The sequence below is a fragment of the Actinoplanes sp. NPDC051861 genome (genome assembly GCF_040681145.1).
Lineage (GTDB): Bacteria > Actinomycetota > Actinomycetes > Mycobacteriales > Micromonosporaceae > Actinoplanes.
This window is the reverse complement of record NZ_JBFAYE010000036.1, coordinates 1-57,671: the sequence shown is the minus strand read 5'-3', so window position 1 is coordinate 57,671 and position 57,671 is coordinate 1. Positions and strand designations below refer to the sequence as shown.

General features: G+C 69.8%; 45 protein-coding genes. 24 read left to right on the top strand and 21 right to left on the bottom strand.

Translation table 11 applies throughout. From position 1 onward, the window contains the following. The first annotated feature begins 22 nt into the window (after positions 1 to 22). Positions 23 to 265: an acyl carrier protein gene (locus AB0M02_RS45860; protein WP_203788909.1), complete on the top strand. Its 243-nt coding sequence runs from the start codon at positions 23 to 25 to the stop codon at positions 263 to 265. 1 nt (position 266) lies between these two features. After that, positions 267 to 1,493 carry a beta-ketoacyl-ACP synthase II gene (fabF, locus tag AB0M02_RS45855; protein ID WP_364238832.1) on the top strand — a complete coding sequence of 409 codons (1,227 nt, stop codon included), beginning with the start codon at positions 267 to 269 and terminating at the stop codon, positions 1,491 to 1,493. Positions 1,494 to 1,538: 45 nt separating this feature from the next. Here the strand turns inward: fabF and AB0M02_RS45850 are convergent, their stop codons facing one another. Continuing rightward, a complete protein-coding gene (locus tag AB0M02_RS45850) occupies positions 1,539 to 3,272 on the bottom strand; it encodes a glycoside hydrolase family 3 N-terminal domain-containing protein (protein WP_364238831.1) in 1,734 nt (577 codons plus the stop codon). Positions 3,273 to 3,341: 69 nt separating this feature from the next. Further along, a complete protein-coding gene (locus tag AB0M02_RS45845; protein ID WP_364238830.1) occupies positions 3,342 to 3,833 on the bottom strand; it encodes a DUF3145 domain-containing protein in 492 nt (163 codons plus the stop codon). A 245-nt stretch (positions 3,834 to 4,078) separates the two neighbouring features. Between AB0M02_RS45845 and AB0M02_RS45840 the strand changes: the two genes are divergently transcribed. Beyond that, entirely contained in the window at positions 4,079 to 4,405 is a 327-nt protein-coding gene (locus tag AB0M02_RS45840) for a hypothetical protein (protein ID WP_364238829.1), read from the top strand. 88 nt (positions 4,406 to 4,493) lie between these two features. Here the strand turns inward: AB0M02_RS45840 and AB0M02_RS45835 are convergent, their stop codons facing one another. Next, positions 4,494 to 5,126: a carbonic anhydrase gene (locus AB0M02_RS45835; protein ID WP_364238828.1), complete on the bottom strand. Its 633-nt coding sequence runs from the start codon at positions 5,124 to 5,126 to the stop codon at positions 4,494 to 4,496. A 170-nt stretch (positions 5,127 to 5,296) separates the two neighbouring features. Here AB0M02_RS45835 and AB0M02_RS45830 point away from each other — a divergent pair, with 170 nt between their 5' ends. Both AB0M02_RS45830 and AB0M02_RS45825 read left to right on the top strand, forming a co-directional pair. After that, positions 5,297 to 6,262, top strand: coding sequence for an alpha/beta hydrolase (locus AB0M02_RS45830; RefSeq protein ID WP_364238827.1), 966 nt, complete (start codon positions 5,297 to 5,299; stop codon positions 6,260 to 6,262). A gap of 302 nt (positions 6,263 to 6,564) precedes the next feature. Then, positions 6,565 to 8,685: an AAA family ATPase gene (locus AB0M02_RS45825; protein ID WP_364238826.1), complete on the top strand. Its 2,121-nt coding sequence runs from the start codon at positions 6,565 to 6,567 to the stop codon at positions 8,683 to 8,685. A 4-nt stretch (positions 8,686 to 8,689) separates the two neighbouring features. Here the strand turns inward: AB0M02_RS45825 and AB0M02_RS45820 are convergent, their stop codons facing one another. Beyond that, positions 8,690 to 9,622: a superoxide dismutase gene (locus tag AB0M02_RS45820; RefSeq protein WP_364238825.1), complete on the bottom strand. Its 933-nt coding sequence runs from the start codon at positions 9,620 to 9,622 to the stop codon at positions 8,690 to 8,692. A 132-nt stretch (positions 9,623 to 9,754) separates the two neighbouring features. Between AB0M02_RS45820 and AB0M02_RS45815 the strand changes: the two genes are divergently transcribed. The 4 genes from AB0M02_RS45815 to AB0M02_RS45800 are packed head-to-tail and all read left to right on the top strand — an operon-like array spanning position 9,755 to position 12,893. Further along, complete coding sequence (locus AB0M02_RS45815) at positions 9,755 to 10,666, top strand: cation diffusion facilitator family transporter (RefSeq protein WP_364238824.1); 912 nt, start codon at positions 9,755 to 9,757, stop codon at positions 10,664 to 10,666. Positions 10,667 to 10,717: 51 nt separating this feature from the next. Beyond that, positions 10,718 to 11,029 carry a hypothetical protein gene (locus AB0M02_RS45810; RefSeq protein ID WP_364238823.1) on the top strand — a complete coding sequence of 104 codons (312 nt, stop codon included), beginning with the start codon at positions 10,718 to 10,720 and terminating at the stop codon, positions 11,027 to 11,029. A gap of 56 nt (positions 11,030 to 11,085) precedes the next feature. Continuing rightward, the gene (locus AB0M02_RS45805) at positions 11,086 to 12,030 is read left to right on the top strand and encodes a PfkB family carbohydrate kinase (RefSeq protein WP_364238822.1); all 945 of its coding nucleotides are present in this window, start codon (positions 11,086 to 11,088) and stop codon (positions 12,028 to 12,030) included. Positions 12,031 to 12,056: 26 nt separating this feature from the next. After that, on the top strand, positions 12,057 to 12,893 hold the full coding sequence (locus AB0M02_RS45800) for a 5'/3'-nucleotidase SurE (protein ID WP_364238821.1): 837 nt from the start codon (positions 12,057 to 12,059) through the stop codon (positions 12,891 to 12,893). Positions 12,894 to 12,902: 9 nt separating this feature from the next. On the opposite strand, the gene AB0M02_RS45795 is transcribed toward AB0M02_RS45800, so the two are convergent. After that, positions 12,903 to 13,253, bottom strand: coding sequence for an STAS domain-containing protein (locus AB0M02_RS45795; RefSeq protein ID WP_364238820.1), 351 nt, complete (start codon positions 13,251 to 13,253; stop codon positions 12,903 to 12,905). 288 nt (positions 13,254 to 13,541) lie between these two features. On the opposite strand from AB0M02_RS45795, the gene AB0M02_RS45790 reads away from it, so the two are divergent. The 4 genes from AB0M02_RS45790 to AB0M02_RS45775 all read left to right on the top strand — a co-directional run bounded on the left by AB0M02_RS45790 (position 13,542) and on the right by AB0M02_RS45775 (position 17,267). Next, the gene (locus AB0M02_RS45790) at positions 13,542 to 13,967 is read left to right on the top strand and encodes a hypothetical protein (protein WP_364238819.1); all 426 of its coding nucleotides are present in this window, start codon (positions 13,542 to 13,544) and stop codon (positions 13,965 to 13,967) included. Positions 13,968 to 14,204: 237 nt separating this feature from the next. Next, positions 14,205 to 15,656, top strand: a complete 1,452-nt coding sequence (locus tag AB0M02_RS45785) for a serine/threonine-protein kinase (RefSeq protein WP_364238818.1) — start codon at positions 14,205 to 14,207, stop codon at positions 15,654 to 15,656. Between the two features lie 36 nt (positions 15,657 to 15,692). Beyond that, positions 15,693 to 16,571: a MerR family transcriptional regulator gene (locus AB0M02_RS45780; protein WP_364238817.1), complete on the top strand. Its 879-nt coding sequence runs from the start codon at positions 15,693 to 15,695 to the stop codon at positions 16,569 to 16,571. A 63-nt stretch (positions 16,572 to 16,634) separates the two neighbouring features. After that, positions 16,635 to 17,267, top strand: coding sequence for a hypothetical protein (locus AB0M02_RS45775; RefSeq protein ID WP_364238816.1), 633 nt, complete (start codon positions 16,635 to 16,637; stop codon positions 17,265 to 17,267). Positions 17,268 to 17,327: 60 nt separating this feature from the next. On the opposite strand, the gene AB0M02_RS45770 is transcribed toward AB0M02_RS45775, so the two are convergent. The 3 genes from AB0M02_RS45770 to AB0M02_RS45760 all read right to left on the bottom strand — a co-directional run bounded on the left by AB0M02_RS45770 (position 17,328) and on the right by AB0M02_RS45760 (position 22,151). Then, the gene (locus AB0M02_RS45770; RefSeq protein WP_364238815.1) at positions 17,328 to 19,112 is read right to left on the bottom strand and encodes a 5'-nucleotidase C-terminal domain-containing protein; all 1,785 of its coding nucleotides are present in this window, start codon (positions 19,110 to 19,112) and stop codon (positions 17,328 to 17,330) included. A 25-nt stretch (positions 19,113 to 19,137) separates the two neighbouring features. Further along, a complete protein-coding gene (gene argS / locus AB0M02_RS45765; RefSeq protein ID WP_364238814.1) occupies positions 19,138 to 20,775 on the bottom strand; it encodes an arginine--tRNA ligase in 1,638 nt (545 codons plus the stop codon). Positions 20,776 to 20,918: 143 nt separating this feature from the next. Beyond that, complete coding sequence (locus tag AB0M02_RS45760; protein ID WP_364238813.1) at positions 20,919 to 22,151, bottom strand: MFS transporter; 1,233 nt, start codon at positions 22,149 to 22,151, stop codon at positions 20,919 to 20,921. Between the two features lie 50 nt (positions 22,152 to 22,201). Here AB0M02_RS45760 and AB0M02_RS45755 point away from each other — a divergent pair, with 50 nt between their 5' ends. Next, positions 22,202 to 22,639, top strand: a complete 438-nt coding sequence (locus AB0M02_RS45755; RefSeq protein WP_364238812.1) for a protein phosphatase — start codon at positions 22,202 to 22,204, stop codon at positions 22,637 to 22,639. Here the strand turns inward: AB0M02_RS45755 and AB0M02_RS45750 are convergent. Genes AB0M02_RS45750 through AB0M02_RS45740 form a run of 3 tightly spaced genes read right to left on the bottom strand, consistent with a single transcriptional unit; the run spans position 22,612 to position 24,615 of the window. Further along, the gene (locus tag AB0M02_RS45750; RefSeq protein WP_364238811.1) at positions 22,612 to 22,998 is read right to left on the bottom strand and encodes a hypothetical protein; all 387 of its coding nucleotides are present in this window, start codon (positions 22,996 to 22,998) and stop codon (positions 22,612 to 22,614) included. The genes AB0M02_RS45755 and AB0M02_RS45750 overlap by 28 nt on opposite strands. Next, entirely contained in the window at positions 22,995 to 24,182 is a 1,188-nt protein-coding gene (locus tag AB0M02_RS45745; RefSeq protein ID WP_364238810.1) for an extracellular solute-binding protein, read from the bottom strand. The genes AB0M02_RS45750 and AB0M02_RS45745 overlap by 4 nt, the downstream gene beginning before the upstream one ends. Before the next feature lie 10 nt (positions 24,183 to 24,192). Then, on the bottom strand, positions 24,193 to 24,615 hold the full coding sequence (locus AB0M02_RS45740) for a MarR family transcriptional regulator (RefSeq protein ID WP_364238809.1): 423 nt from the start codon (positions 24,613 to 24,615) through the stop codon (positions 24,193 to 24,195). 59 nt (positions 24,616 to 24,674) lie between these two features. Between AB0M02_RS45740 and AB0M02_RS45735 the strand changes: the two genes are divergently transcribed. Further along, positions 24,675 to 25,733, top strand: a complete 1,059-nt coding sequence (locus AB0M02_RS45735) for a substrate-binding domain-containing protein (protein ID WP_364238808.1) — start codon at positions 24,675 to 24,677, stop codon at positions 25,731 to 25,733. Positions 25,734 to 25,808: 75 nt separating this feature from the next. Here AB0M02_RS45735 and AB0M02_RS45730 read toward each other — a convergent pair whose 3' ends face one another. The 3 genes from AB0M02_RS45730 to AB0M02_RS45720 all read right to left on the bottom strand — a co-directional run bounded on the left by AB0M02_RS45730 (position 25,809) and on the right by AB0M02_RS45720 (position 30,475). Next, the gene (locus tag AB0M02_RS45730; protein ID WP_364238807.1) at positions 25,809 to 28,676 is read right to left on the bottom strand and encodes a hypothetical protein; all 2,868 of its coding nucleotides are present in this window, start codon (positions 28,674 to 28,676) and stop codon (positions 25,809 to 25,811) included. A 73-nt stretch (positions 28,677 to 28,749) separates the two neighbouring features. Then, positions 28,750 to 29,454, bottom strand: a complete 705-nt coding sequence (locus tag AB0M02_RS45725; RefSeq protein ID WP_364238806.1) for a hypothetical protein — start codon at positions 29,452 to 29,454, stop codon at positions 28,750 to 28,752. 157 nt (positions 29,455 to 29,611) lie between these two features. Continuing rightward, positions 29,612 to 30,475: a GDSL-type esterase/lipase family protein gene (locus AB0M02_RS45720; RefSeq protein WP_364238805.1), complete on the bottom strand. Its 864-nt coding sequence runs from the start codon at positions 30,473 to 30,475 to the stop codon at positions 29,612 to 29,614. Between the two features lie 335 nt (positions 30,476 to 30,810). Here AB0M02_RS45720 and AB0M02_RS45715 point away from each other — a divergent pair, with 335 nt between their 5' ends. After that, a complete protein-coding gene (locus AB0M02_RS45715) occupies positions 30,811 to 32,568 on the top strand; it encodes an alpha/beta hydrolase-fold protein (protein ID WP_364238804.1) in 1,758 nt (585 codons plus the stop codon). Here the strand turns inward: AB0M02_RS45715 and glpK (AB0M02_RS45710) are convergent. Together glpK (AB0M02_RS45710) and AB0M02_RS45705 are read right to left on the bottom strand one after the other, a co-directional pair. After that, positions 32,553 to 34,013: a glycerol kinase GlpK gene (glpK, locus tag AB0M02_RS45710; protein ID WP_364238803.1), complete on the bottom strand. Its 1,461-nt coding sequence runs from the start codon at positions 34,011 to 34,013 to the stop codon at positions 32,553 to 32,555. The genes AB0M02_RS45715 and glpK (AB0M02_RS45710) overlap by 16 nt on opposite strands. After that, positions 34,010 to 34,765, bottom strand: a complete 756-nt coding sequence (locus tag AB0M02_RS45705; RefSeq protein ID WP_364238802.1) for an IclR family transcriptional regulator — start codon at positions 34,763 to 34,765, stop codon at positions 34,010 to 34,012. The genes glpK (AB0M02_RS45710) and AB0M02_RS45705 overlap by 4 nt, the downstream gene beginning before the upstream one ends. Positions 34,766 to 34,851: 86 nt before the next feature. On the opposite strand from AB0M02_RS45705, the gene glpK (AB0M02_RS45700) reads away from it, so the two are divergent. After that, entirely contained in the window at positions 34,852 to 36,315 is a 1,464-nt protein-coding gene (gene glpK / locus AB0M02_RS45700; protein ID WP_364238801.1) for a glycerol kinase GlpK, read from the top strand. Between the two features lie 74 nt (positions 36,316 to 36,389). Continuing rightward, on the top strand, positions 36,390 to 38,096 hold the full coding sequence (locus AB0M02_RS45695) for a glycerol-3-phosphate dehydrogenase/oxidase (protein WP_364238800.1): 1,707 nt from the start codon (positions 36,390 to 36,392) through the stop codon (positions 38,094 to 38,096). Between the two features lie 57 nt (positions 38,097 to 38,153). On the opposite strand, the gene AB0M02_RS45690 is transcribed toward AB0M02_RS45695, so the two are convergent. Beyond that, positions 38,154 to 39,686, bottom strand: a complete 1,533-nt coding sequence (locus AB0M02_RS45690) for a M1 family metallopeptidase (RefSeq protein ID WP_364238799.1) — start codon at positions 39,684 to 39,686, stop codon at positions 38,154 to 38,156. 83 nt (positions 39,687 to 39,769) lie between these two features. Next, a complete protein-coding gene (locus AB0M02_RS45685; protein WP_364238798.1) occupies positions 39,770 to 41,272 on the bottom strand; it encodes a cellulase family glycosylhydrolase in 1,503 nt (500 codons plus the stop codon). A 154-nt stretch (positions 41,273 to 41,426) separates the two neighbouring features. Between AB0M02_RS45685 and AB0M02_RS45680 the strand changes: the two genes are divergently transcribed. Next, positions 41,427 to 42,395 (top strand): hypothetical protein, encoded by a 969-nt coding sequence (locus tag AB0M02_RS45680; protein ID WP_364238797.1) that lies wholly within the window; start codon positions 41,427 to 41,429, stop codon positions 42,393 to 42,395. Here the strand turns inward: AB0M02_RS45680 and AB0M02_RS45675 are convergent. Then, the gene (locus AB0M02_RS45675; RefSeq protein ID WP_364238796.1) at positions 42,392 to 43,543 is read right to left on the bottom strand and encodes a hypothetical protein; all 1,152 of its coding nucleotides are present in this window, start codon (positions 43,541 to 43,543) and stop codon (positions 42,392 to 42,394) included. The two genes, AB0M02_RS45680 and AB0M02_RS45675, sit on opposite strands and share 4 nt — an antisense overlap. Before the next feature lie 96 nt (positions 43,544 to 43,639). On the opposite strand from AB0M02_RS45675, the gene AB0M02_RS45670 reads away from it, so the two are divergent. The 4 genes from AB0M02_RS45670 (at position 43,640) to AB0M02_RS45655 (ending at position 46,855) form a co-directional block, all read left to right on the top strand. Next, complete coding sequence (locus tag AB0M02_RS45670; RefSeq protein WP_364238795.1) at positions 43,640 to 43,882, top strand: AlpA family phage regulatory protein; 243 nt, start codon at positions 43,640 to 43,642, stop codon at positions 43,880 to 43,882. 66 nt (positions 43,883 to 43,948) lie between these two features. Beyond that, positions 43,949 to 45,325 (top strand): hypothetical protein, encoded by a 1,377-nt coding sequence (locus AB0M02_RS45665; RefSeq protein ID WP_364238794.1) that lies wholly within the window; start codon positions 43,949 to 43,951, stop codon positions 45,323 to 45,325. Further along, on the top strand, positions 45,322 to 45,885 hold the full coding sequence (locus AB0M02_RS45660) for a hypothetical protein (protein ID WP_364238793.1): 564 nt from the start codon (positions 45,322 to 45,324) through the stop codon (positions 45,883 to 45,885). The genes AB0M02_RS45665 and AB0M02_RS45660 overlap by 4 nt, the downstream gene beginning before the upstream one ends. 22 nt (positions 45,886 to 45,907) lie before the next feature. Next, entirely contained in the window at positions 45,908 to 46,855 is a 948-nt protein-coding gene (locus AB0M02_RS45655) for a nucleoside hydrolase (RefSeq protein WP_364238792.1), read from the top strand. A gap of 40 nt (positions 46,856 to 46,895) precedes the next feature. Here the strand turns inward: AB0M02_RS45655 and AB0M02_RS45650 are convergent, their stop codons facing one another. Together AB0M02_RS45650 and AB0M02_RS45645 are read right to left on the bottom strand one after the other, a co-directional pair. Further along, the gene (locus tag AB0M02_RS45650) at positions 46,896 to 47,207 is read right to left on the bottom strand and encodes a hypothetical protein (protein WP_364238791.1); all 312 of its coding nucleotides are present in this window, start codon (positions 47,205 to 47,207) and stop codon (positions 46,896 to 46,898) included. Positions 47,208 to 47,212: 5 nt separating this feature from the next. Further along, the gene (locus AB0M02_RS45645; RefSeq protein WP_364238790.1) at positions 47,213 to 54,535 is read right to left on the bottom strand and encodes a ricin-type beta-trefoil lectin domain protein; all 7,323 of its coding nucleotides are present in this window, start codon (positions 54,533 to 54,535) and stop codon (positions 47,213 to 47,215) included. Between the two features lie 458 nt (positions 54,536 to 54,993). Here AB0M02_RS45645 and AB0M02_RS45640 point away from each other — a divergent pair. Next, the coding region (locus AB0M02_RS45640; RefSeq protein WP_364238789.1) for a DNRLRE domain-containing protein at positions 54,994 to 57,671 on the top strand (2,678 nt) is incomplete at its 3' end.

Sequence of the window (57,671 nt, the reverse complement as noted above, 5' to 3'; positions counted from 1 at the left end):
ATCGAGAGGAAAGAACCTAGAAATGGCTACTCGCGAAGAGATCACCTCCGGCCTCGCTGAGATCCTCGAGGAGGTCGCCGGTGTGAACCCCGACGACGTCGCCGAGGAGAAGTCCTTCACCGACGACCTGGACGTCGACTCGCTGTCCATGGTCGAGGTCGTGGTGGCCGCCGAGGAGAAGTTCGGCGTCAAGATCCCCGACAACGAGGTCCAGAACCTCAAGACCGTGGGCGACGCCGTCACCTACATCGAGGCGAATCACTGACATGAGCAACGTAGACGTCGTCGTCACCGGGCTGGGTGCGACGACCCCGCTGGGCGGGGACGTCGCGTCCACCTGGGACGCCATGCTCGCCGGCCGCTCCGGGGTGAGTCCGCTCACCCAGGAGTGGGCCGGTCCACTGACTGTGCGTATCGCGGCTCAGCTCGCCGTCGAGCCTTCCGAGGTCATCGATCGGGTCAAGCTGCGCCGGATGGACCGCGCCGAGGCGATGGCCGTGATCGCGGCCAGGGAGGCCTGGGCGGACGCGGGGCTGGCCGAGAACGGTCCCGACCCGGAGCGCCTCGCGGTCAGCTACGGCACCGGGATAGGGGGTGCGATCACGCTGCTCGAACAGGACGACATCCTGGAGAAGTCGGGGCCGCGCCGGGTCAGCCCGCACACCGTGCCGATGCTCATGCCGAACGGCCCGGCGGCCTACATCGGTCTGGAACTCGGTGCTCGCGCCGGCGTCCGGGCCATGGCCAGCGCCTGCGCCACCGGCGCCGAGGCGGTCGCGCTGGGTCTCGACCTGATCCGGCTGGGCCGCGCGGACGTCGTGGTGGCCGGAAGCACCGAGGCCGTGGTGCACCCGCTGCCGATGGCCGGCTTCGCGTCGATGCGGGCCATGTCGACCCGCAACGACGAGCCGGAGAAGGCCTCCCGCCCGTGGGACAAGAACCGGGACGGTTTCGTCCTCGGTGAGGGCGCGGGCGCCCTCATCCTGGAACGGGCCGACCACGCCGCAGCCCGCGGCGCCCGGATCTACGCCCGTCTCGCCGGTGCCGGGATCACCTCGGACGGCTTCGACATCGTCCAGCCCGACCCGGAGTGCCGGGGCGGCATCCGCGCCATGCGGATGGCCGTGGCGGACGCCGGCCTGACCGGCGCCGACATCCAGCACGTCAACGCCCACGCGACCTCGACCCCGGTCGGCGACATGGGTGAGATCAAGGGCATCAAGGCCGCGATCGGGACGCACCCCATCCTGACCTCGACCAAGTCGATGTCCGGTCATCTGCTCGGCGCGGCCGGCGCGCTCGAGTCGATCGCCACCATCCTGGCCCTCCGGGACGGCATCATCCCTCCGACCATCAACCTCGACGACCCCGACGAGCGCCTCGACCTCGAGGTGGCGGCGCACAAGGCGCGGCCCGCGGACATCCAGGCCGCGATCAACAACTCGTTCGGCTTCGGCGGTCACAACGTGGCGCTGGTCTTCACCCGCGCCTGATCCCCTGGAACCACGCCGTGGCCGGCCCCGCCGGCCACGGCACTTTTATTTCGTGCAGGCACTGCGAGGCAGTTTGCCGACCGCCACCGGCGACTTACCGGGCGCCGAGGCCTTACCCGCGATCACCGCGGCCAGCGCGGCCATCGACAGTTTGCTCGATGAATACGTGGCGATCAGGGTGGGTGACCTCGACGCGGCCAGCAGGCCGGGACTGTCCATCATCACGGTGATCGCGGCCGAGTCGTCCAGGTCGATCTGCCTGTCGCCGTACCCGACCAGGTGGACGACGGCGCCACCGGCCGCCTGCACGGTCATGCCCGCCGCCTGCAGCGCCCGGACCAGGTTGACCCGGGCGGCCTCGCGCGAACCGGACGCGCTCACGGTGACCGGCCCGCTCGCCAGCGCGCCGGAGCACCGGCCGCGCAGCACGGTGATCGAGGCGGCGTCGAGGGCCGCGACGGCCCGCGCGTTCTCCTCCGAGCCGACCGTGGACAGTTCCGGCTGGACGGTGTGCGCGGAGCGGAACTTGAGCGTGAGGATCCGGGTGACCGCCTCGGTGAGGCGCTCCCGCTTCAGGGTGCCGGTCCGCAGCCCGGTCAGGATGCCGTCGCGGGCTCCGGTGATGTCCGGCGGCATCAGCAGCATGTCGTTGCCGGCGTTGAGCGCGCGTACCGCCGCCTCGCCCGCCGGCCACTTCCGCGCCGGTTCCATGTTCATCGCGTCGCTGACCGCGACGCCGGTGAACCGGAGCCGCCCGCGCAGCTCGTCGGTCATGATCTTGCGGGAGAACGTGGCGGCGACGCCGGAGTCGACGGCCCGCAGGTTCAGGTGCCCGGACATCACCAGGGCCGCGCCGGCGTCGATGCCGGACCGGAACGGCGGCAGGTCCTGCGACTCCCACGCCTTGCGGTCCTGCTTGATCAGCGGCAGTTCGTCGTGACTGTCGCCGGTGGTGTGCCCATGGCCGGGAAAGTGCTTGAGGGTGGCCGAGACACCCGACGCCTGCAGGCCGCGCACGGCGGCGGCGACCTGAGCGGCGTTCGCGGCGGGGTCCGAACCGAACGAGCGGGATCCGATCACCGAGCTGCCCTGCGCGCCGAGCGTGTCGGCCACCGGGGCGAAGTCGACGTTGATCCCCATCGCGGCCAGCTCCCGGCCGGCCGCGAACCAGGCGGCCTCGGTCAGATTCGGCTGACCCGCCGCACCGAACGCCAGCGCCGAGGGAAGCATCGTGACGCCCTCGGTCACCCGGGTGACCACGCCGTACTCCTGGTCGGTGCCGATCAGCAGCGGCGCTGCGGCGGGGAGCTTGCCGGCGGCGTCCTGGAGGCCCGCAGTCAGCTCGCGGACCTGCTTCGGGTTCTCGACGTTCGAGGTCGGGTTGGTGGCGCCGGTGGGGTCGTCCGGCTTGAAGCCGACCAGGATCAGGCCGCCGAGACGGAACTTGGCGATCATCTCGGCCGGGCTGTCCACTCCGGCGAGCTTCCGGTTGCCCGCGGCGGCGGCCTTGTCGACCGCGGTGGCGGAGCTGCCGTAGGCATACGGAATCAGGACCTGCCCGGCCAGGTCCTCGTCGCTGAGCCGGGCGACGGTCTCGGCCGCCCGAGCGGCGGGATCCGCGGACGAGGAGGGCGCTGAGCTCGCGGAGGCGGCCACGCTGGGTGCCGCGGGTGCGGACGCGGGTGCCTGCGGCGCCGGCTCACCGTCTCCGCACGCTGATGTCAAAAGCAGCAGGGGTACGGCAAAAGCAGCGCGCAGGAGGTTCTTCACGATCGCCATCGAACCAGTTGGCGATGACGGTCGCCACTTTATCGCCGGGTTGCCCGGTATTCGCCGCTTCGGGTCGTCCTATCCGACCCGGGTCAGCAGCGTGACCGGTGCGCCGTCGCCGGCGTACCGATACGGCTCGAGTTCGGCGTCCCAGGCGGTGCCGAGCGCCTTTTCCAGGGCATGCGACAGGGCCTCGGGCGCTCGCGCCGAGGCCATGATCGCGCGCAGCCGGTCCTCGCCGATCTGGATGTCCCCCGAAGCGCCCATGACTCCGTGGAAGAGACCGCGGCCGGGGACGTGCATGAAGCGCTCCCCGTCGACGCCCGCACTGGGCTCCTCGGTAACCTCGAAACGGATCATGGGCCACTGCCGGAGGGCAGCAGCCAGCTCGGCGCCAGTACCGGCTCGGCCGGTCCAGCTGCACTCAGCTCGGCGCATGCTCGGATCGACCGGTTGCACGGTCCATTGCAAATTGACCGGCGCGGTAAGGACGCGCGCGATCGCCCACTCGACATGCTGGCACACGGCGAGTGGGGTCGAGTGGACGTATACGACGCCACACGTTGGCACGGTGACCTCCCGGAGACCGAGGTGCGTCTTCCCCTACGACCTCGACCGCGGTTGATCGTGCTCCATGATGCCGGTTGGTACGGATGGTGCGCCAGAGAATCCGCAACATCGACTGTCGGAGCCGCCGTAGTGGCATAACCTGTGCAACGGCCTTACCTGCTCCGACGGCACGGTCCAGCGGCCGTCGTGTAGAGTTGCTACGGCCTTTTTCTTTGCTCTTCTGCTTTCCTTCAAGGAGTACCGCCGTGGCGAGCAACACCTCAAAGACCGCCCGCGCATCAGTCCGCGCCGGACAGAGTGCCGGTGGCGCTCTCAGCGTGCTCGGTGAGTACAAGTACCTCATCCCGCTCGCCAACGGCCGTTTCGCGTACGTGCGCAACCTGACCAACGGCAAGACCACGCACCTCAAGACCGACTCCGACGCCTTCGTCGAGGAGATCCGGACGCTGACCGCCGCCGGTCACGGCGCCAAGATCCGCGCCGAGCTGACCTCGCTGCACGAGACCTCGCCCGAGGACGGGTGGAACGCCACCGAGAAGCGTCTCGTCGACGCCGGCGTCTTCGAGGGCTGAGCACCTCACCGCTGACGCGAGAAAGGCGCCTGCCGGTCATCGACCGGGAGGCGCCTTTTCGCACTTACTGATGATCAGGTCAAACTGATCAAGCTGCGGACTGGTCCTCGGACTGGTCGAGGAACTCCACCCAGCCCGTGTCGAGGTCGTACACCGCACCCTCGACCCGCAGCTCGCCGGCCGCGATCGCCGTGGCCAGGCTGCCGACCAGGCGCAGCCGCTCGACAGTGCGCGCCACGTGCACCCGCACCGCCTTCTCCGCCGCGTCCGGGTCGTCGACCCCGGCCTCGCGCACGGCCGGCGCCAGCTGATCCACGAGGTAACCGACCTCGCCCTCGGAGACCGTTCCCGCCCGCAGCGCGTCGACCGTCGCGTTCACCGCGCCGCACCGCTTGTGGCCGACCACCATGATCAGCGAGACGCCGAGCTTCGCGACCGCGAACCCGACCGAACCGATCAGCGACCGGTCCAGCACGTGCGCGCCGGAGCGCACCACGCAGATCGACCCGAACGACTGGTCGAAAATGGCCTCCAGCGGCACCCGGGAGTCGATGCACCCCAGCACGACCGAATGCGGCTGCTGCCCGCCCGCTGTGGCGGCCGCCTGGGTCACGTCGTGCCCGTACCGGGGGGTTCCGTAGACAAAGCGCTTGTTGCCCGTGATGAGCCTGCTCAAGGCGTCGGCGGGGCTGATGACCTGGGCATCACGGGTCGGCGTCATGACGACGATTTTCGTCGGCCAGGGGCGACTGAAAAGTGATTGCGAGGTAACTCACTGTCTTGCCCACCAGAGTCGGAAGTCCTGTCCGAAAGAAGTGGCGAAACGGGTGATCGCGAGTGATGCTTATTACCCGTGGGTACAACGGGGCCGTGAACCACACGGAGGTGCCCATGCCGCAGCGTTCGGCAATCCGGCTCAGCGACGGCGTCCGGCTGCACGTCGAGACGTCCGGACCGGTGGACGCCCCGGTCACCGTCGTGCTGCTGCACGGCTGGTGCCTCGACCGGCGGACCTGGCAGCATCAGGTCACCGCGCTCGCCGGGATCGGCCGCAAGGCACCTCGCGTGATCGCCTACGACACCCGCGGCCACGGCCGCTCCGGCGCCACGCGGCGACGCTCGGCCACCCTGGGCCAACTCGGCGACGACCTGGCCGAGGTGCTGCGCCGGTTCGCGCCGTCCGGTCCGGTGGTGCTGGCCGGCCACTCGATGGGCGGCATGACGATCATGGAGTACGCCCACCGTCACCCGGACGAGTTCGCCTCCCGCGTCGCCGGACTGTGCTTCGTCTCGACCACCGCCGAGGGACACACCCACACCCGGTACGGCCTGCCCCCGCACGTGGCAAGCGTCCTGCGCGCCGGTGAGACCCTCGGGGCCGGCCTGCTCGCCCGCTCCGGTGCCTGGTGCCCGCACCGTGCCGTGCTGCCCGCCCTGCGCCCGGCCCTGCGCTGGCTGCTCTTCGGCGACGACTGCTCCGAGGAGGCGCTGCGGCAGACCATGCGCTGCGTGGGCCGCGCGCCGCTCCGCTCGATCGGCGGCTTCCGCGCGTCGATCGGCGCGCAGCAGCGCCTCGCCACCCTGGCCGCGCTCGCCGAGCGCGGCGACATCCCGTCCGCCGTCCTGGTCGGCTCCCGGGACAGGCTGACCCCGCCGGCCTGCGCCGAGTCGATGGCCCGGGCGCTGCCCTGCGCGGAGGTGGAGGTCATGCCCGGCGCCGGGCACATGCTGCCGCTGGAGCGGCCGGACGAGGTCTCCGCCGCTCTGATCAGGGTGGTCCGCCGGGTGATCCGGGAGGCCAAGCGGTCCCGCCGCGCGACCGCGACCTCCGAGACCCGCTGCCGCAAGGCCGCCTAGTCGTTTCTCCCGCGTGTGGAGTTCGGCCCACCCAACGACCCAAACTCCACACACGGAACGTCTCACGGCCCACGTGTGGAGTTCGGCCCACCCAGCGACCCGAAAGCCACACGCGGGTGCGGGGTTGCGGCGACGATCGTGGGGAAGTTCGAGGTGCGGTTCGACGCGGCTTGCCGGACAGGAGTAAGTTCGATTGCCCCCTTCGCGCAAGCGCCGGTGGCGCGAACGGGAAACGCGGGCCTCGAGCGCGGCCGTCATGGCGGCGGGTGCTCGCGGTGCGCAGGACAGGGAGAACAGCCGACTTGAGCGACGCCACCGTCCTTCAGCAGGAGATCGCGGTCGAGCAGCAGCACGTGGACCGGGTTTACACCCGCCTCGCCGAGTTGCGCCGGGACGCGTCCCGGGCCGAGAAGGAGGGCTACCGCCTGGCCGGCGTGGGCACCTTCGGCGCCCTGGTCGAGCGCGACGCGATGGTCTATCACGCGGCCCGCCGCCGGCACGCCCTGGACACGGAATACGAGGGGCTGGTCTTCGGCCGCCTCGACCTGCTGGCCGGCGCCACCCACTACGTGGGCCGGATGGGCATCCGCGACCAGGACTCGAAACCTCTGGTGGTGGACTGGCGCGCCCCCGCCGCGGCCGCGTTCTACCGGGCTACCGCCGCCGAGCCGCTCGGCGTGGTCCGCCGCCGGATGATCCAGTCCAGCCGGGAGCGGGTCATCGGCATCGAGGACGACCTGCTCGACCCGGACGCCGCACCGGCGGACATGCGGGTGGTCGGCGACGGCGCGCTGCTGGCGAGCCTGGCCAAGGCGACCGGCCGGGGCATGCGGGACATCGTCGCCACCATCCAGCGCGAGCAGGACGAGGCGATCCGCTCCCCCGCGTCCGGCGTGACGATCGTGACCGGCGGTCCGGGCACCGGCAAGACCGCCGTCGCGCTGCACCGCGCGGCGTACCTTCTCTATTCCGACCGCAGCCGGTTCGCCGGCGGCGGCATCCTGGTGGTCGGCCCGTCCGGGGTCTTCGTCGAGTACATCGCGACCGTCCTCCCCTCGCTCGGCGAGGAGACCGCGACGCTGCGCTCGCTCGGCTCGCTGGTGCCCGGCTGGGACGCGACCAGGGTCGACCCGGGCCCGGTCGCCGCGATCAAGGGCTCGCTGCGGATGCGCCGGGTGCTGGAGCGGGCGTCGCACGACGCCGTGCCGGGTGCGCCGACCGAGCTGCGCCTGCTCTACCGGGGCACGCTGCTGCGGCTGGGCGCGAACGATCTGGACCGGATCCGCCGCCAGGCGCTGCCGCGGGGCGCGCGCCGCAACGAGGTGCGCGGGCACGGTTTCGACCGGGTCTTCGACGCACTCTGGGCGCAGGCGCGCGAGCACCGGGTCACCGGCCTGCCGGAGAAACGCGAGTTCGAGTCGGAGCTGGCCGACCGGGGCGACTTCCGGGAGTTCCTGAAGGCGTGGTGGCCGCGGTTCACCCCGATGCGGGTGCTGCGCTGGCTGGCCGAGGAGAAAAGGCTTCGGGGGTACGCGAACGGACTCCTCTCCCGCGACGAGATCGCCACCCTCCAGGGCTCGTTCGACGCGCTCGCCACCGAGGGCCCGACGATCGCCGACCTGGCGCTGCTCGACGAGCTGGACGAGCTGATGGGCCGTCCCCGCCAGCCGCAGCGCAGGACGAAGAACCCGTTCCACGTCCGGGACGGCATCCAGGAGGTCAGTACGTACGCGGACCGCCAGGCAGCGGCCCGCGCCCAGCAGGTGCAGCGCGACGAGGACTACCGGGAGTACGCCCACGTCGTCGTCGACGAGTCGCAGGACGTCTCGCCGATGCAGTGGCGGATGATCGGCCGCCGCGGGTCGTACGCGTCCTGGACGATCGTCGGCGACCCGGCGCAGACGGCCTGGTCCGGCGACCCCGCCGAGCTGGACCGGTCCCGCGACCGCGCCCTGGGCACCCGTAAGCGCAACAGCTACGCGCTGACCACCAACTACCGCAACTCCTCGGAGATCTTCGAGGTGGCCGCGCGGGTGATCCGCACGATCATGCCGGATCTCCCGCTGCCCTCGGCCGTACGCAGCACCGGCGTACCACCGGTCGACGTCGTGACGACCGTCGAGGGCCTGCCGGAGTCCGTCCGTGAGCTGACCGAGAAGCAGCTCACCGAGGTCGACGGCACGATCGGCGTGATCATGCCGGTGCCCCGCCGCGACGAGGTGGCCGGCTGGGTCGCCGGGCTGCCGGAGCGGGTCCAGGTGGTCACCGCGCTGGAGGCGAAGGGTATGGAGTACGACGCCGTGGTCCTGGTCGAACCGGCTCAGATCGCCGTCGACCAGGCCGGGATCCGCACCCTGTACGTCGCCCTGTCGCGTGCGACGCAACGGCTCACCACGGTGGGCACGGATCCCGGCTGGATCTGACGGGTCAGGGAATCGGCACGGCGACCGCGTTGTATGTGGTCTCCGGCGTGGGCGGGGTGGTGAACCGCGCGTTCGGCAGGTAGAACCGCTTGCCGTACTCGGCGATCGTGGTCGGGATGTCGAAGCGCGGGTCGCCGGTGCGGGACAGCACGTCACCCTCGGTCGCGGACCGGTCCAGCTTGATCTTGGTGATCACGTTGTTCCGGTTCTCCACCACGTAGAGGGTCCTGCCGCGCAGCCACAGGCCGTCACCGAAGTTGACCAGCTCGCCGGCCAGGTCGATCTCGCTGGTCACGCCGGTCCTGCTGACGCGGAACAGCTTGCCGGTGTTGGACTGCACGATGATCAGCGCGCGGCCGTCCGGCGTGGCGCTGATGCCGTTGGCGTTGTTGCCCTCGCCGAGCACGAAGTCCCCGGTGAGCGGCACCGCCAGTGCCGACGCGGGCAGTTTTCCGTGCCGCCCGAAGGGCAGTTTGAACAGCACGGCGTTACGGGAGTCGGTGAACCACGCCGCCTCATCGGTGACGATCACGTCGTTGATGAAGGCGGTCGTGCCCACCGGCTGCAGCTGGTAGGACTTCAGCACCGCGCCGGTCCGCAGATCGAGCACGCGGGCCGTGCCGGCGGTGCCGCCGGAGACGAAGAGCTTTCCGCCGGCGACCTTCAGGCCCAGCGACGGGTTGCCGGCACCGGGGCCCTCGCTGAAGGTGGCGCCCTTTCCGGTGCGCAGGTCGACGCGGTAGATGTCGCCGTCCACGCGGGAGCCGAAATAGGCGTAGGGCTTCTCGCCGATGGCGACGCCCTCGGGCTGGAAGCCGCTCGGCAGGGTGATTGTGTCAGGTAGTGCGCCGGTCTCGGCCGCGGAGACCGGCTGGGCGGTTACGGTCACCGCCAGAGCGGTGCAGAGAAGAACGTTCGCAAGGGTACGACGAAGCACGAAACTTCCTTTCCGATGCGTAACGGGTCATGACGATTCCAGCGCGTGGGAGCGTGCCGCACAACTGATTGCACATATAGCGATGTACGCATACATTGGCGAGGGCCCGCGCGACGACGGAAGGTAGACGACATGGGAGCCGGCCACGACCACGGCACCCGGGCGGCCTCAGGAGCCCGGCACCGCAAGCACCTCTGGTGGGCGGGTGGGCTGCTGACCGTCTTCATGGTCGTGGAGGCGGCGGCCGCCTGGTTCACCGGTTCGCTCGCCCTGCTCTCCGACGCCGGTCACATGTTCACCGACGTGCTCGGCATCGCCATGGCTCTCGCCGCGATCACCGCCGCGGGCCGGGCCGGCACCGACTCCCGCCGCACCTTCGGGCTCTACCGTCTGGAGGTCCTGGCCGCCCTCGCCAACGCCGTGCTGCTCGCCGGCGTGGCCGGATACGTGCTGGTCCAGGCGGTGCGCCGGTTCACCGACCCGCCCGACGTGCCGGCCGGCTGGATGCTGGCGGTCGCGCTCGCCGGCATGGCCGCGAACATCGTCGCGTTCGCCCTGCTGCGCTCCGGCGCGAAAGAGAACATCGCGGTCCGGGGCGCCTACCTCGAGGTGATCGGCGACCTGCTCGGCTCGGCCGGCGTCATCGTGGCGGCGCTGATCATCTGGCTCACCGGCTGGGCGTACGCGGACCCGATCGTCGCCGTCGTGGTCGCCCTGATGATCCTCCCGCGCACCTTCGCGCTGGGCCGCTCGGCGGTCCGCATCCTGGTCCAGGCCGCGCCCGAGCACGTCGACATCCCCGCGGTACGCGCTCGCCTGGCCGCCGTCCCGGGCGTCTGCGACGTCCACGACCTGCATGTCTGGACGCTGACCTCGGGCATGGACGTCGCCTCCGCGCACCTGAGCCTGGACCCCGCCGCGGAGCTGGGCGCGGTGCTGACCGTGGCCCGCGAGGCGCTGCACGAGGACTTCGCGATCGACCACGCCACCCTGCAGGTCGAGCCGGCCGGCGACGGCCGCCACTGCATCCCGACCGGCTGGTGAACCGCGCCGGAGGTATGGCGATCATCACACCCCCGGGGCGATCATCGATGGATGTCATCGACGATCGTTCATCAACCGAGGGTGGTCTGGGACGCGGCCCGCGCCTTCGTGCGCGCCGCCGGTGGACCGCGGGCCGCCGAGTTCGCCCACCTCGTCCGCGACCTGCTCGGCCCGGACGTCCAGGAGGCGTTCACCGCCACCCGTGACCACCTGGCCGCCGAGTCCGCCCGGACCGGCGGCGACCGGGGCGCTTTCGACCTGGAGGCGGGCAAGTGGCGGATCCGGCTGGACGAGTTGCTCCGTGCCCGTCCCGAGCTGACGGAGCCGGTCAGGGAGCTGACTGGCCGGGGATTCGAGTCATAGAGCGGGGCATCTGTTCTTTTTGCGATCCGCCACGCCGGATGCGCAAAAAGATGACAATGCGAGACATGAGTGACGCCCGTGTCATGGTCTTCGCGCCGGCGCCCCAGCTGACGGTGACCATCGAGCAACACCACGACGAGCCGGAGCTGCACGTCCATCCCGGCGGGCAGGGCATCTGGCAGACGCGGATGATCACATCGCTCGGTGCGCAGGTGACGCTCTGCGCGGCCGCCGGCGGCGAGGTGGGCCGGGTGCTGAGCCCGCTGCTCGCCGACCTGCCCGGCGTGACCCTGCGCCTGGTGATGCGCGAGCACGGCAGCGGGTGGTACGTGCACGACCGCCGTGGCGGCACCCGTCAGGAGATCGCCGAGCGGCCGGGCACACCGCTGTCCCGGCACGAGCTCGACGAGCTCTACAACCTGACGCTCGCCGAGGGCCTGCGGGCCGGCATCGCGATCCTGAGCGGCCCGGCGCACCCCTCGGTGATCAAACCCGAGGTCTACGGCCGGCTCGCCGCCGACCTGCGGGCCAACGGGTGCAAGGTGATCGCCGACCTGTGCAGCCGGCACCTGGCGGCCGTCCTGGAGTCCGGCATCTCGGTCCTGAAGATCAGCCATGAGGAGCTGATCGCGGACGGCACCGCGCCGGACGGCTCCACCGAGTCGCTCACCAAGGCGCTGATCCAGCTGCACGAGAGCGGCGCCGAGTCGGTGGTGGTGTCGCGGGCCGACATGGGCGCGCTGGCGCTGTTCAACGACGAGATCTACACCGTGGCGCTCCCCCGGCTGACCCCCGCCGAGCACCGCGGCGCCGGCGACTCGATGACGGCCGGCGTGGCGGCGGTGCTGGCGCACGGCGGCGCGATGGACGAGGCGGTCCGCACCGGTGCGGCGGCGGGCGCGCTCAACGTCACCCGCCACGGGCTCGGCACCGGGCACGTGGACGCGGTGCGCGTACTGACCGAACGGGTCGAGCTGACCCCTCTCCGGAAGGCATCATGAACGGCGGAACGGGCCATCAGGCTGCTATGCGAATCCTGATCACCAACGACGACGGCATCGAGGCGCCGGGCATCCGATGGCTGGCCCGGGCGGTCGCGCACGCCGGCTACGACGTGGTGGTGGCGGCGCCGCTGAGCGAGTCGAGCGGTAGCAGCGCGTCGATGACCGCGGTGGTGCAGGACGGCAAGATCTGCTTCGAGGAACGCGAGCTGGCCGGTGCCAAGAACATTCCGGCGTACGGTGTGGCCGCCTCACCGGCGTACATCGTGCTGCTGGCCCTGCGGGAGGCGTTCGGCCCGGCGCCGGACATCGTGCTCTCCGGGATCAACCGCGGTGCCAACGCCGGCGCCGCCGTGGTGCACTCCGGCACCGTCGGCGCGACACTGACCGCCTCGCACGCCGGCCTGTACGGCCTGGCCGTCTCGCTGGACGTGCTCACCCCGGCGGCCGCATCGGCGTCGAGCGGCGGCGCCGCCATCGCCGCCCTGGACCGTATCGACGACGAGCAGCACCACTGGGCCAGCGGTGCCGAGCTCGCGGTCCGGCTGCTCCCCTCGCTGCTGCACACCCCGCCGGGCACGATCTTCAACCTGAACGTCCCGGACCTGCACGTGGACGGCATCCGCGGGCTGCGGCAGGCGTCGCTCGCCCGGTTCGGCCAGGTGCAAATGAGCATCGCCGAAGCGGGTGACGGTTACGTCCGCACCGCCGTGCAGGCGGCCGAGGAGGACCTCGACCCGGGCAGCGACCTGGCCGCCCTGGCCGACAATTACGCCGTGATCACGCCGATCCGGGCGCCGCACGAGGACACCAGCGTGCGGATCAACGTGGACGCGATCCGGGTGCAGAGCCCGGCGATCTGAGCCGTGACGTCACGCGCCGGCGGCGGTCACGGCCTCCTCGTAGGGCTGTGGGTTGCCGAAGAGCCCGAGCAGGCCGGTGACCCAGAGCTGGCGGTGCGCGAAACGGCTGGGCCGGGTGACGACGAGCTTGACGCCGCTCACACCGGCGAGCTGGTGGGCTGCCACGAGGGCGCTGATCCCGACGGAGTCGATGAAGCTCACGTGCCGCATGTCGAGCTCGATGCGTGTGCACCCGCCCTCGGACAGTTGAGCGGCAACCGCTTCACGAATCTCATACGCGTTCTCGACATCGATCTCGCCGCGCGGCGAGACCTCAACCGCGCCGTCGGCCAGCGTCGACGTCGTTATCGACAGCGTCACGCCTCTTCCCTCCACCCACCCGGCGTCTCCGGGCGTTGTTCCTCTGTTCGCGGGCCGCCGCCTTAACCTGCTTGAGCAGGGCAAAGGACTACCCCCGGAAGGTTCGGTGAAACTGACCGAAAGGTTAGGCGCCGAACCTGTCAGCCACCTGAGTGGCCCGTGTGAACGTGGTCAACACTACTGCGGCGGGTCAAATCGTTTTCGAACCGTGATGACGTCCACAACGGACGTTTGCTCCACTCTGGAGAGGGTATGGCGACCCTGAAGGGCCACCGCAGGAGGTAAGCGATGTTCTCGAGCAGGAAGAACAGGGCCGAGCGGACGGCGAGCCAAGCGTGGGAGCACCTTTCCGCGGCCATGGCGACGGCCGGCGAGGCCGGGAAACATACCGCCGGCAGCGCCACCGGCGCCGCATCCGATCTGGCCGGCAGGGCGAGCCGGAAGAGCCGGAAACTGGCCGATCGGGCGGGTGACCGGGTGAGCTATGTCACAGACGAGGCGCTGTTCCGGGCGAACGCCGCCGCGAACGCTCTGGCCGGGCGCAAGCCGCGACGGCCGTGGGGCCTGATCGCCGGCGTCGGCCTGATCGGCCTGGCCATCGGCTGGGCGGTGGCCGGCACCGCGCGGGCGGCCCTGGAGCGGCAGGCCGAGGAGGAGCAACTCGAGCTGGCCGAGACCGCGATCGTGGTCACCCCGACCTACGACGAGACCTGACGGCCGGGGTACCACCGAGGGCGCGGGCCGGCCTGCTCCCCGGTGGTACCTCGCCGCTGCGAGCCGGGGCTCCTCTGAACAGCCGGGACTGCCCGGCCGGACGCCGGGCGGGGCGCCCGTCCGGTGGCGGATCCGGCCACCTCTGCTGGCCTCCCGCAGCTGAACACGGCTCTGTACAGTTGAGCGGCATTCGGCTTGCTCCGCGGCACCCTGCCGCCTGATCAGATAGGTCCGCTGGTGCTCAGTGCGGGAAATCTCCTGGACAACCGGTACCGGTTGGACGAGCGAGTGGCCACCGGCGGGATGGGTGACGTCTGGCGAGGCACCGATGTGGTGCTCGGCCGCACGGTCGCGGTGAAGGTGCTCCGCACCGCGATGCTCGAGGACCCGGAGTTCGCCACCCGGTTCTACGGCGAGGCCCGGATGATGGCCGCCTTCCGCCACCCCGGCGTCGTGGAGGTCTACGACTACGCCAGCGACGGTGACTACGACGGCCCCGAGCAGGTGGCATACCTGGTGATGGCGTTCGTGGAGGGCGAGCCGCTCTCCACCCGCGTCAAGGAGGGCCAGATCGGCGTCGCCGAGACGATGTCGATCGTGGCGCAGGCCGCCGACGCGCTGCACGCCGCCCACGAGAACGGGATCGTCCACCGGGACGTGAAGCCGGGCAACCTGATCGTGAAACCGACCGGCGCGGTGATCCTTGTCGACTTCGGCGTCGCCCGGTCGAACGCCATGACCAGCGTCACCGGCCTCAACGCGATCGTCGGCACCGCGCTCTACATGGCTCCCGAGCAGGTCGCCAAGGGCAACCTGACGCCGGCCACGGACATCTACGCGCTCGGCGCCGTGGCCTATCACTGCATCGCCGGCCGCCCGCCGTTCGACGGCGACAACGCGCTGCAGGTCGCGCTGCGCCACCTGGAGGACGAGCCGGACCCGCTGCCCGCCCACGTCCCGGACGACGTGCAGGACCTCATCGCCAAGGCGATGGCGAAACAGCCGTCCGACCGGTTCCAGAGCGCCGCCGAGTTCGCCGAGGCCGCGTTCGCGGCGGCCGGCCCGCTGGACTGGAAACGGCTGACCGGCACCACCCTGCCCTCGCCGGTGAGCCCGGCGGCACGGTTCGGCACCGGCCAGTTCCCGACCACCCCGGTCAGCCCGGCACGCGGGGGCCAGTTCCCGAACAGGCCGCTGAGCCCGGCCGCACCCGGTGGCGTGCCCATGCCGCGCAACGTCCCGTCGCAGCGTGGCCGCCCGGCCGGGCAGCGCGCCCTGATGATCGCGATCCTGGCCCTCTTCGCGGTGGCCGGCAGCCTCGGGCTGATCTTCGCGCTGCAGGCCGGCAACGAGACACCGTCCGGCAATCCCGGGCAGCAGGCCGAGGTCGAGCAGACGCCAGACACGCCGGAGCTGAGCGAGGAGGTCGTGCCCTCCACATCGCCCACCACCCGGCGCACCGTCCGGCCGACCAGGCCTCGCAACTCCGAGACCAGCTCCACGCCGAGCCCGTCCGCGGACTCGCCGAGCCCGACCGGCACGCCGACGACCGACCCGACCACGGACCCGACGACGACCGGCCCGACGACCGATCCGACCACGACCGGCCCCACGACCGACCCGACCACGACCACGCCGACGACCGACCCCGAGCAGCCCGGGACCGGTGGGGGCGCGGCCGGGGCTTGACCCTGACACAGTGTCAGGGAGGACGGTGGAGCGACCATGTTGAGCATCGGAGACTTCGCCGGCCTGGGCCGGGTTTCGGTACGCATGCTGCGTCACTACGACGCGATCGGCCTGCTGCGACCCGCCCACGTCGACCCGCACACCGGCTACCGGTGGTACACCGCCCAGCAGTTGAGCGTCCTGAACCGGGTGCTCGCCCTCAAGGATCTCGGCTTCAGCCTGTCCGACGTGCAGGCCATGATCGACGAGAAGCTGGACATCGGTGAGCTGCGCGGCATGCTGCGGCTGCGCCGGGCCGAGTTGGCAGCGCGGGTGCGGCGGGACAATGCCCGCCTGGCCCTGGTCGACGCCCGTCTCCGGCTGATTGAAACGGAGGGGCACATGGACACCGCTGACGTCGTCCTGAAGCACATCGCGGCGATCCGGGTCGCGGAGCTGTCTGCCACCGCACCCGGCGGCTACGACGATCCGGCCTCGATCACCGAGAACCTGACACCGCTCTATCCCCGGCTCATGGATCTCATGGAGGCGGCCGGGGTGCCGATCTGCGGGTCGCCGATTGCGTACTACCGGCCGGCGCCGACCGGGCCGGGCGACGAGACGATCACGGTGCACGCCGCGTTCCCGATCGGCGAGGTGGAGGTGACCGGCGCGACCTTCGACGTCGTCGTGCTGCCCGCCTTCGAGGCCGCCACCGCCCTGCATCGCGGTTCGATGTCCGAGGCGTTCCGCACCGGTCAGGCGATCGCCACCTGGATCGACGACAACGGCTACCGCACCGACGGGCCCGGCTTCGCCCGCGAGGTCTACCTGGACTGCCCGCCGGACGACTTCGACAAGTGGGTCACCGAGATGCAGGTCCCGCTGGACAGCACCGTGATCGCAACCCGGGAAGCCGAATCCTCAACTCGGTGATCACGCGGCCGATCTAGGCGGCGGCACGGGATCGCAACCGTGCCGCTACCGAGAGGCCCGCGCATGACAGTTCAGACTCCACCGGAGCCGGGTCACTACCCGACGGCTCCGCCGTGGGCGAGCCCACCCGCTCCGGCACCCGCGGCGGAGCCGGCCGCACCGCTGTACGGCGGGCTGGTCCCCCCGTACGGCGATCCGGAGAACAAGCACGGTCAGCTGCTGGTCAAGTTCCCCGAGGAGGTCCTCGCATCGGGTCGGCCGGAAGCACCGTCGTGGGTTCCGGTGGTGGTCCTGACGTTCTTCTTCAGCCTGCTCGGTGCCGTCTCGGCGATGCGGCGTGCCGCCAAGGCCCGCCGCTACGGCCGGAACCGCGCGCCGTACTGGATCGCGTTCGTCACGACGTTCGTGGTGGCCGGTGGTTTCTGGACAGTTCTGACCTCGATGGTGGCGGTGCCGTACTACCTGCAGGTGCGGCAGAACGCGGTCACGAAGGTGCTGCAGGGCGAGATTCTCAAGGACGGCCGGATGCGTACGGCCATCGGCTCCGAGATCTCCGACCCGCAGTGCAGCCCCGAGGACGAGCAGCCCTCGGGCGGCCTGACGACGTACCTGTGCACCTTCAAGCTGGCCGAGGGCGGGCGGGCCTCCCGCTTCGTCCGCGCCGACGACAGCGGCAACTGGGAGCTCACGAAATAACCCGTGTGTGGATTTCGGCCTCCGTACGAACCCGAAATCCACACACGGGGGTTTGACGACTCAGAACGTGATCGGGACGCCGTCGCGGACGAGCTGCCAGTTCTTGACGAAGAAGTCGGCCGGGTCGATGACGCCCCTGGCCTGCGCCCAGTCGATCAGCAGCTGGCGGATCTCCTGCTGCTCGTTGTAGACCTGGGTCTTCACGATGCCGGGGAAGCTGCCGCCGCCGGAGCGCCGGTAGTTGTTCACCGCCACCACGAACCGCGCGGCCGGGTCGACGTCCACGCCGCCGATCTGCAGGCGGGTGATCCGGCTGCCGACCGGCTTCGCGATGTCGATGTCGTAGTCGACGCCGGAGAACACGTCGTAGTTGTAGTCCGGCACCGCCGGGTCGCTGATCGTCGCGGGGTCGACCGGCGCGCCCGGTGCGAGCGTCACGAAGAACTTCGCCGAGTACTCCAGGTACGCCTTCACCTCGGCGGCGGTCAGCACGACCGCCTCCAGGGTGTTGTCGTAGATGTAGAGCCCGGCGACGTCCTTGATCTTGACCTCGCCCTGCGGGAACACCGCGGTACGGCTGAACGGCGCGGCGATCGACAGGACCGGCAGCGACGCGTACTCGGTGCCGGCCAGTGCCGCCGTGACGGTGTCGGTCTGCACCTTGTTGATGTAGTCGAGGATCGGGGTGTCCTCGTACCGGGAGGTCGCCGCGGAGAGCGTCTCGGTGGAGTTCGCCACGACCTGGTTCACGTACGCCACGGTCTTCTCGTGCTGCCTGCGCACGACAGCGAGGACCTTCGGGTCGGCCTCGACCGTGTTGGTGTTGAGCGTCGTGGCCGCCTTCGACGTGATCTTCCAACAGCCCTTCTCGCGGACCAGGTCGAAGTCCATCTTGGTGAGCCGCATGCCCCACCGCGACGGCTCGGAGAGCAGCACCTGCTCGCCGGTCGTCAGGTTGGTGACGAACCGCTCCGGCACCTCGCGGTGCGCGTGACCGAACAGGATCGCGTCGATGCCGGGCACCTGCTCGGCGATCAGCGCGGTCGGGTTCTCGTTGGGCAGCTCCGGGCCGTAGCTGGAGGTGCCGCTGTCACCGCCGTGCGCGGAGATGAACACGACGTCGGCGCCGCGGGCCCGCATGATCGGCACCCACTTCGCGGCGGTCGCGATCATGTCGGTGAACTGGATCTTGCCCTCGACGTTGGCCCGGTCCCAGATGGCCGAGCCGGGGTTGGTGAGACCCAGGATGCCGACCCGCAGCGTCGGTCCGTGCCGGCCGACGGAGACCTTCTTGATGACGTACGGGGTAAACGCCGGCTTACCCGTCTTGACGCTGATGGCGTTCGCCGCCAGCGCCGGGAAGCCCAGTTGGCGGATCCACAGGTTCAGCAGCGGCAGCCCGTAGTTGAACTCATGGTTGCCGAGGGTGACCGCGTCATAGTCCAGCACGTTCATGGCGCGAGCCATCGGATGCTTCTCGCCGGTCTCGGTGATCGGCTCCTGCTTGGCGTAATAGGTCGCCAGCGGTGTGCCCTGAATGGTGTCGCCCGCGTCCAGGACCAGCACCGGACCGGTCGCCTCGGCGCGCAGCTTGTTCACCAGGGCGGCCAGCTTGGCCACGCCGACGTCGTTGTGAGCACTGTCGTCGTACTCCGCGTCGCGGTAGTAGTCCCAGTTGTAGACGTTACCGTGAGTGTCCGAAGTACCCAGCACGGTGAGCCGGTATGTCTGCGGGTGCTTGCCGCCGCCGGCCTGTGCCGGGTCGGCGAGCACGAGCGGTGCGGCGGCGGTAGCCGCGGACGCGGCGAGTACGCCACGCCGCGATATCCCGTGAGAAAGGTTCATACCGAGGGACCCTAACTCTCGTCGATCAGATCTCCTGCAACACCGGCAGTCCGAGGAGGTCCATTCCCTGATGGAGGGTGCGTCCGGTCAGGGCGGCCAGGGCGAGCCGGCTCGCGCGCACCGGCCCCTCCGCGCGCAGCACCGGGCAGTGCTCGTAGAACGTCGAGAACGCGACGGCCAGGTCGTGCAGGTAACCGGTGAGCCGGTGCGGCTCGCGGTGGGCACCCGCGGCGCACACGGCCGGTTCGAACCCGAGAAGAACCAGGCCGAGGGCACGTTCCTCCGGGCGGGACAGCACGATCGGCCCCGGTTCGGCGCCGGCTTTGCGAAACAGGGAGGAGATTCTGGCGTACGCGTACTGCAGGTAGGGCCCGGTGTTCCCGGTCGACGCGAGCATCCGGTCCCAGTCGAAGACGTAGTCGCCGCGCCGGTCGCCGGAGAGGTCGGCGTACTTGATCGCGGCGAGGCCGATCTCGGGTGCCGACGCACGGGCGACCGCCTCGTCGAGCAGTTCGGCGAGCCGCACGGTGTCACCGGCCCGCGTCTTGAGCATCTTGCCGTCCGCGCCGAGGATCGAGCCGAAGCCGATGTGCTCGGCGCTGACCGTGGCGGGCAGCCACCCGGCCTCCCGTGCCACCGCGAAGACCATCTGGAAGTGGATCCGCTGGGGTGTGCCGACGACGTAGAGCAGCTGGGTCGCGCCCAGGTCGTCCACCCGCCTCCGCAGGGCGGCCAGGTCGGTCGCGGCGTACCCGAAACCGCCGTCGCCCTTGCGGACGATCAGCGGGAGCGGAAGTCCGTCGCGGCCGGGAAATCCGGCCGGGAATGCGCACAGCGCGCCGTCGCTGAGGTGCAGCAGGCCTTTCGCATCCAGGTCGGCGACGACGCCGGCCAGGTCGTCCTGGTAGCTGCTCTCCCCCGCGAAGTCGTCCGGGCCCAGGCTGACGCCGAGCCGTTCGTAGACGGCCAGGAACGCCCGCTCGGACTGGGCGACCAGCCGCCGCCACAGCTCCCGGGTCGGCTCGTCGCCGGCCTGCAGCGCCACCACCCGCAGCCGGGCCCGGGTCCGGAATTCCTCGTCACCGTCGAACCGTTTCCGGGCCGCCTGATAGAACGCGGTCAGGTCGCCCAGCGAATAATCGCCGTCGGCACCGGCCAGGTGCTCGATCAGCATCCCGAACGGTGTGCCCCAGTCGCCGAGATGGTTGATCCGGTGCACGTCGTGGCCCTGCCACGCGAGGATCCGGGCCAGCGCGTCGCCGATGATCGTCGAGCGCAGGTGGCCGACGTGCATCTCCTTGGCCACGTTGGGCCCCGAGTAGTCGACGACGATGCGAGCCGGGTCCGCGACCCGCGGCACGCCCAGCCGGGTGTCGCCGGACAGCGCGTCGAGCGCGGCGGTGATCAGGTCGTCGGTGACGGTGAGGTTGAGGAAGCCCGGTCCGGAGACGGCGACCTCGGCGAGACCGGTCAGATCGACCCGGGCCGCCACATCGGCGGCGACGTCGCGGGGCGGGCGGCCGAGCTGCCGGGCCAGGGCGAGCGGCGCGGCGGACTGGAAGTCGGCGTGCGGCGAGACCCGGACGGCCGGGTCAACCGGCGCGCCGGCGACCGCGGTCAGAGCGGGCGCGAGCCGGTCGTGCAGGAGCGTTTCGAGATTCATGGTCGACCCCATCGAGACGTCGGACGGGTCGCACCGATCGCTGTCCAGCGCCGGCGGGTGACGACCCGCCGGGTGGAAAGCAGAGCTTCAGCGGCGGCCCTCGGGACGCCGGCGTCGCACGCTGAAGCAGAACATGGGCCGGACTATAGCTGGTCGCGGTGCGCGATCCGAGTCATTTGCGGCCAGAGCAGAGCCAGGAAGACGACCGAGGCGCCGAATGCCGCCCAGAACGGCGCGACCAGGCCGTACTGCCTGGCCAGCAGTCCGCCCGCCGCCGAGCCGATCACCAGACCGCCGAAGACGCAGATCGTGTTCACCGCGCTCACCCGGCCCTGCAACTGCTCGGGAACCGCGCGCTGCCGGACCGTGGTCGAGGTGGTGCCCCAGATGAACGCGTGCGCACCGAAGAGGAAGAACACCGGCAGCGCCACCCAGGGCGAGGTGGTGGCGGCCAGGATCAGGTGGGTCAGCGTCTCGATGATCAGGCCGATCCGCATCAGGTTGCCGAGGCTGATCCGGGCGGTGAGCCAGCCGTACAGGGCGGTGCCGAGCATGCCGCCGGCCGCGGAGACCGCGGTGACGACGCCGAAGCCGATCGAGCCGAGTCCGATGTGGTCGCTCGCGTAGAGCACCAGCACCGACCAGGCGGCGCCGAACGCCAGGTTGAAGACCAGGATCGTCAGGCAGAGCGTGCGGACCGGCGGATGGTGCAGGACCCAGCGGCAGCCCTCGATGATCTCGTGCCGCACGGACCGGCCGGCCTCCCCCACCGCCCGGCCGTGAGGCGGCAGTGACACCCGGCTGACCAGAACCATCCCGGCGAGGACCAGCAGCACCTCGGTCAGCAGCGGCCAGGCCCGGCCGACGGTGAACAGCACGGCGCCCAGCGGCGGGCCGGCCAGCTGGTTGAGCGTGATGAAACCGGTCTGCAGCCGCGCGTTGGCCACCGCCAGGTCGTCGCGGTGCACCAGCATCGGGGTGAGCGTCCCGGTCGTGTTGTCGGCGAACACCTCGGCCGTGGCGATCAGGGCGAGCCCGATCAGCGCCGCCGCTACCGGGAGCCGGCCGGCCGCCAGGGCGGCGATCATCGCGACCAGCACGACCGCGCGGAACGCGTTGGCAGAAAGAACGATCGTTCTGCGGTTGTGGCGGTCCGAGAGCACTCCGGCCCAGAGGCCGCAGATCAGCGGCGGTGCCCAGGCGGTCATGGCGGCCAGCGAGATCAGGAACGGGTCGGTGGTGAGCGAGGCGACCAGCAGCGGGCCGGCCGCGGCGGCGATGCCGTCACCGAGATTCGTCGTCCAGGAGGAGGCGAGCAACCACCGGAATCCGGTACCGAGCCGAGCGGGGACGAGGGTCTGGAGGAGCGCACTCACAAGGTGAGCACACTACGTGGATCCGCCGATTCCGCGACATGATTTACGGCATGACCACGAGCGGCTGGGACAAGGACGGCGCGGGGGTGCTGGCGCTGCCGTCGGGGCGGCTGATCCGGGGCCGTGGGCTGCGCGAACCCATGCCGTCCGGGCATCCGCCACAGTTCGGGGTCTATCTGCTCGGCTCGGCGCCGCCGGAGTTCGGGTGGAGCGGCCGGTGGATCAGGTGGCCCGACTTCTGGTTGCCGTCCGATTCCGCGTACGCAAGAAAGGCCTTGATCGAAGCCTTGAGCCGCACCGAGGGTGAGCGTGTCGAGATCGCCTGCGGGGGCGGTCGTGGCCGGACCGGCACCGCGCTGGCCTGCCTCGCCGTGCTGGACGGCGTCCCACCGCGCGAGGCAGTCGGGTTCGTGCGCCGCCACTATCACCCGCGAGCGGTGGAAACGCCCTGGCAGAAGCGTTACGTGGCGCGGTTCTCCTCGGACTGAACGTCCTTGGACTCGGCGGCGGCCCGGATCTGCGCGGAGAGCTTGAGCGACTCCTGGTAGGAGAGGTATGCCAGGGCCATGGTGACCACACCGAGGACCGCGGCCGTGACACCCGCCAGCTGATCGGCGAGGCTCGGACCGAGAAGGCCCACCGCGACGATCACCACGGCGACAGCGCTGAGCAGCACCAGCAGACCGGCCCGGACCCGGTTGTCGACCAGGCGCGCCTTCGGCGTCTGCGGCTGGGAGCGACCGCCCCGGAGCGCCGCCGCGATGATCCACTCGATGACCACGATCAACGCGATGCCGAACGAGACGAACAGCGAGACGTGCCAGCCCTGCAGCCCGGATCCGGTCATCGCAACGCCTCCTGCATGTCCTGCACGAACCGCTGGGTGAGCTGTTCGCCCTGGTAGAGGTACGCGTGCGTGTGCTCCTTGAAGCGCTGCGCGAACGCCGCGTAACCGGAGTGGACCGGCCGGGGCCGCGCGCCCTCGACGGCGTAGCGGACGATGCTCAGCTGCGGCGCGGCGTCCTCCAGCTCCTCGTCGATGTAGGCGTCCAGGCCGGTCGGCGCGAAACCGTACGTCGCGAGCAGCTTCTGTGCCGGCGTGTCGGTCAGGAAGTGGATCACCTGCTCGGCCTCCTCCCGGTGCGGGGTGTCCCGGTCCACCGCGAGGCTCTGGCCACCGAGGACACCGACCGGCAGCCGGCCCAGACGGATCGCCGCGGTCTCCGGCTCGGCGCTCTCCTGCCGGTCCACGCCCGGGAACCAGACCGGCCAGTTCCGCATGTAGCGCAGGTTGTCCCGCTGGAACGCCCGGACGGTGTCCTCCTCGCCGGTCTGGGCGTCGACCTTGCGGGACCGCAGGGCGTCGGCGAGCGGCGCCAGCGCGGTCTTCCACTGGCCGAGGCTGTACGAGACCACGCCGTCGGCGTCCAGGATCGCGTCGTCCTGGGCCAGCGCGTGTTCGAGGACGTTGATCACGAACGCCTCGTCGGTCTGCACGCCGACGGTGTCCAGCTGACCGGTGAAGCTGCCGGTCGCCAGCACGTCGTCGAGTCCGGGCTCGGAGTCGGCGGCCCGCTTGTCGGCGACCCGCCGGTAGAGCATGCCGACGTCGGCGTTGAACGGGACCGCCCAGAGCCGCTCGGTCTCCCCCTCGACCTGGCACACCCGGCGCACCGGGCCGAGCAGGGAGATGTCGTTGCGCGGCACGATCGGGTCGATGCGGCCGGCCTCGGCGAAGCGCGGGATGTGGATGGCGTCCAGGTTGTAGATGTCCGCCCGGTTCTCGGTGAACTTGGCGAACTGGTCCTGGGTGGAGCTGTTGATCTCCTTGGGCACGATCCGGACGTCCGGGTGCAGGTCGTTCCAGAGGTTGATCAGGAGGTTCCGGCCGCCACCGGTCGGCTCGGCGCCGGTCGCCAGCGTCAGGGTGACGGGCTCCCGGCGGGTGAGCAGATAACCGGTGGCGGCGGAGAGCATCCCGGCGGTCAGCACTCCGGCCAGGAACGACCGTCGCGAGTAGAGCTCCGCCATGTGATGCACGTTACTCGATATGGACCTCGGCCGTGTCCAGTGCGGCGATCAGGGTGCCGAGCCGCCCGAGCAGCTCATCGTCCGCGGGCAGGCCGGCGACGCTGCGCCGGATCTCCGCGTCGATCCGGTCGTGCAGGCGGCGGCCGCGCGCCGACAGGTGCACCCGGATGCGCCGCCGGTCCACGTCGTCGCCCCGGCGGTAGACGAGGTTCTCCTCCACCAGGTGGTCGATCAGCCGGGTCAGGCTGCCGGGCGGCAGGAACGCGAGGTCGGAGAGCTCGGTCATGAAGTGGCCCCTGCCGTCGGCCAGCACGGTGACGACACGCCACGCGTCCATGGAACAGCTCTCGGCGTCGAGGAAAGTCGCCAGGCGGCGGGCCAGCAGCCGCTCGGCGCGCGTCAGCAGGTACATGAGGTCCGTGGATCCCCGCATCGTCGGGATGGTACCGAAACTGTCTTCACCTCGGCGCGACGATCCAGGACCATGAAGCGATGTCGCCTCCCGGCACCTTCGACGTGGCGCTGGTCGTGCCGCTGCGGGGCCCGGCCGGCATCTTCGGCCCGAGCGCGGAGCTCTGCGCCGAACTCGCCGCCGAGGAGATCAATCAGGCCGGTGGGGTGCTGGGCCGTGAGCTGCGCCTGATCCCGGTCGACGGCGGCGCCGCGCCGCAGGCCGTCGGCAGCGAGGTCGCGGCGCTGGTCGAGTCCGGCGCGGTACAGGGCGTCACCGGGTGGCACATCTCCTCGGTCCGGCAGGCGGTCGCACCCAGGCTCGCCGGGCGGGTGCCCTATGTCTACACCGCGCTCTACGAGGGCGGCGAACGCGCCGAGGACGTCTTCCTGACCAGCGAGACCCCGGACGTCCAACTGTTCCCCGCGATGCGGTTGCTGCGGGACGAGCGCCGGGCCCGCCGCTGGTTCATCGTCGGCAACGACTATGTCTGGCCGCGCCGGACAGCGCAGGCGGCCACGCTCTTCGCGCACTCCGCCGGGATGACCGTGGCCGGCGAGAGCTACGTCCCGCTGGGCACCTCGGACTTCACCGGCGTGCTGCGGCGTATCGAGCGGTCCGGCGCGGACGCCGTACTGATGCTGCTCGTCGGCACCGACGCGGTCCGCTTCAACCGCGCCTTCGCACGGTCCGGCCTCGCCGGGCAGTGCCTGCGCCTGAGCACCCTGATGGACGAGAACATGCTGCTGGCCAGCGGCGCGTCCACCACACAGGACCTGTTCAGCACGGCCGGCTTCTTCGCCTCGATGGTCACGCCGGAGAACCTCGACTTCCACGGCCGGTACGCGGACCGCTTCGGCGCCGAGGCACCGCCGCTGGGCAGTCTCGGCGAGTCCTGTTACGAGGGTGTCCTGCTGCTCGCGGCCCTGATCGAGCGGGCCGGCGCGACGGACCTGCGCGCGATCGGCGCGAACGCCGAGTCGGTGTCCTATGAGGGCCCACGCGGTCTGCTGCGCCTGCACGAACGCCACGTGAACCAGCGGATCTACCTCGCCCAGGCGCGGGGTGTGGAGTTCGACGTACTGACCCAGCTGGTCTGACGGCCCCGGCTCTTAGGTAGAACGAACGTTCTTGCTTCCGCCAAGGGAAGCAAGAACGTTCGTTCTTGCCGACGGTCAGGAGAAGACGCTGAACGACAACTGGCCCTCATCAGTGATCGTCCCGTCCGCGGTGCGCCCGGTGACCGTCACGATGAAGTAGTGCGCCTCGGCGGGGGTCCAGGCCAGCTCCGCCACACCCTCGGTGGCGGAGACCGTTCCGGCAGCCACCTCGGTCAGGGCGGTGTAGTCGAAGACCCGGTAGTCGTACTCGGTGATACCGGGCATTCCGCCGCTGAACTTCAGCACCGCCGGATCGCCCGGCGCGCCGTTCCAGCTGTTGTCCTGGAGCCGGTCCGCCTCGACCAGCGGCTTGGTGCCGACCAGCATCCGGTACTCGGTGACCGGCGACAGGACGCCGTCGACGAACTCGCGCTGCACGTACAGGATCAGCTCACCGGTCTGCCGCGGCGTGTAGGGGACGTAGGTGACCAGCACGTCCTCCTCCCGGTCCACGGACTGCACCGGCTCGTCGCCGACGTGCCACAGGTACCGCTTCGTGGCCTCGCTCGGTGAGGCGCTGAAACCGATCCGGCCCGGCACGCCCATGCCGCCGGACGGCCACCACTGGTCCCAGGTCGCGCTGACCGAGACACCGGCGTCGTCGATCTGGAACCCGAACGTGCGGCTCTCGGTGACCGAGCCGTCGGCACGCACGCTGTGCACGACCAGCATCTCGTAGGAGCAGCACTGCGGCGTCCAGACGAACTGCGCGGTGCCGTCCGCCTTCGCGGCGACGTAGGTCTCCTCCCCGCTGTTGCCGATCGTGTAGCGATACCCGGTCACGTCCGGCATCGCCGGTTCGAACGTGAACGTGGCCTCCCTGCCGGTCATCGGTGTCTCGCCATACGGACCCCGCACCGAGACCAGCGGGGCGTCGGAGACGGTGAAGGTGAGGGTCGCCGCCGGCGAGAGCGTGCCGTCGGCCAGCCGGGCCCGCGCCGTGAATGTGTTCTCCCCCGCGTGCAGCGGCACGACCTCGACGATCGCGTGCGCGCCGTCGGTGGTCTCCTTCTCCGGCCCGCCGTCGAAGCTGTAGACGAAGCCGGTCACATCGGGCAGATCGCTGTCGAGGTGGACGTTCGCCGGGCGGCCCACACCGTCCGGGTCCGGCCAGGTCGTGCCGTAGTCCGTGTAGAGGAACGGCTTGGTGCTGATCACGAAGAACTGCTCGCGCGCCGCCTCGGTGACCGAGCCGTCGGCCTTGACCGCGACCACCGTGATCTCGTAGTAACGGCCGTCCTCCGGCGTCCACTCCAGAACCGCGGAGCCGTCCGGTCCGGCCTCGATCGTCTTCTGCTCGTCGCCGAAGTCGTAGCGGTACGCCACCACGTTCGCGGTGCGCGGGGTGAACGTGAAGGTGCCCGGCACCCCGCTGAGCGGCGAGGACTGCCAGTTGAACTGCTCCGAGGCGATACCCGGCGCGTCGCTCACCCAGATCGTCTCGGTCTCCGTACCGATCACCTTGCGGCCGGCGTAACTGCGCTCGACGATCGTGTGCGAGCCGACGGACGGGAAGACGATCTCCCCGGTGCCCTTCCCGTCCACCACCGGCACGCGGACCTCGGCGCCGCCGTTCAGCGCGTACCCGAACGAGGTCACCTCCGCCGCCCGTGACTGCAGCGTGATGCGGCTGGGCAGGCCGACACCGGCGACGTCGACAACGGCGAACGGCGCGGTGTCGCGTACCCAGAAGTCGTAGCCCGTCCACGGACCGCGGTTGCCCGCGGCGTCGTAGGACTGGACCTCGACCCGTGACCGCGCGTCGTGGCTGGGCGCGATCTCGACCCGTGCCCGGCCGCCCGGCCGGTTCGCCGCGACCGACTCCGTGGCACCGCCGCTGATGGTCCGGTAGGCGAAGCCGACGACGTCCCGGTCACCCTCGGCGTCGAACACGAACGTCCCGGGCACGCCAGGGCCTCCGGTGCCCGGGTAGCCCTGGGAGTCGTACTTGCGGGAGAACACGACCGGTGCCTTGGCGGGAGCGGTGTTGTCGACCGTCAGATAGCAGGTCCTGGTCCACGGGCTGGAGTCGTCGCGGTCCCGGGCCTGCGCGGCCCAGGCGATCACGGTGCCGTCGGCGAACTCGCGGAGGTCCCGGGTGATCGAGGTGGACTCGACCCGCTTCTCCGGCTCGGCGACCGGCCAGCTCGCGTAGTAGAGCTGCGGGCGGTCACCGTCGGCGTCGGCCGCCGTCGCGTTGAAGCGGGTGAACGAGCCACCGGCGGTCGGGTGTTTCGCCAGAGTGCCGCACGGCCGGTCCGGATAGAGCAGCTTCGGCGCGCTCACCGTCGGCGCGTGGTTGGACGACATGCTCAGCGCGAACCGGCGCCAGGTGCGGGCGACCGCCGGGTCGGTCTCGGAACCGGCCGCGACACGCACCTCGAAGGTGATCGACTTCTCGCGCCGGTCCAGCGCGGCCTCGACCTGCGGGAGCACGTCGACGCCGAGGTAGGCACCCGGGCAGATGACGCCCTTGCCGAGGTTGTACCGGCCGACCAGCTCCAGCTCTTTCGGCGCCTTCTTCCAGGTGGTCGTCTCGGTGACCGGCCGGGAGCGCCAGACCTCGATCGGCGCGGTCGCGGTGCAGTCCCGCACCGTGCGCTCCGAGGAGTAGAAACTCGCCCGATGGACGACCTGGTCACGGTACGGCGTGAGGTCGAACGTGAAGTAGGCGCGCCGGGCGCCCGTGTCGCCGGTGACGCCGGTCGGCGCGTCGCCGTCCGGGTTCGGATCCGCCGTGGTGGGCCGCGCGGAGTCGGTGTAGGCCCAGGCCGCCAGTTCGGCGGCGGTGTAGGTCATCGCTTGAGCGGGCTGCGCGGTCACGGTGACGACCGCGGCAGCGAGGACAATTACGGACAGCAGCGATTTGCGCAGAGGACGCATTTTTCTCCCCGAAACCGCCCGGGGATGGACGTCCGGGCGGTTCCAAGGATCTTAACAGCGTCGATGGATCGCGTCAGGGCTTGGAGACGGCCTCGGCGATGTCGCCGAGCAGCTCGTACGCGGTCGTGCGCTTCCCACCGATGAAGGCGTTCGGGACGCCCTGCTGCCACGACGCGTTGCCGAGGTCGGTGGTCACGGTGCCGTCCGGCTGACTGTCGGGCCCGTACAGCGGACGAGGTTTGGTCAGCTGGTCGAGGCGGGCGTCCACGATGCGGGTGAACTCGGTGGTGAGCCAGCGCTTGTCGGCGTCGGTGAGTGCCACGGGGATGTCCTCCAGTCGCCAGGATGTGGTGTTGGCCTCGCGCGACGTCACGTACGAGGCGGAGAAATGCGCGTGCTCGGTGTGGGGGCTGCTACCGGTGTACGCCCGCTGCTTCCATCTGTTGGACGCCTCCCAGATCCGGCGGTTGTAGATGATGTAGCGCAGCCTGTTCTCGGCGCCGCTGCGGGAGCGGGCGAGGATGTGCTGCACCACCATCTCCATCGTCAGATTCGGGGTACGCAGGTCGTCGTCGGCGTCGAACGCGTGAACCTCGTGCTTCGAGTCGGCGTCGTAGATCGGCACCCGGCCGACCTCGTCGTCGTTGTGATCGGAGACGGTCGCCTGATGCGCCCGGTCGCCGATGGTGCCGTCGCTCGTCTTGTCCCGGTCCGGTGCGATCCGGTTCAACTCCGTGCGCAACTGCACCAGGCAGGGCACGAGCACCCAGTCGGCCATTCCTCAGGTCCTCTCAGCGATTTGCGGACCATTTCATACCGCTGATCGCGCACATTAAAACGGCACGATGTCACTACTCTGGGTGAGAGAATTCAGAAATGCGCAGGTCCGGGGCGCCGACCCCGGAATGTGCCAATCTTTGCGGATGTGACGCCGATCACCATCCGAAGCGGTCGGGGTAGACCACCTCGGCCAGCTCGTTCTGGCCCTCGACGTTCGGGTGGAAGTAATCGATCCGGTTGATCAGATCGAGGGAGAACCGCACCTCGTGCGCCCGCCCGCCGTCCCACCGGCACCGTTTCCCATACGCCTTGCAGGCCTTGCGGAGCTGTTCGTTGTACGCCTCGATGCGGTCCCGGACCCGCTTGCGCCGCTGCTCGTCGGCGCTCGCGGTCGAGGTGGGCGCGGCCAGCATCGACGGGCAGATGCCACCCTGGCCCCAGACCTCCACGGCCTTGTCGTCACCCCGCCCGAGCTGCCACAACCGGTACAGATCCGGGACGCTCACCATCAGCACCCGCGCCTTGGGCAGGCCCTTCCTGAGCCGGGCCAGCCCGCGGTCGATCTCCTTGCGGAACGTCGTCACGGCCGTCATGTTCGCCACGTCGCGCGAGCAGGCGTCGTTCGCGCCGATCAGGATCGTCACGTACTGCGCCTTCATCTCCACGGCCCGCGTTGCCTGCCCGGCGAGCGCGTCGGCCTCGGCACCCGGCTCGGCGAAGTTCTTCGCGTTCCCCTTGATCCTGGGATTGTCCTCGAGAATGCGCCGATAATGGCTGTCCACCGAGGACGCCGTCCCGGTCGACCAGGAGTTGCGGCTGCACGCGACGAACGCCAGGCAGCTGCCGAACCCGGCCGTGATGGAGTCGCCGAGCGCGGCCATCGACGACGGCAGCCCGGACGGCGGCCGGCTCGTGGGCGCGTCACCGGGCGGCTCCGGCGTGGCGCCCGCACCCTCACAGGCCAGGGCGAACACCGCGAGGAGCGCTAGTACGGCGAGGTGCCAGCGGCGAAACTTCATCCCCGAAAACGATATGTCATCCCCTTCGTGATCGGCACCGGCGAACACCGGTCGATCACGGTGAGCGATCATCGCGACGCGTCATGTCATTTTGAACGACGATTCAGGAATCGACCCACGCCATAGCGACACCCATTCCGCTGACATCCCGGAATGGGCTCGTAAATAGATGTGGAGCCCGGTGGACAGGCTGATGGCTTCCGGTCGCGGGAACCACACCACACCAGGCCAGGCGCGCTCCGGCACCCTGTTGACAGGACGCCAACAGGTTTGCGAGTGTGCGTCCACTACGTTTCGTGTGTGATCTTGTGAACACGTCCTCTAGGAGAGGCTCGATGTCACTTTCCGTTTCCCGTACCCGCCGGAGGGCCGCCCTGCTGGGCGCCCTCGCCCTTTCGCTGACGTGTGTGAACGTTCCCACATCGGCAACCGCGCACCCGAAGACCGACACGTCCTGTGCCACCACCGGGTCCGTCGACTTCGGCGCCGACCTGGCCGGCGACGGCTGGAAGTTCACCACCGGCGACGATCCGGCCTGGTCGGACCCGGCGTTCGCGGACTCCGGCTGGCGCGACTGGAGTGTCCCGGACAACTGGGGCAACCACACCGACCTGTCCACCTACGACGGATTCGCCTGGTACCGCAAGACCTTCACGCTCCCGGAGCGACCGGCCGGGGTCACCGACTCCGCCGTGGTCGCCGCGCTCGGCAAGATCGACGACGCCGACCGGGCGTTCCTCAACGGGCAGGAGATCGGGCGCACCGGCGGGTTCCCGCCGAACTTCGACTCCACGTGGGAGGTGCCGCGGGAGTACTACCCGGCGGACGGCCTGCTCAAGTGGGGTGGCACCAACGTCCTCGCGGTACGCGTCTACGACGGCACCGGTGGCGGCGGCTTCTATCAGGGCCCGGTCGGCCTGTACTCGAAGGCCCGGCTGCGCGCGCTGTCCGGGATCACCGGCACAGCCGCCACCCGGGCTCAGCTCGCGCACGCGTGTGCCGTGCTCAACGCGCAGCACCGCGCGGTGGCCGCTGGCAACACGCGTGCGTACGCCGAGACCCTGGCACCCAGCTTCTTCCACTCCGGTGACACCGCCGACCGGCGCCTGTCCGACCTGCGGGCGCTGCTCAAGACCGGCAGGGTGACACTCACCGACGCGCAGGCCGAGGTCTTCGTGGACAGCCAGGGCCGGCTCGTGGTGGACACCATCCGCGGCTGGACCAGCCTGCCGACGGCCCGTGAACTGCTCTACCTCGACCCCCGCAAGGACGTCGAGCTGGGTGATCACGCGCGGTTCTTCCGGGACGACTACGCCTCCGCCGCGATGGGCCGCCGGATGCAGTTCAACGTGTACCTGCCGCAGAGCTACACCCGCACCACCGCAAAGCGGTTCCCGGTCGTGTACATGCTGAACGGCTTCAACGGCAGCAACATCGAGTGGGAGGCGCGGGACATCGACACCGTCCTCGACCGGCTGATCCGCGAGAAGGGCCTGGAGGAGACGATCGTCGTGTTCCCGGACGGCGACAGCGGCTGGTACGTCGACACCTCGGCCGGCAACTACCGCTCGATGATCGTGGACGAGATCGTGCCGCTGGTCGACCGGGCGTACCGGACGATCCCGGACCGGGACCACCGCGGCATCAGCGGGGTGTCGATGGGCGGGCAGGGCGCGTTCACGCTCGCCTGGAAGAACCCCTCGGTGTTCAGCTCGATCGCGAGCCACATGGGTGCGCTGAGCCTGGCGCCGCTGGTCGGCACGGCCGAGGAACGGGCCGCCAACGCCGGGCTGCGGCCGCTGACACTGGTCACCACCCTGCCGGTGGCCGACCTGAACCGGCACCGGTACTACTTCGACGGCGGCGACTCCGACGACTACCGGTTCGGCGTGGCCGCGCAGCAGATGAGCACCGCGCTGGCGGCCAGGGGTGTCCGGCACGACTACCAGCTCGGGGCCGGGCGGCACGATGACGCGTACTGGATGCCGAAGCTGGACCGGTCGTTCGGGGTGCACACCGAGCAGTTCCGGGCCAACCCGGTGAAGCAGCCGCGGGAGCCGAAGCCGGTCAGGGACCCCTACACCTGGCCGTAGAAGACCGCGCACTCGACGGCGCGCCGCCAGCTCGTGTACTCGGCGGCGCGCCGGTCCGGGTCCAGGGCCGGCGTCCAGCGGCCCGCCGGGTGCCGGTTGGCGCGCAGGTCACGCAGGTCGGACCAGTAGCCGACGGCGAGACCGGCGGCGTACGCGGCACCGAGTGAAACCGTCTCGGCGACCATCGGGCGGACCACCGGCACGTCCAGGACGTCGGCGACGATCTGCATGAGCAGGTTGTCGGCGGTCATCCCGCCGTCGACGTTGAGCCCGGTCAGCGTCAGGCCGGAGTCGGCGTTCATCGCGTCGACCACGTCACGGGTCTGGAACCCGGTCGCCTCCAGGACCGCGCGGGCCAGGTGGCTCTTGGTGATGTACGAGGTCAGGCCGACGATCACGCCACGGGCCTCGCTGTGCCAGTAGGGCGCGTACAGGCCGGAGAAGGCGGGCACGATGTAGCAGCCGCCGTTGTCGCCGACGGTGCCGGCCAGGGTCTCGATCTCGGAGGCGGTGCTGATCAGGCCCAGGCCGTCGCGCAGCCACTGGACCAGTGATCCGGCGATGGCGATCGAGCCCTCCAGGGCGAACACGGGTTTCTCGTCGCCGATCCGGTAGCCGACCGTGGTGATCAGGCCATGCCGGGATCGGACCGGCACCACACCGGTGTTCATCAGCAGGAAGCCGCCGGTGCCGTAGGTGCATTTCGCCTCGCCGGGCGCGAAACAGGTCTGCCCGAACAGCGCCGCCTGCTGATCTCCCATGGCCGCCGCGATCGGCACTCCCGGCAGCACCGAGGAGAAGCCGTATATTTCCGAAGAGGACCGAATCTCCGGCAGGATCGCCCGAGGAATCCCGAAGAGGCTGAGCAACTCGTCGTCCCAGTCCAGGGTGGACAGGTTCATCAGCATCGTCCGGCTGGCGTTCGTCACATCGGTCACGTGACGCCCGGTGAGATTCCAGAGAAGCCAGCTGTCCATCGTCCCGAACAGGATCTCGCCCCGGATCGCCCGTTCCCGCAGGCCGTTGTCCAGCAGCCACTGCAGCTTCGTAGCCGAAAAATACGTCGCGGGCGGCAAACCCGTTATTTCGGAAATGTTGGGAAGCTGGGCTACCAACGACTCCGTCCGCGTGTCCTGCCACACGATCGCCGGCGCCACCGGAACACCGGACTCCCGGTCCCACACCACCACGGTCTCACGCTGATTCGCGATCCCGATCGCCGCCACCTGCGAAGACTCGACCCCGGCATCCCGCAGCACCCGAGCCAGGAGCCGCTTCACATCCCGCCAGATCCGCGCCGCGTCATGCTCCACCCAGCCCGGCCGCGGATACGACTGCGGGTGCTCGGCCCGCACCATCGACACCACGGTCGCCCGCCGGTCAAAAAGAATGCACCGCGTCGACGTGGTCCCCTGATCAATGGCCAGGACATAGCGCTCGGTCATGCCAGGTCACGCGAGATCGCGCGGGCCGCCGCCGTCACGTGCTCCACCAGCGCCGGACGGGCCTGCCGCCGGGTGTCGCAGAGTCGTTCCACCGGCCCCGAGATACCGATCGCACCGACCACCAGGCCACCGATCGCGCGGATGGGCGCGGCGATCCCGGCCCGGCCCGGCTCGCGTTCCTCGACGGAGAGACCCCAGCCTCGCGAGCGGGTCTCGCTGAGGGACCGGGCAAGCTCTTCGCGTTTGGTCAAGGTCCTTCTTGTGTACGCGAGGAGCCCACCCGCCACCACCGCGTGCACCGCCGACACGTCGTAGGCCAGCAGCACCTTGCCGAGCGCCGTGGCATGTGCGGGCAGCAGCTGACCGTTCTCCAGCGACTGCGCCGAGTCGTCCGGCCGGAACACGTGGTGCACGACGAGAACCCGGTCGTCGCGCAGCGCCCCGATCCGTACCTCCTCACCGCTGCGCGCCGCGAGAGCGTCCGCCCAGTTCAGCGCCCGGCCACGCAGCTCGTTGACGTCGAGCCCGCTGTCGCCGAGGTCGAGCAGCCCACGGCCGAGCCGATAGCGGCTGGTCCGCGGATCCTGCTCGACGAACCCGACGTGCTCCAGGGTCCGCAGGATGCCGTGCGCGGTGGACTTGGGCAGGTCGAGCGCCTCGGCGATCTCTCCGACCCGCAGCCGGTCCGGTCCGGCGGCGAGCAGCCGCAGCACGGCCGAGGACCGCTCGATGGACTGGATCAGGCCGGGCACGTGCGACATTGTCGCACGCGGTCCGTTGCCGCGGGTCGTTCCGCTCCCTAACGTCCGAGCTCGGAGGGCTGACCCGGGAGGTAGGAGTGGCGCACTTCGTCGGCGCGATCGATCAGGGCACCACCAGCACGCGCTTCATGATCTTCGACCGGTCCGGTGCCGAGATCGCCCGGCACCAGATCGAGCACCGGCAGATCCTGCCGGCGGCCGGGTGGGTCGAGCACGACGCGGTCGAGATCTGGGAGAACACCCTCAAGACCATCGACGTGGCGCTGGCGGGTGCCGGGCTCGGACCGTCGGACCTGGCCGCCGTCGGCATCACCAACCAGCGCGAGACGGTCGTCGCCTGGGACCGGGAGACCGGCGTCCCGGTGGCCCCCGCGATCGTCTGGCAGGACACCCGCACGGAATCGCTGGTAAGTCGCCTGGACCCGTCCTACATCTCCGAAAAGACCGGCTTGCCGCCCGCGACGTACTTCTCGGCCACGAAGCTGCAGTGGCTGCTGGACAACGGCCTGCGGGACCGGGCGGAGCGGGACGAGATCCTGTTCGGGACGATCGACAGCTGGCTCCTCTGGAACCTCACCGGGCGTCACCTGACCGACGTCACCAACGCCAGCCGGACGATGCTGATGAACCTGTCCACCCTGGACTGGGACGACGACCTGCTCCGACTTTTCGGGATTCCTCGTGCGGTGCTCCCGGAAATCCGATCGTCGAGCGAGATTTATGGTTTTTCGACGATTTTGCCGGGTGTACCGATCGCGGCGGCCATCGGCGACCAGCAGGCGGCGCTGTTCGGGCAGACCTGCTTCGCGCCCGGCGAGGCCAAGTGCACCTACGGCACCGGCGGCTTCCTGCTGATGAACACCGGCACCACCCCGGTCCGCTCCAGCCACGGCCTGATCACCACGGTCGCCTACCGCTTCGGCGACGAGAAACCCGTGTTCGCACTGGAGGGCTCGATCGCCGCGGCCGGTGCGGCGATCCAGTGGCTGCGCGACCAACTCGGCGTACTCGACTCGGCAGCCGCCAGCGAGACGCTCGCGGGGCAGGTCGAGGACAGCGCCGGCGTCTGCTTCGTCCCCGCGTTCTCCGGCCTCTACGCCCCGTACTGGCGTCCGGACGCCCGCGCGGCAATCGTCGGCCTGTCCCGCTTCCACACCGCCGCGCACATCACCCGGGCCACGCTCGAAGCCATCTGCTACCAGACCCGCGACGTGGTCGAGGCGATGGCACAGGACGCCGGCGGCTCGATGGACTGCCTCCAGGTCGACGGTGGCGTCACGGCCAACGCGCTCTGCATGCAGTTGCAGGCGGACATCCTCGGCGTACCGGTCAGCCGTCCGGCCGTCGCCGAGACCACCGCGCTGGGCGCCGCCTACGCCGCCGGGCTCGCCACCGGTTTCTGGAACTCGATCGACGACCTGCGCGCCAACTGGCACGAGGACCGCCGCTGGCACCCCTCGTGGAGCGCCTCCCGGCGCACCGATGGCATCACCCGCTGGCAGGCCGCCATATCCCGAACCCTCGACTGGCCCACCCCCTAACCCGTGTGTGGAGTTCGGCCTCCATACAAACCCCAACTCCACACACAAGGTTGGCACGCAGGAAAGAGGAACGTATGAACACCGGAGTGATCTCGCCGCAGGCGCGGGTGGCGGCGCTGGCCGCCATGTCGGCCGGCGACGAACTGGACGTACTGGTCGTCGGCGCCGGCGTGGTCGGCGCGGGGGCGGCGCTCGACGCGGCCACCCGCGGGCTCTCCGTCGGCCTCCTCGAAGCCCGCGACTTCGCCGGCGGCACCTCGAGCCGGTCGAGCAAGCTGATCCACGGCGGCCTGCGCTACCTGGAGATGCTGGACTTCGCCCTGGTCCGCGAGGCGCTGCGGGAACGCGGCCTGCTGATCCAGCGGCTCGCACCGCACCTGGTCCGGCCGGTGCCGTTCCTCTACCCGCTGCAGCACCGCGCCTGGGAACGGTTCTATGTCGGTGCCGGTGTCGCCCTCTACGACACGCTCGCGCTCTCTGCGGACGGTTCCGGGCTGCCGCGGCACCGGCACCTGAGCCGGACGCAGGCGATCAAGGCGTTCCCGTCGCTGCGGCCGGACTCGCTGGTCGGCGCGATCCGCTACTACGACGCGCAGGTCGACGACGCGCGGCACACGATGTTCCTGGTCCGCACGGCGATGGCGCACGGCGCGCATGTCGCCGCACGCACCGAGGTGACCGGCTTCCTGCGCGAGGGGCGCCGGGTGATCGGCGTCCGGGCCCGCGACGCCGAGACCGGTGCCGAGATGGAGATCCGGGCGCGCACGGTGATCAACGCGACCGGTGTGTGGACCGGCGACAGCCAGGCGCTTCTCGCCGGCGAGCGGGAACAATTCAAGATCACCGCCAGCAAGGGGATCCACCTGGTCGTGCCGCGAGACCGGATCTCCGGACGCACCGGCATGATTTTGCGTACGGCGACAAGCGTGCTCTTCGTGATCCCGTGGGAGCGCCACTGGATCATCGGCACCACCGACACCGCCTGGGACCTGGACAAGACCGACCCGGCTGCTTCCGGCAGGGACGTGGACTACCTGCTCGACGAGGTCAACAAGGCGCTCGCCACTCCCCTGACCCGCGACGACGTGCAGGGTGTCTACGCCGGACTGCGCCCGCTGCTGTCCGCCGCCTCGTCGAGCACCGCGAAGCTGTCCCGTGAGCACGCCGTCGGCACCCCCGTGCCGGGGCTGGTCGTGGTGGCCGGCGGCAAGTACACGACGTACCGGGTGATGGCCAAGGACGCGGTCGACGCCGCGGCGCGCGACCTCACCACACGGGTGCCGTCGTCCTGCACCGACCAGGTCCCGCTGCTCGGCGCGGCCGGCTTCCGGGCGGCGTGGAACCGGCGGGCGCTGCTGGCCCGGCGGGCGGGACTGCACGTCGGCAAGGTCGAGCACCTGCTCCGCCGGTACGGGACGCTGGTCGACGAGGTGCTCGCGCTGATCGAACAGGACCCGTCACTGGGTACGCCGCTCGAGGGCGCGCCCGACTACCTGCGGGCCGAGATCGTCTACGCGGTGACACACGAGGGGGCACGCACTTTGGATGATGTGCTCGCGCGGCGTACCCGAATCTCTTTCGAAACCGCGGACCGTGGCGTCGCCGCGGCCTTGACCACCGCTCAGCTCATCGCCGGCGCGCTCGGCTGGACCGAGGCGGACGCCGAGCGGGAGGTGGCCGCCTACCGCGCCCACATCGCGGCCGAACTCAACGCACAGCGCCAACCGGACGACGAGACCGCCGACGCCGCCCAGCGCGACCTAGCCCCCCTCGCCGCCTAAAAGAAATCGTGTGTGGACTTCGGCCCCGATAACGACCCGAAGTCCACACACAAATCGTCAGTGCTGGTGCAGCAGCTCGTGGGTCTCGCTGATCTTGGCCCACGACTTCGGCGCGACCGGCGCCTTGCGGACCAGCGTCGCCGGGTTGCCGTCGAGCACCGGCTTGGACGGCGTGAAGATCCAGGCGTCGAAGAGCGCGTCCAGGTCCTGGCCGGAGATCTTCTCGGCGAGCGCGATGAATTCGTCGGTGCTCACGTTGCCGTGCCGGTTGTCGGTCGCCCAGGTCCGCAGGATCTCGAAGAAGTCGTCGTCACCGACGGTCACCCGCAGCTGGTGCAGAGCCATCGCACCCCGGTCGTAGACGGCGTCACCGAACAGCTGGTCCACACCCGGGTCGGCCGGAGCGGTGGTCCAGATCGGAGCGTCGTCCGGGTTGACCGCGTAGAGGTAGTCGAAGATCTCCTGCGCGGTGCCCTCGTCGTTCTTCTCCGACCACAGCCACTCGGCGTAGCTGGCGAAGCCCTCGTTCAGCCAGATGTGCTGCCACGCGTCCAGGGCGAGCGAGTCGCCGAACCACTGGTGGGCCAGCTCGTGCACCACCACCGCGGTGTTCGAGCCCCGCCGGAAGAAGCCCGCCGCATAGGTCGGCCGCGTCTGGTTCTCCAGGGCGAAACCGAGAGTGTTCGGCGCCGCGACGACACCACCAAGAGCTTCAAAGGGGTACGGGCCGAAGACCGTCTCCTCCCACTCGGTGATCTCCGCGGTGCGCTCGATGCTCGCCTCGGCGGCGTCCCGGAAGTCCTGGGTGAGCAGCTGGGAGTAGGCGTTGTAGATCGGCAGACCGCCCTCGGAGGTGTCGGTCGTGACGTCGTACTGACCGACGGCCAGGAACGTCAGGTAGGTGGCCTGCGGCTTGAGCGAGCGCCAGCTCCACCGGGTGTAGCCGAGCGTCTCGCGGACCGGCGGGCGGGGCATGACGCCGTTGCTGATCGCCTCGACGCCGTCCGGCACGGAGACCGAGACGTCGAAGGTGGCCTTGTCCGTCGGGTGGTCGTTGCTCGGGTACCACCACCAGGCGATCTCCGGCTGGCCGACGGCCATGGCGCCGTCCGGCGTGCGGATCCAGGCGGTGTATCCGGCGCCGACCTCGGTCGACGGGACACCGGAGTACTGCACCACGATCGTCAGCGCGCCACCGGCAGCCACCGTCCGGGCCGGGGTGACGACCAGCTCGTGCTCACCCTCGTAGGCGAAGGTGGCGGGGCGGTTGTTCACGCGTACCGACGAGACGTCGAGCAGGAAGTCGAGATTGAACCGGCTGAGGTCCTGGGTCGCCTTCGCCAGGATCGTGGTGGTGCCGGTCAGCCGGTCGGTCGCGGGGGTGTAGCGCAGCCGGACGTCGTAGTGGGAGACGTCGTACCCACTGTTGCCGTAGTCCGGGTAGTACTCGTCGCCCACCCCTGGGCCGCCGGGCGCCGGTGCGGCGCGATGCGGTGACACGGGAACGCGAGCGGGCGCGGCCTCGGCGGCCACGCCCGTTCCGGCGAGGGTCAACGCTGTGGCGGTCAGAGCCACTAGCAGTCGTCGCACGGTAGGAGTCCTTCCGTTTGCGGATCGGATCACCGTCAAACTATCGAAGGACGTCGTCGTATTTCAGTCGGGTGTCATACCACTCAGGACATAGCCACGTCGTCGAACCAGACCGTGCCGGTGTTGTCGCCGGACTTCAGATGCAGCTGCACTGCGGCCGCGCCGGCCGGGGCGGCCGCCTCGACGACCAGCTTCGTCCAGGTCGTGTTGCCGGCCGGCAGCCGGTTCGAGAGGTCCTGGCTGATCCACTTGCCGTTCGCGTCGAACCAGCTCAGCGCGATCTCGGTGGTGCCGGTGGCGTTGATGCCGCGGGCGAACGCCTCGGCGCGCCACCGGTAGTTCGGCTGCACCGGCGTGATCGGCGAGGTGAGCAGCGACGGCAGGCCGGCCGAGGTACGGGTGGTGCCGGCGAACTTGACCGAGAAGCTGCCGTTGCGGGGCATGTCGGAGGTGACCACACCGGCGCCGGCGGCCGTGTTGCTCTGCCGCCACGGCGAGTCGATCGCGGCGGCCTCGAAGCTGAGGTTCAGGACGGTGTTCGGCATGGTGCCGGTCGTCCACGCGGTCCGGACGACGTTCGCGGCCAGCTTCGGGGTGCCGTCGGCGCGGTAGAGACCGAACTTGTACTGCGCCGGGATCGTCGACACGGTCGAGTTGCTCGGGATGGCGCCCTCGGAGAAGTCGTTCAGCGTCCACGGCGCGACCGAGCCGACACCGGCCTCCTTGGCGGCGCGGAAGACCCGGGCCAGGTACGCGGCCTGCTCACCGTCGGTGCTGTTCGCGGTGCTCAGGCCGGTCTCACCGATCACGATGGGGTCGGGGGCGACGGCGGCCTGCGCCTTGCGGATCTCGGCGAGCGAGCGCTCCGAGTTCCCGTAGAAGTGGAAGTCGTAGTAGTCCAGCGGCGTCGAGCTCAGCGACGACTTGATCTTCGCCATGCCGGCCGCGCCGGTCCCGCCGTCGACCGAGAGCGTCAGCGGCATGGCGGGCGCGGCGGCCCGGACGGCGGGGATCACCTGGCGGACCCAGGAGACGGCGGCGGTGTCGTTCGGCTGGAACTCGTTCTTCAGCTCGACGGCGATCACTCGGGGGTCGTTCGCGTACGGGGCCAGGACGGCCTTCGCCCAGACGATGCTGTTGGCGACGTCGGAGTAACCGGCCCACCAGTCGAACAGCGTGATCTTCACGGTGAGGCCCTGCGCGTCCGCGATGCTGACGAACTTGCGCAGCCGCTCGGTGTACTCCGCCTTCGGCTGCGGGTACCCGAACGCCTGCGGGAAGACGATCACCCGTACGTTGTCCGCCCCCAGCTCCGCGGCCTTGGCCAGGTCCGACTCGATACGCACGGCGTCGAACTCGGTCCACATCGCCGACCAGCCCGCGTCGGACGGGTAGTAGTTGATCGACTTCGCCACCCGCACCGCCGCCATCCGGCTCGCCATCGTGGGCGCGCTGACCTCCGCGGTCTCGGCGGTCTCCGCGACCGCGACCATCGCCTCGGCGGCGTTCGCCTGCGTGGCCGGGAACGCGAAGCCGAGAAGAAGCGAGGAGGCCAGAACGGTGGCGCGAAGGCGAACGCGGCGCATGTGAGGTGACCAATCGCTAGGTTGCATTTCGGGGGCGGCCACTGGATCGGCGCGTTTCACCTCGGTTGCAGACCTTGGCTGATGGCAAAAGAGTTGCAAGTCGGGTGCGTCCCTCCCGCTGAACCGGCCTCTCCACGGCGGGGTTCACTCGGGCATGTACAACCATCCCTGGCCGGAGCCGCGGGTGTTCGCGGGCTTCGCCGACACGGCGGCCGTCTCCGTCACGATGCGGTACGCCCCACTCGGATTCCTCCTCGCGCTGTCGGCACCGGTGCTGGTCGTCGACGGACAGGCGCTGCCGGCCCGATGGGGCGTGCCGGTGGTCACGACGGTCGGCGCGGGGCAGCACCACGTGCACGTCCACGTGCCGTACCCGATCCTCCGGCGCATCGGCGCGGCCGACCTGACGGTCGTCGCGCCACCGGGCCGAACGGTCGAGATCGAGTATCGAGCGCCGCTGCTGGTGTTCCTGCGCGGCGCGATCGGTGCGGGACGGCAGCGAACTCCGGGACGCTTCCTGGTCCTGGCGCTGGTCCTGGTCCTGGGCCTGCTGGCGGGCGCCGCCGCGGTCGTCGCCCGGCCGTCCGGCTCTCCCGCGGCGCCGGCCTCGGCGGTGCGGACCGCTCCGCCGCTGCCGGGCCTGCCCTCGGTCGCCCCGACGCTGCCCATAGTGGAGGAACCACCGGACCGCCGGCTCACCGGTGCGGTGTTCGGCGCCGCGGACGAGACGTCGACCATGCGATTCGCGGGGTGGCCGTTCTCGTTCCGGGTGCCGGCCGCATGGGAGTGCGCCGAGACCGCGGTGGAGATCGCGGGCGCGCAGGCGTACATCTGCGTCGCCGGGAAACGGCGCCTCGCCCTGATGCTCCGCGCATGCGTCGCGCCCTGCGACGCCGCCACCCGGAACCGGATGACCGGCATCTGGTTCCGCGACGGCGAGAAACCGCGCCGCTTCGACGAGGCGACCCAGTTCTTGGAGGTACGCGAGAAGTATCAGCTCGTGATGAGCCACTTCTTCGACGCCGACGGCACCACCTGGCAGATCGCCCTCGACGCCACCGCCCCGGTCAAACGCCGCGCCGAGGTGCAGAAAGCCGTCAACGACATCCTGACCCGGACCTAGTTGCTGCCCACGCCGAGGTAGAAGATGCCCGGCATGCCGTCGGTCTCGAACGCCTTGCTGGTGTTGCGGCGCAGCGTCGAGTTGCGGATCGTCAGCGTGCCGGTGCGGTCGTTGCTGACGAAGAAGATCGCGCCACCGCCCTCGTTGGCCACGTTCTTCTCGATCAGCGTCCCGTCCAGCGTCAGGTTGAACCTGTCGCCGTCCAGGTAGATCGCGCCGCCGCTCCCGCCGCCCGGAGTGCCGTCGCGGGCCGGGTTGGCGCCCTTGCCGATCGCGTCGTTGTCCTTGAAGTGGCTGTTCAGCACGGTCCACGAGACGCCGATGCTGCTCAGCGCGGCGCCGTTCGAGCAGACGCCGCCGGAGAACGTGCTGCCGACGACGTAGACCGGCCGGTCACCACCCTGGTCGAGCACCCGCACCGCAGCGCCGCCGAGGTCCGGCCCGGTGCTGTCACACCGGTTCCCGGTGAACCGCGAGTTGACGACCTTCAGGTTCCCGCCGCGCACGAAGATCGCGCCACCGCCGCCGCCCTCGTGGTCGTCGCCGGTGCTGTTGCCCCGGGTGAACACCATGTTCTGCACGACGAGCTTCGGGGTGTCCTGGTCCTGGCAGTGCGACGTGGTCCAGCCCAGGGCCTCGTCACAGGTGTTCTGGTAGAGGATGCGCCGCTTGCCGCCACCGGAGAGCGTCACCTTCCCACCGCCGTCGATGACCGTCTTCGCGTTCCGGTTCTTGATCTTCGCGGTGGCAGTCATCGTGATCGTCACGGGACTCGGCCCACAGTCGAACGTGATGATCCCGCCGGCCGCGACAGCCTTGACGACGGCCGCGGACGTGCAGCTCGCCGGCGTACCGGTGCCGACCGTGCGCGTGGGCTCGGACGTGTCGACGGCCCGGGCGGCGGCCGGGATCGCCGCCTTGCCCTTGGGGTTACCCGGTTTCGGAAGCGTCGTGCTCTTCGCGACGGTGGCCTTGGGCGTGGCGGTGGCCGTGGCCGTGGGCTCCGGCTTCGGCGTGGTGCTTGCCGGTGTCGCTTCCGGAGTCGCCTCCGCCGTGCTCACCGGCTCCTCCGAGCTCTGGCAGGCACCCAGCAGACCACCGACGAGCAGGCTCAACCCCACAGCGAGCAGGGACCGTCGATTCAGCACCGGCCGATGGTAGGCCCTCGCCCCCGCGTCCACCAGCTCAACTTGGCACCCGACCCCCGACCCATGACTATAGGCATAGGACTATAGTCACAGAGCATGGACCGTGACTCAATCCGCCTGGTCGGCGCCCATGAGATCCGCGACTTGCTCGGCGTGAGCCGCCAGCGCATCTACCAGCTGGCCGCCCGCCCCGACTTCCCCCGCCCCGTCGCCGAACTGTCCCAGGGCAAGGTCTGGAACCTGACCGACATCGAGGCCTGGCTCACCGCCCGCGTCGACAGCGGAGTCCTGGACCGCCCCACCAGGCAGCCCCGGCCCACCCCACCCGAATCCCCCTGACCGAACCAACCCGGCGGCCGGCCTGTACATCCCGTTACGAGCCCGCAGCCGCTGGGAGATGGCGCGATGACCGGTATCGAGGCCGACGTCCACGACTCGACAACCTGGTACACCGGCCTGGGCCTGATCGGCGACGCCGCAGACATCACCAACGGCATCCGCGACGACAGCTGGGTCGACCCCGCCCTCGGCGGGATCGGCGCCACCCTGGACACGCTCGCGCTCGCCGTCGATCCGCTGGGCACACTCGCCGCCTGGGGCGTGGCTTGGCTGATGGAGCACGTCAAACCACTCCGTGACGCCCTCGACTGGCTGGCCGGCAACGCCGACGAGATCTCCGCACACGCGGCCACCTGGTCGAACGTCGCCGCCTTCACCGATCAGGCCCGCCAGGAGTACGCGGACCACCTCCGCACCGAGGTCGACGGCTGGATCGGGGCCGCCGGAGACGCGTACCGCGCACACGCCGACGGCCACCTCGAGGTTCTCGGCTCGCTCGCCACCGCGGCCCGGGGTATCTCGTACGCGGTGGAGGGCGCCGGCCTGCTGGTGGCCGCTGTCCGGGGCATCCTCCGCGATCTGGTAGCCCAGTTCACCGGCACTCTCGTCGTCCGCCTGCCGCAGTGGCTGGCGGCCGAGGGCCTGACTCTCGGCCTGGCCACACCGGTCGTGATCGGTCATGTCGCCACGCTCGTGGCCAGGTGTGCCCACTCGATCCAGCACTATCTCCAGGCTCTGCTGAACAGCATGCGGCGGCTGGATCCGAAGCTCGCCGATCTGACCGGCCTCCTCACCGGGGCCGGCGCCCGCACCCACGCCCTGGCCCGCGACGACCCGATGACTCCCAGGATCGGTGAGTTCCGGGCGGACTTTCCTCGCGGCGCGGGCTTCGTCGACGACGGAGACGGCTTCTCGGAGCAAGCGGCCGAGGCGTACCGCCGTATCCGCGACAGCCCCGGCGACACCTCCCTGGTCGCCGCGAACACCGGCCTCGACCCCCGGATCGTGGAGGGCATGCGGCAGAACCTGTTCGTCCAGCAACACGACGTCTCGCTCGGTCCCGGCCGTGTGGAGCGCGGTTACTTCACGCCCGACGAGCGCACCGCGGCCCTCTGGGACGGCGCGGTGCGAGGCACCCTCGACCCGGATGACGCGGAGGCGTTCCGGAGTCTCGCGGCTCATGAGTACGTCGAGAACCGGTTGATGGAGGCGGGGCTGCCGTACCGGTCCGACCACCCGGACGCCTTCGACGCCGACGGTGACCGCATCATCAACCCGGACCATCCAGGGGCTCACGAACTCGCGCCCAACGCTTGGCGACCCGACGCGCCGCTGCGGCACTGGCGCCTGTTCGGCATCGACAGCTCCGGCGTCCGGATGGCCGACGACCTGGCCAATCTGGACGAGATCGTCGATATTGTTCTGCGAGGATTGATGCGATGACACCCGACGAAGCCGTACGTGGCATGGCTGCCCGCCTGTGCGTCATCCGCTGGGAACGGCAGGGCGACAAGGCGTGGTCCAAGGCCGCCCTGCTGAAGGAGTACTTCCGTCGCGCGGCGCAGTGGTCGGACGAGTACGGCTGCGACTCCCGGAGTCCGTTCTTCGACATCGCCGCGTGTGTCGCTCCTGCCGTCCGCGCTGATCAGAGCGTCGTCGACAACCTCCTCGAGAGGATCGCGGCCGGGCGGGGCGGCTGGAACGTCAAGCAGGTGGCGCCGTACATCCTGCACTGGGCCGCACTCAGCGCCACGCCGGGCGCCGGCCTTCCCCCGGCCCTCGACGACCCCTTCGAGCCCCTGATCGTGATGTTCGAGCGCGGAGGCGGATTCCACACCGAGAACGGCGAGGTCAACCTCGAGTGGAAGTCCGTTCGCCTGTCGGGCTGGCGGGACCGGGCCGGCGACCCGCCGATGGCGAGTTTTGCCGGTGCGGACCTGGACGAGATCGACCGGGCCGGATCGGTTGCTCAGTTCGGTCGCGTGGTCGGGCCGATGGAGTGAGGGCGCGGCTATCGTCGGCGGGGTGAGGGAGAGTGGCGGCCGGCCGGTGATCGTGGACTGTGATCCGGGGCATGATGACGCGCTGGCGCTGCTGCTTGCGGCCGGCGACGACCGGGTGAGGTTGCTAGGTGTCACCACTGTCGCCGGCAATCAGACGCTGGAGAAGACGACGCGGAACGCGCTGAAGGTTCTCGGGCTGGCGGGTGTCGCCGGGGTGCCGGTTGCGGCGGGGCGGGACCGGCCGCTCTCCGGTGAGCTCAATGTCGCCGAGGACATTCATGGTTCGTCGGGGCTCGACGGGCCCGTGCTCGACCTTCCGGTGGCGGAGGTGGCGGACGTTGACGGGGTCGAGCTGATGCGCCGGCTGATCGTCGGCTCCGACGAGCCGGTCACGCTGATCGCGACCGGGCCGCTGACCAACGTCGCCGCGCTGCTGACCGAGCATCCCGAGGCCGGGGCGCGGGTGCGGCGGATCGTGTTCATGGGCGGTTCGACCGGGAGGGGCAACACCACGCCGTACGGCGAGTTCAACATCGTCACCGATCCCGAGGCGGCCGACATCGTGCTGCGGTCGGGGCTGCCCGTCACGATGATCGGGTTGAACGTCACGCATCAGGCACTGGCGACCGAGGAGATCATCGCCGAGTTCCGGGCTCCGGGGACACGGCTGGGCGAGTTCTGTGCCGACCTGATGACGTTCTTCGCGAGCACCTATCTGCGGGTCTTCGGGTTCGAACATCCGCCGGTGCACGACCCGATCGCCGTGGCGAGCGTCATCGACCCGCGGATCGTCCGGACCGTTGCCGCCCCGGTCGCTGTCGAGCTGTCCGGCACGTACACCCGGGGCGCGACCGTCGTGGACCTGCACCGCCGCACCGACCGCGACCCGAACGCGGAGGTCGCGGTAGGCCTGGACGTGGACGCCTTCTGGCGTTTGCTGATGGCCTCGGTGCGGCACCTGGAGAAATGAGATCCGGCCGCCGCGGAAGCACCGCGACGGCCGGACTCTGTCAGGCCTCCCCCGTGAAGACGACGGCCAGGATCTCGTTGGCGCGCCAGAGGACCCGCCGACGTTCCCGGGTGTCCAGGCCGAGACTCTCCGAATTCTGAATGTGCGACAGCATGTAGAACGGAATCGCCCAGAGCCGCCCGACTATCCGCGGCTCGAAACGCCGGGGGTCGGCCGGGTCGACCGACTCCAGAACGCTCAGGAAACGGTCGGCCTCGTCCGGTTCGAACCGGCCCGAGCGGAGCCCGGCCAGAAAGCCGTCCGGGCTCCATTCGAACGCCAGCCGCTCCGCGACCTCGTCCAGATCCATCATCGAGCCTATCCTCCGGGTGCCCAGAAGCCGGTGATTGCCTCCGCCGGAATATGGTTGCGAATCAACAGTTCGGCGTCTTTGCGCGCCATTTCCTGGAGTCCGAGGAAATCGTAGGCCTTCGGTACTTCCAGGTAGCCGGCGACGCTCTCCATCTGTGTCTGGATCTTGGTCAGATCAATACGCACGACACCACCGCCGTTGGCAGCGTACGTCTCGAACGCCACCTTCGGATCCCGAGTCGTGGAGATCCACGGAGAGTCCGGAGTGTTCGCCATGATGTGCTGCCACGGCGGCACGTCGCCGTCACCACGGGAGAACAGCCCGTCCATGGGGTTCTCGTCCGCCCGGATGGCCCGGTAGACGACGTTCGGGGCGAAGTCGGTCGGCGGGGGTTCGCCGGTGGCGCTGCCGGGCATGTCACCGCCCTTGCCTCCGCCGCCACCACCGCTGCTGCCGCCGTCGCTGCGCGGAGCAGCGCCGGACTTGCCACCGGAACCGGACTGCGCCTTGCCACCGCCCGACGAGACCGAGGAGGCCTTCGGGTTGGACGTCGACTGAGCGGCCTTCTGCGCCGGGTTACCCGTCTTCTTGGCCTCGCCCGCCGCCTTGTTGCTGATCGTGTTGACCTTCTCGGCGGCTTTCTTCTGTGCCGCTTGGGCTGCCTTCTTTGCCCGTTCGATTGCCGCGATCTTCGCCTGCAGGGCCCGCTGTTCCGCGGCTCGGGCGACCATCAGCACCTGCTCGGCGGCCTTTTTCGCGGTACGCCACGCCTGGATGGCGTCCATAGTTCGGTCGATGGCCTTGATGATCCGCGCACCCGATTTGGCCATCTTGGTCCACGGGATCATGTCGAGCAGCAGGCTGCCGCAGGCCCACAGGTCGCCACCGAAGCAGGACAGCGCGTCGTTGAGACCGATGAAGTCCTTCAGCACGTCCCAGGCCACCGACAGGATCACCGAGGCGAGGGTGCGGTTGGCGTTGGCCTGCGCCTCGGCGACCTGCGCCGCGGAGAGGCCGACACCCGCGAGGGCGGCCGCCATCTCGGAGGCGGTGAGGGTCACCGACAGACCCGTCTTGTCAGACAGTGTCGCCGGGTTGTTGTGGGCGTAGGCGTACCCGTTGGACTGCAGCGGGTCGGCCAGGTCCATGATCGGGTCAGCGGAGAGGAACCGGCCCACCGACGGGTCGTACATGCGGGCGCCGAGCGCGACGAATCCGGAGGCGTCGTCACGCGTGGTACCCAGGAACCCGTCGTTGGTCTGCATGTGCATGCCGATGGGCGCGGTGCCACGCTGGTTGCCGAACGGATCCTGCTTGCGGATCCGCACCTCCTGGGTCCCGCCGAGGGCCACCTCCGCGTACGGGGTGCCCTGATGATCGGCGACCACCGCCACGAGTCCCGGTGTCGCGGAGGCGTGCGCGTTACGGATGACCATGCCGCCGGGCACGCCGTACGTGCGCTGCGTGTTGACCAGCGCGCCACCCCGGAGAACGGTGACCTCGGACTCGCCCAGGTGCAGGGTGGCCTGCCGCTCCTTACCCTGCAGGGTGAGCAGCCGGTCCCCGGTCGGCCCGTAGACGTGGCGGGTCTCGTTCTGCGCCTCCCACTGCTGGGCGGCGGTGCCGGCGACACACGCGGCGAGCACGATCGGCGTCGTGTCCACGGTGGCGCCGTCCTTGACCGCCGCGCACAGTCCCGAGCTCGCGTGGATCAGCTGGTTCGTGGTCGAGCTGCGCCGCAGTTGCTGCGCCGCGCCGCCGTCACACTTCTGCAGCTGGAACGCCGAGCCGACGGTGCCCGCGGCCGGCTGCATGCACCATCCGTCGTGGATGGAGAGGCTGCCCAGGTCCGGGTTGCTCTGACCGGGCGTCGGCGTGAAGCGCCACTTCTGCGCGATGCCGCCGTTGCAGGTGTAGAGCCAGATCGGCTGGGCCGCCTGGGCCATGCTCGACTTGAGGTCGAGGCACTTGTTGGCGAGGCCGAGGTACACGGTCTTGCCGCCCGTGCCCTGGCCCGCGATGCGGTCCACCTTGCCGTCGTACGTCCACGACAGCTCCTGCTTGTCGCCCTCCTTCGTGGTGAGCGTCTTCGTCTCGCCGGTGACCTCGTACAGCCGGTCGACCTCAGCGGTGACCTTGGAGCCGGCGGGCCCGACGTACTCCCGCGTCTTGGTCAGCGTCTGCGGCTGGGCGGCGTTGCCGTACGTGTACTCCGTGGTGGTGTCCTGAGCGCTGTTGCCGCCGAGGTTCTTCTCCACCAGCTTCGTACGGTTACCGAGCAGGTCGTACTCGTACTCCTGCCAGTACCCCGAGTTGTCCTTGCCGGCCGCGGTGTTGACCGTCCCGTCCGCGTTCTTCGGGCCGGCCGTGCAGGACGTCTTCGTCTCGACCGTCCACGCCTTGGTCAGCTGGCCGATCGGGTCGTAGTTGAAGCACTGCCGCTCGTCGATACCGACGGCGGCCTCGGTGATCGACGTGACGTTGCCGGCGTCGTCGTAGCCGTAGGACCGCTGCGAGACGAGGTTGCCGCCGACTACCGACTTGTCGTCGATCTTCTCGCGGTACACCTGCTGCCTGGTGAGCGCACCGCTGGCGTCGTCGTAGTCCGCGAGTGCCCACACCCGGTACGGCTGCGCGCCCAGCGTCGAGCGCAGCACCTGCCCGTACGGGGAGTAGACGGTCTCCGAGCCGTACCAGTCCTTGCCGGAGACCGACTGCGGCATGCCGTCCTGGTTGTACCGGACCAGCAGCTTCTCGTCGGTGAAGGCACCGATGGCGGGCACGGTCATCGCATCGGGCAGGCCCGTGTCGGTGTACGTGTAGTTGTACGTGTACGACTGCCGCAGACCCCACGTGGTCGCCACCGAGGACGGCAGCGTGAGCGTCGTCGAGATCGGCTGGTAGTCGTTGGTGTACCCGCCGACCGCCTGGGTGTACGCCAGACCGTCGGTGTATCGAGTGGCCGTGGCCGGCAGGCCCTTGCCGCCCGCGGCGGTGTCGTACGAGTAAGCCGACAGCAGCGTCCCGTCCTTGCTGTCGAGCCGCTGCTCATCCGGCCGGGACAGGTCGTCGTACCCGGTCCAGACCGTGATGTTGCGAGCGTTGGTGACCGTCTCCGGCCGGCCGTAGCTGTCGTACTTGATCCGGCTGGTTCCGGTGCTCGGATGGGTGGCGGTCTCCTGGCGGCCCAGCCGGTCGTAGGTCCACGACCAGGAGAGCTTCGTGTCCGCCGAGTTGGTGGCGCGGACCATCTGGCCGCGCTTGTCGTACTCGTACCGCATCGAGGTGTACGCGGTCCGAGCCGTGTCGGTGAACGTGTCCACCCGGCTGGTGAGGCCCATGGCGTCGGAATAGATCCGGTATGAGCTGGTGCCCGCCGGATTGATCACCGACGACCAGTCCTTGCCGTACTCGTACCGGGTGGCGCGAGCGGGCACGTCCTTGGTGTCCAGGACCGGCATCTCCTCCACGACGCGGCCGAGGCCGTCGTACGTGTACCGGGTCGCGTTCGGCGGCAGCGCGTCCGGGGTGAACAGGTCCCCGCTCGGCACGCCCTTGACGAAGTAGGCGTTGTACGTCATCCACACTTCGCCGCTGCCGTTGTACAGCGTGTCGCTGATCAGCCGGCCGCCACCGGTCGCGTCGGTCTGTGTCTGCCGCGCACGTCCGAGACCGTCGTAGATGGTGACCGCGTTCTTGATCCGGTTGTCGTGTCCCCGGGTCTTGGTGGTCACGTACGGAGGCTTGCCCGCGACGACGGTGTACACCGCCTCGAAGTCCGGCACGGCGGCACCGGCCCGGCCGGGCGCCCACGCCTTGCGGAGCCGGCCCATCGGGTCGAACGCGGCCTCGCTCACGTTGCCGTTGATGTCCGTGGTCCGCCAGCCCGTGCCACGGCCCGGGTCGACCTCGGTGACCTGCTCATGGTTGAGGAAGTTCTTCTCGCGGATCCGGAAGGCCTGCCCGGTGGCCGGCTCGTAGGTGATCGTCGAGGCCCGCTCGTCCGGGTCGACACGCGAGGTGACCCGGCCGATGGCGTCGAACACCGTGCTGCCGTGCAGTTGGAAGCCGGTCCCGTCCGCCTTCAGCGTGTAGGACTTCGTGGCGAGGCCGCGCGGCTTCTCCGGGTCGAGGCCCGCGCCGTACTCCCGGCCGTCGTAGGCGATGCGATTCGCCGCACTCAGCGTGGCGAGGTTGTCGAACTTCGCGTCCGCACAGCTCGTCGCGCTGCTGAGGACCTGCTTGGTGAGACCGATGATGTTCCGGGCGACGTCGTGGACGTACTGGAACTGGGCACACGACTCGTCTCCGACCTTACCGACGTCACCGAACGACTCGGTGACCTCCGGCAGGCCGTAGACGGTGTCGTAGCTGGTCCTGCTCTCCAGGCGGCGTTCCTTGCGATCGTCGTCGCCGTCACCCGACGACTTGGTCACCGTCACCTGGCGGGCGTCCAGCACCCGCCACGCCTTCAGCGGGGGCAGGCTGTCCGCGGTCCGGCTCCGGCTGGCCAGTTCGACCGCCTGGGGGTACGTGATGCTGCGGGTGAGCCAGTCGTCCTTGGCAGCACCGGCACCGGCGTACGTGATCTCCTCGGCGATACGCCCGGCGAACGGCTCACGGTCCTTGGTGATCTCCACGCCCATGACGTCCCGCATCGGCACGGTGTCGCCCATGCCCCGGTAGAACCGGGTCACGTTCTTGGAGCGGTCCGCGCCCTCCGGCCCGGTGAGCACCGTGACCTGCTCGAAGCCGGCGAACTGCGAGTACGTACGAGTGGACTTCTTGGTGAACTCGGCCTCGGCCAGTTTCCAGCCCGGGTTCGCGTACTCATAACGGGTGTCGGTCTGTTCCGCGTTCGGCGTCGCCGGCAGTTCCTGGACCCGCTCCACGACGTACTTGTGGAACCAGTCGATCTCCTCGACGGCCGGGTCCGGGTGCCAGAACGCCGGGTAGCAGAGGCGATTGTTGGCCTTCAGCTCATCCTTGTCGTCCTCGTCGGGAAGACCGGTTCCGGTCGCGCACTGCCCCTCGGGCTGCCGGTAGTGGACGAACGTCTCGCCGCCGTACTCGTTGATGACTCGGCCGATGCGCAGCCGGGAGAAGCCGGGCCGGTTGTCGTTCTTGACCCGGTTCGGCATGTCCTCGGTGTTGTGCTCGAACCGGACCGGGGCGAGCTTGATCGACTCATCGGCCCGGCCGTTGCGACCGAAGCCGGTACGGGTGATCGACTCCAGCCAGAGAGCCGTGTTCGGGCCGGTACGCGTGATCGGGAAGTCCTGCTTGAGCTGGTACTCGTCGACGACCTGGCGGGCCGTGTTGCCCGCGAGGCGCTGCGCCGACGTGGTGATCCTGTCCAGGCGCATCCGGCTGAAGAACGACGGGTTCGCGTTCCAGCACAGCACGTCCTTCGTGGGCTTGCCGCACCGCAGGTTGACCGGGGTGTCGTACCAGCTCCGGTACCTGCCCGCCACGCCGCTGGTGAAGTCGGCCTCCTCGCAGGTCAGGCTGCCCTTGGCGAAACAGCGCTGCTCGACGGAGAAGTCGACGCGCGCCTGCGCCGCACTGGTGAACAGCGCACCGGCACGCTGGCCGTAGTCGATGCGCGTGAGATAGCCGCCGCGGTGGTACTTGACCGGCGACTTCCAGTTCATGTTGCGGGCGTAGTAGTTGTCCTCGCGGGCCCACCACAGGCTCATCGCGTTGCCGTGCACGTCCTCCACGTAGTCGAGAGACCAGCGCCAGGCCTGGTAGCAGTGCGAGCCCGCCCAGTTGCCGGCCTTGTAGCAGGGCTCCTTGTCGTGGTTGCCGTAGACCGGCACGGTGAGCACGGAGTCGGTCACCGGGTCGTCGGCGTCGTCGCCGTGGGCGGACCAGCCGGGCAGGCGGTTGCGGCCGAAGAAGTAGCGCGTGCCGTCGCGGGTCGTGACGATCCAGTGCTCACCGTTGTCGTCGCCGTTGGCGGCGTTCACATCGTTGGCGTACGTGTCGTCGTCGATCAGCTGGATCGTGGAGCCGTCACCGTTGGCGGTGAACCACAGCTTCTTGCCCTCGTCCCAGACCAGCTCGGTGGTCATGCCGCCGAGCGAGAGGGTCGCGTTGTTCGAACCCCAGCACATGTCCGCGGTGCGGTGCGTGGCGTTGTTCGAACCCTCCTTCTTGGAGTCCTGGCGGCAGTTCGCGTACGTCCGGGTGATCGCGCCGGCGTTGTAGTCCCAGCCGTCGCCGATCCAGGAGGCCTGGTTGTTGGTGGCCGAGGTGCGGCCGTCGACCGACTGCGACGAGTAACCCAGGTTGATCTTGGGGACGAGGCCGCCCGCGGTCTCCGGCACCTGCACCTGATAGCCGTAGGTGAAGGCGCCCGACGACGAACCGGCCGCCCACGATCCCGAGGACAGCAGCGGCGTGGCCGTGTAGTCACCGGCCGACGAGGCGCCCGTGTCACCGACGCCCACCACACCGGATGTCGGCGCGGCCGCGGCCGCGCGCTGCATGCCGCCGGTGCCGCTCGGGGACGCCGCGTCCTCGGCGGTCAGGCCGGCGATCGAGAGGTTGCCGCTCAGCACCCGGCGTTCCGGCGCGGCGGAAGCCGAGGCGGCGCGGGCCAGGGTGGCCGGCGCGGGCTCGAGCTGCACCTCGCTGGGCACCGTCTCGAACGTCGCCGCGGCGGCCGGATCCTCCGGCTCGGCCTCGCCGTTGCTGGCGCAGTCGCCCGTGTCCGGGGAGTCGAAGGCGCAGTCCGGGAGCAGCATGATGCCGAACCGGTCGGCGGCCTGCGGGCCGTAGAGGTCGGAGAAGCGGGTGGTGTCCACCTTGAGAGCGACCTCGGCGGCGGGGTCCGCGGTGACCGGCGGCGTGATCTTCATGATCAGGCCGGCCAGGTCGGCGGCCTGCGAGACCTCCGGCGACGCCAGGTCGACCGTCCAGGTTCCGGCCACCGCCGCCGGGTCACCGCCGGCCGGCACGCCCAGCTCGATCGGCAGCTCGCCGACCTTGGCCATCCCGCCCTGCGTGACATCGGTGAGGTCGACCGTGCCGCTGCCGGGCTGCCAGGGCTCGACGTATTGCGGCGCGTAGGGGTCGACCGCGACCTCGTCGGCGGTGGTCAGATCCACCTGGGCCGGCTCGGCCGGTTCCTCGGCCTCGAGTTCCGGCACCGGCGGCAGCTCGAACACGCTGTCCTCGCGGTCCATGCCGGGTCCCGGCACGGCCCATGCCTGGACCGGGACGCTGGTCACTGCCAGCGTCGTGGTCAGCATCAGAACGAGCGCTCTTCGGGCCCGGCGCAACCGCCGGCCACCTGGATCCGCCAGGACTGTTCCCCGCATACGAGTCGACTCCCACCCAAGCGTGAGGACAAAAGAGAATGAAGGCGGTGTGCGAACACCAAGAAGCGCACGCCGGAAAAGGGCGCGTGCTCGGGCACTCTCCGACAAGACTTCGACAAACTCAAGATCACTAATAGTTACCGTGAGCTATATCGAGTGATCTCGACCACTTGTTGATCTTGAACACGGCGCAACAGGACCGGCGAAACGCGCTCTTCATCCATCTCGGACATATGCGGAGCATCGGGTGGCCCGATGTCCGATTCGTGCACGGATGCCTGGGTAACTCAAAGATCACCCAAGGCTATGTAACGGATTGATAACCACATCCACGAGCCCTCGCCATGCGATCGTGTGCTCACTTTCTGCCCCGTGCCCACAACCGGGGCTGTCCCCAGTCCGCCTGGTCCCCACGGGAGTAGATCGCCGTGACCGCGCCTCGCCTGTTCAGTCCTTTCGTGCGTACGCGCGCCAGGCTGGTCTGCACCTCGGGCCTCTTAGTGGCCGCTCTGACCGCCGCGTCGGTCCCCTGGTGGCCGGACGCCCCGGCGCCGTCCACTCCCGCTGTCTCCGCACCGGTCTTCAAGGACCAGGCGGCCGCCCTGGCCGAGGCGGTGCAGAAGGGCACCGAGGTCCTGGTCGAGACGGCCACCACGGCCACCTCGCTGACCTGGGTCAAGCCCACCGGTGAGCTGCGCTCGCAGATCAACGCCCTGCCGCAACGGGCGAAAACCGCGGCGGGGGTGTGGGCGCCGATCGACAACACCCTCGCGCGTGACGGATCGGTCGTGCGGCCGGCGAACCCGCCCGTACCGGTCAGCTTCTCCAACGGCTCCGACAACACCGAGGAGAGCGTCCTCGCCGAGGTGCAGGCCGGCGGGCACACCGTCGCCTACACCTGGCCCGGCAGGCTGCCCGAACCGGTGATCGACGGATCCCGCGCCCTCTACCAGGAAGTCCTTCCCGGGATCGACCTGCTCGTAACCGTCCGCGCCGAGGGCGGCTTCGGCCACGTACTGATCGTCAAGAACCGCACGGCGAAGCTTCCCCCACTCAGCTACGGCCTGCGCGCCGACGGCGTGATCTTCCGCCACGACGCGGCCACCAACGGCGTGAAGATCCTCGACGCGGGCAGCAAGGACGAGGTCGGTGTCATCCCGACCTCGCTGGCGTGGGACTCGGCCGGCAAAGAGCCGCGGACCTCGGTGGCGAGTGCGTCCGACGTACTCAAGCTCTCCGGTCTTGATGGTCTGGAACCCGGCAGCAAGCAGGCCGTGATGCCCAGCCGCCTCGACGGAGACGGCACCGGCAGCGCCCGGCTGCACCTCGACGCCGCCGCCACCGGCCTGCTCACCGACCCCAGCGTCACGTTCCCGGTCTTCCTCGACCCCAGCATCATCGCCGGCGACCAAGCCTGGATCTTCGTCAGCAAGTCACACCCCAACAGCAACTTCCTCGACGGCAAGAACTACAACGGCGGCACCACCGAAGCCCGCGTCGGCCACGAAGACGACTCCGGCGTCACCGCCCGCTCCTTCTGGCGAATGGGCTATCGCAACATCAAGGACGCCAAGGTCAGCACCGCGACCTTCAAGGTGAAGAACATCCACTCCTGGTCGTGCACGAAGCGCACGTTCCAGCTCTGGCACACCGGCACGATCTCGTCGGGCACCACCTGGAACAAGCAGCCCGGCTGGACGACGCAGCAGGACAGCAAGGACTTCGCGTACGGGTACGGCAGCAGCTGCGCCGACGAGTTCGTCTCGTTCAACATCAAGGCCGCAGCGCAGCTGGGCGCCGACAACGGCGCCACCAACATCACCTTCGGCATGCGGACGACCGCCGAGACCGACACGCAGACCTGGCGCAAGTTCGACGCCGGCAGCGCCCAGATCGATGTCGTCTACAACACTCCCCCGGCCGAACCGACCGGCGGTGTCTCGGCACCCGGTGGTAACTGCTCGGCGGGTGCGACCGGAGCCAAGGGCCTCACGGTCGGCCGGACCAACATCACGCTGTCCGCACAGAGCACCGACAAGGACGACAACCTCAAGAACCTGCGGTTCGTCTTCTGGAAATCCGGCACCACCGTCCCGGCCGACCGCGTCGTCGCCGTCACCGAGGTCGCCAACCAGCCCCTCGCCGGCAAGGCCAGCGTCACGATCCCGTACACCGAACTGGTCGACGGCACGACGTACTCCTGGGCGGTCCGCGCCGAGGACGCGACCGGCGTCATGTCCACGTATTACCCGGCGGGCAATGACACGTGCCTACTCACCATCGACGGGACCAAGCCCAGCCCGCCGACAGTCGAGAGTGATGTCTGGCTGGAGGCCACCCCGGACGGGATGACCTGGGCCAAGCCGAAGTTCGGTGAGACCGGCCCGATCACGTTCACCTCGGCCGGCGCGACCAAGTTCGAGTACTCCTTCGAATACATCAAGCCGACCACCACCAACGCGACCAACGGCAGCCTCACCGTGCCGAACCTGGCCCCGCGCCACTCCGGGCCCAACACCCTGGTCGTGTACGCCATCGACGCCGCGGGCAACAAGAGCCTCGCCACCACGTACACCTTCTACGTCGCACCGAAAGACACCGCCGACAAGCCCGGTGACGTCTCCGGCGACGGCCGGCCCGACCTCATCGTCGTGGACGCCAACGGCAAACTGCTCTCGCTGCCCGGCGACGAGAACGGCGAGCTCTACGGCAGCCTCGCCGCCGCCTACACCAGCGACGGCAAACTCAACCCCGCCAACCACTGGTACGAGGCCGGCAAGCTGGCTCCGCTGATCGCCAAGCACTCGGACACGTACCCCGGCGACGGCACCACCGACCTGTTCGCCAGGACGCCGGACGGGAACTTCTGGCTCTACCCCGGTGACGGCTACGGCAGCTTCAACGTCGATCAGCGGCTGAAAGTCGTCCTGCCGTCCGGCGCCCCGGCGCCCTCGACCTGGACCCAGATCAAGGCGCTCGGCGACATCACCGGCGACAAGCTGCCCGACCTGGCCGTGCGTTCGGGGACGGCGTTCTGGCTGCTGAGCGGCTACACCGCCGCCGCCTTCCAGCAGGCCACCCTCATGGACGGCACCAACTGGGGCCGGGCGGAGATCGTCAACATCGCCGACATCGA

What these genes read in the sequence shown, in the direction of transcription:
- AB0M02_RS45860 (WP_203788909.1), top strand. Translation starts at nt 23, where the DNA reads ATGGCTACTCGCGAAGAGATCACCTCCGGCCTCGCTGAGATCCTCGAG.
- fabF (WP_364238832.1), top strand. Translation starts at nt 267, where the DNA reads ATGAGCAACGTAGACGTCGTCGTCACCGGGCTGGGTGCGACGACCCCG.
- AB0M02_RS45850 (WP_364238831.1), bottom strand. Translation starts at nt 3,272, where the DNA reads ATGGCGATCGTGAAGAACCTCCTGCGCGCTGCTTTTGCCGTACCCCTG.
- AB0M02_RS45835 (WP_364238828.1), bottom strand. Translation starts at nt 5,126, where the DNA reads ATGACGCCGACCCGTGATGCCCAGGTCATCAGCCCCGCCGACGCCTTG.
- AB0M02_RS45830 (WP_364238827.1), top strand. Translation starts at nt 5,297, where the DNA reads ATGCCGCAGCGTTCGGCAATCCGGCTCAGCGACGGCGTCCGGCTGCAC.
- AB0M02_RS45815 (WP_364238824.1), top strand. Translation starts at nt 9,755, where the DNA reads ATGGGAGCCGGCCACGACCACGGCACCCGGGCGGCCTCAGGAGCCCGG.
- AB0M02_RS45810 (WP_364238823.1), top strand. Translation starts at nt 10,718, where the DNA reads ATGTCATCGACGATCGTTCATCAACCGAGGGTGGTCTGGGACGCGGCC.
- AB0M02_RS45805 (WP_364238822.1), top strand. Translation starts at nt 11,086, where the DNA reads ATGCGAGACATGAGTGACGCCCGTGTCATGGTCTTCGCGCCGGCGCCC.
- AB0M02_RS45800 (WP_364238821.1), top strand. Translation starts at nt 12,057, where the DNA reads ATGCGAATCCTGATCACCAACGACGACGGCATCGAGGCGCCGGGCATC.
- AB0M02_RS45790 (WP_364238819.1), top strand. Translation starts at nt 13,542, where the DNA reads ATGTTCTCGAGCAGGAAGAACAGGGCCGAGCGGACGGCGAGCCAAGCG.
- AB0M02_RS45780 (WP_364238817.1), top strand. Translation starts at nt 15,693, where the DNA reads ATGTTGAGCATCGGAGACTTCGCCGGCCTGGGCCGGGTTTCGGTACGC.
- AB0M02_RS45775 (WP_364238816.1), top strand. Translation starts at nt 16,635, where the DNA reads ATGACAGTTCAGACTCCACCGGAGCCGGGTCACTACCCGACGGCTCCG.
- AB0M02_RS45770 (WP_364238815.1), bottom strand. Translation starts at nt 19,112, where the DNA reads ATGAACCTTTCTCACGGGATATCGCGGCGTGGCGTACTCGCCGCGTCC.
- argS (WP_364238814.1), bottom strand. Translation starts at nt 20,775, where the DNA reads ATGAATCTCGAAACGCTCCTGCACGACCGGCTCGCGCCCGCTCTGACC.
- AB0M02_RS45755 (WP_364238812.1), top strand. Translation starts at nt 22,202, where the DNA reads ATGACCACGAGCGGCTGGGACAAGGACGGCGCGGGGGTGCTGGCGCTG.
- AB0M02_RS45750 (WP_364238811.1), bottom strand. Translation starts at nt 22,998, where the DNA reads ATGACCGGATCCGGGCTGCAGGGCTGGCACGTCTCGCTGTTCGTCTCG.
- AB0M02_RS45745 (WP_364238810.1), bottom strand. Translation starts at nt 24,182, where the DNA reads ATGGCGGAGCTCTACTCGCGACGGTCGTTCCTGGCCGGAGTGCTGACC.
- AB0M02_RS45740 (WP_364238809.1), bottom strand. Translation starts at nt 24,615, where the DNA reads ATGCGGGGATCCACGGACCTCATGTACCTGCTGACGCGCGCCGAGCGG.
- AB0M02_RS45735 (WP_364238808.1), top strand. Translation starts at nt 24,675, where the DNA reads ATGTCGCCTCCCGGCACCTTCGACGTGGCGCTGGTCGTGCCGCTGCGG.
- AB0M02_RS45730 (WP_364238807.1), bottom strand. Translation starts at nt 28,676, where the DNA reads ATGCGTCCTCTGCGCAAATCGCTGCTGTCCGTAATTGTCCTCGCTGCC.
- AB0M02_RS45725 (WP_364238806.1), bottom strand. Translation starts at nt 29,454, where the DNA reads ATGGCCGACTGGGTGCTCGTGCCCTGCCTGGTGCAGTTGCGCACGGAG.
- AB0M02_RS45720 (WP_364238805.1), bottom strand. Translation starts at nt 30,475, where the DNA reads ATGAAGTTTCGCCGCTGGCACCTCGCCGTACTAGCGCTCCTCGCGGTG.
- AB0M02_RS45715 (WP_364238804.1), top strand. Translation starts at nt 30,811, where the DNA reads ATGTCACTTTCCGTTTCCCGTACCCGCCGGAGGGCCGCCCTGCTGGGC.
- glpK (WP_364238803.1), bottom strand. Translation starts at nt 34,013, where the DNA reads ATGACCGAGCGCTATGTCCTGGCCATTGATCAGGGGACCACGTCGACG.
- AB0M02_RS45695 (WP_364238800.1), top strand. Translation starts at nt 36,390, where the DNA reads ATGAACACCGGAGTGATCTCGCCGCAGGCGCGGGTGGCGGCGCTGGCC.
- AB0M02_RS45685 (WP_364238798.1), bottom strand. Translation starts at nt 41,272, where the DNA reads ATGCGCCGCGTTCGCCTTCGCGCCACCGTTCTGGCCTCCTCGCTTCTT.
- AB0M02_RS45680 (WP_364238797.1), top strand. Translation starts at nt 41,427, where the DNA reads ATGTACAACCATCCCTGGCCGGAGCCGCGGGTGTTCGCGGGCTTCGCC.
- AB0M02_RS45670 (WP_364238795.1), top strand. Translation starts at nt 43,640, where the DNA reads ATGGACCGTGACTCAATCCGCCTGGTCGGCGCCCATGAGATCCGCGAC.
- AB0M02_RS45665 (WP_364238794.1), top strand. Translation starts at nt 43,949, where the DNA reads ATGACCGGTATCGAGGCCGACGTCCACGACTCGACAACCTGGTACACC.
- AB0M02_RS45660 (WP_364238793.1), top strand. Translation starts at nt 45,322, where the DNA reads ATGACACCCGACGAAGCCGTACGTGGCATGGCTGCCCGCCTGTGCGTC.
- AB0M02_RS45650 (WP_364238791.1), bottom strand. Translation starts at nt 47,207, where the DNA reads ATGATGGATCTGGACGAGGTCGCGGAGCGGCTGGCGTTCGAATGGAGC.
- AB0M02_RS45645 (WP_364238790.1), bottom strand. Translation starts at nt 54,535, where the DNA reads ATGCGGGGAACAGTCCTGGCGGATCCAGGTGGCCGGCGGTTGCGCCGG.